General features: G+C 40.6%; 37 protein-coding genes (1 of these 37 running past the window's edge). 2 read left to right on the top strand and 35 right to left on the bottom strand.

Features of this window, described 5'->3' with window-relative positions; genetic code table 11:
- From DW650_RS11680 to DW650_RS11750, 15 genes are all read right to left on the bottom strand, one after another.
- Positions 1 to 373 carry the 5' portion of an ABC transporter ATP-binding protein gene (locus tag DW650_RS11680; RefSeq protein ID WP_006858181.1) on the bottom strand. Its footprint begins 1,412 nt before the window's first position, so 373 of the gene's 1,785 nt are visible here — the first part of the coding sequence; its start codon is at positions 371 to 373; its stop codon lies off the left edge, out of view.
- Positions 374 to 495: 122 nt separating this feature from the next.
- On the bottom strand, positions 496 to 1,116 hold the full coding sequence (locus DW650_RS11685; RefSeq protein WP_022113251.1) for a TetR/AcrR family transcriptional regulator: 621 nt from the start codon (positions 1,114 to 1,116) through the stop codon (positions 496 to 498).
- 188 nt (positions 1,117 to 1,304) lie between these two features.
- Positions 1,305 to 1,868: a GtrA family protein gene (locus DW650_RS11690; protein WP_006858182.1), complete on the bottom strand. Its 564-nt coding sequence runs from the start codon at positions 1,866 to 1,868 to the stop codon at positions 1,305 to 1,307.
- A gap of 47 nt (positions 1,869 to 1,915) precedes the next feature.
- The gene (locus DW650_RS11695; RefSeq protein WP_118210002.1) at positions 1,916 to 4,819 is read right to left on the bottom strand and encodes a glycoside hydrolase family 3 C-terminal domain-containing protein; all 2,904 of its coding nucleotides are present in this window, start codon (positions 4,817 to 4,819) and stop codon (positions 1,916 to 1,918) included.
- Between the two features lie 281 nt (positions 4,820 to 5,100).
- Positions 5,101 to 5,685 (bottom strand): PD-(D/E)XK nuclease domain-containing protein, encoded by a 585-nt coding sequence (locus DW650_RS11700; RefSeq protein WP_118210003.1) that lies wholly within the window; start codon positions 5,683 to 5,685, stop codon positions 5,101 to 5,103.
- 307 nt (positions 5,686 to 5,992) lie between these two features.
- Positions 5,993 to 6,151 carry an SDR family NAD(P)-dependent oxidoreductase gene (locus tag DW650_RS11705; protein ID WP_241071014.1) on the bottom strand — a complete coding sequence of 53 codons (159 nt, stop codon included), beginning with the start codon at positions 6,149 to 6,151 and terminating at the stop codon, positions 5,993 to 5,995.
- Between the two features lie 29 nt (positions 6,152 to 6,180).
- Entirely contained in the window at positions 6,181 to 7,194 is a 1,014-nt protein-coding gene (locus DW650_RS11710) for an NAD-dependent epimerase/dehydratase family protein (RefSeq protein WP_118210004.1), read from the bottom strand.
- 72 nt (positions 7,195 to 7,266) lie between these two features.
- The gene (locus DW650_RS11715; protein WP_118210005.1) at positions 7,267 to 8,307 is read right to left on the bottom strand and encodes a HAMP domain-containing sensor histidine kinase; all 1,041 of its coding nucleotides are present in this window, start codon (positions 8,305 to 8,307) and stop codon (positions 7,267 to 7,269) included.
- A complete protein-coding gene (locus DW650_RS11720; protein WP_118210006.1) occupies positions 8,300 to 8,971 on the bottom strand; it encodes a response regulator transcription factor in 672 nt (223 codons plus the stop codon). Before DW650_RS11720 ends, DW650_RS11715 begins: the two co-directional genes overlap by 8 nt.
- A 74-nt stretch (positions 8,972 to 9,045) precedes the next feature.
- Complete coding sequence (locus DW650_RS11725; protein ID WP_118210007.1) at positions 9,046 to 11,589, bottom strand: family 78 glycoside hydrolase catalytic domain; 2,544 nt, start codon at positions 11,587 to 11,589, stop codon at positions 9,046 to 9,048.
- 19 nt (positions 11,590 to 11,608) lie between these two features.
- The gene (locus tag DW650_RS11730) at positions 11,609 to 12,466 is read right to left on the bottom strand and encodes a sugar phosphate isomerase/epimerase family protein (protein ID WP_118210008.1); all 858 of its coding nucleotides are present in this window, start codon (positions 12,464 to 12,466) and stop codon (positions 11,609 to 11,611) included.
- 20 nt (positions 12,467 to 12,486) lie between these two features.
- Positions 12,487 to 14,313 (bottom strand): family 43 glycosylhydrolase, encoded by a 1,827-nt coding sequence (locus DW650_RS11735; RefSeq protein WP_118210009.1) that lies wholly within the window; start codon positions 14,311 to 14,313, stop codon positions 12,487 to 12,489.
- Between the two features lie 27 nt (positions 14,314 to 14,340).
- Entirely contained in the window at positions 14,341 to 15,657 is a 1,317-nt protein-coding gene (locus DW650_RS11740; RefSeq protein ID WP_118210010.1) for a glycoside hydrolase family 1 protein, read from the bottom strand.
- A 64-nt stretch (positions 15,658 to 15,721) separates the two neighbouring features.
- On the bottom strand, positions 15,722 to 17,986 hold the full coding sequence (locus DW650_RS11745) for a glycoside hydrolase family 2 protein (RefSeq protein ID WP_118210011.1): 2,265 nt from the start codon (positions 17,984 to 17,986) through the stop codon (positions 15,722 to 15,724).
- Positions 17,987 to 17,988: 2 nt separating this feature from the next.
- Positions 17,989 to 19,473 carry an MFS transporter gene (locus DW650_RS11750; protein WP_118210012.1) on the bottom strand — a complete coding sequence of 495 codons (1,485 nt, stop codon included), beginning with the start codon at positions 19,471 to 19,473 and terminating at the stop codon, positions 17,989 to 17,991.
- 182 nt (positions 19,474 to 19,655) lie between these two features.
- Between DW650_RS11750 and DW650_RS11755 the strand changes: the two genes are divergently transcribed.
- Positions 19,656 to 20,846 (top strand): helix-turn-helix transcriptional regulator, encoded by a 1,191-nt coding sequence (locus DW650_RS11755; protein ID WP_118210013.1) that lies wholly within the window; start codon positions 19,656 to 19,658, stop codon positions 20,844 to 20,846.
- Positions 20,847 to 20,849: 3 nt separating this feature from the next.
- Here DW650_RS11755 and rhaD read toward each other — a convergent pair whose 3' ends face one another.
- The 10 genes from rhaD to DW650_RS11805 all read right to left on the bottom strand — a co-directional run bounded on the left by rhaD (position 20,850) and on the right by DW650_RS11805 (position 34,424).
- Entirely contained in the window at positions 20,850 to 21,671 is an 822-nt protein-coding gene (rhaD, locus tag DW650_RS11760; RefSeq protein WP_118210014.1) for a rhamnulose-1-phosphate aldolase, read from the bottom strand.
- Between the two features lie 75 nt (positions 21,672 to 21,746).
- On the bottom strand, positions 21,747 to 22,997 hold the full coding sequence (locus DW650_RS11765) for an L-rhamnose isomerase (protein ID WP_118210015.1): 1,251 nt from the start codon (positions 22,995 to 22,997) through the stop codon (positions 21,747 to 21,749).
- 16 nt (positions 22,998 to 23,013) lie between these two features.
- Positions 23,014 to 24,432 (bottom strand): rhamnulokinase, encoded by a 1,419-nt coding sequence (gene rhaB, locus DW650_RS11770; protein WP_118210016.1) that lies wholly within the window; start codon positions 24,430 to 24,432, stop codon positions 23,014 to 23,016.
- Positions 24,433 to 24,566: 134 nt separating this feature from the next.
- The gene (locus DW650_RS11775; protein ID WP_118210017.1) at positions 24,567 to 26,300 is read right to left on the bottom strand and encodes a methyl-accepting chemotaxis protein; all 1,734 of its coding nucleotides are present in this window, start codon (positions 26,298 to 26,300) and stop codon (positions 24,567 to 24,569) included.
- 15 nt (positions 26,301 to 26,315) lie between these two features.
- Positions 26,316 to 27,800, bottom strand: coding sequence for an alpha-L-rhamnosidase-related protein (locus DW650_RS11780; protein WP_022111894.1), 1,485 nt, complete (start codon positions 27,798 to 27,800; stop codon positions 26,316 to 26,318).
- A gap of 21 nt (positions 27,801 to 27,821) precedes the next feature.
- Positions 27,822 to 29,507: a glycoside hydrolase family 3 protein gene (locus DW650_RS11785; RefSeq protein ID WP_022111895.1), complete on the bottom strand. Its 1,686-nt coding sequence runs from the start codon at positions 29,505 to 29,507 to the stop codon at positions 27,822 to 27,824.
- 19 nt (positions 29,508 to 29,526) lie between these two features.
- Complete coding sequence (locus tag DW650_RS11790) at positions 29,527 to 30,531, bottom strand: ABC transporter permease (RefSeq protein WP_022111896.1); 1,005 nt, start codon at positions 30,529 to 30,531, stop codon at positions 29,527 to 29,529.
- A 126-nt stretch (positions 30,532 to 30,657) separates the two neighbouring features.
- On the bottom strand, positions 30,658 to 31,872 hold the full coding sequence (locus tag DW650_RS11795) for a substrate-binding domain-containing protein (protein ID WP_015520065.1): 1,215 nt from the start codon (positions 31,870 to 31,872) through the stop codon (positions 30,658 to 30,660).
- 70 nt (positions 31,873 to 31,942) lie between these two features.
- Positions 31,943 to 32,908 (bottom strand): ABC transporter permease, encoded by a 966-nt coding sequence (locus DW650_RS11800; protein WP_015520064.1) that lies wholly within the window; start codon positions 32,906 to 32,908, stop codon positions 31,943 to 31,945.
- A gap of 13 nt (positions 32,909 to 32,921) precedes the next feature.
- Positions 32,922 to 34,424 (bottom strand): sugar ABC transporter ATP-binding protein, encoded by a 1,503-nt coding sequence (locus DW650_RS11805; RefSeq protein ID WP_055194010.1) that lies wholly within the window; start codon positions 34,422 to 34,424, stop codon positions 32,922 to 32,924.
- Positions 34,425 to 34,661: 237 nt separating this feature from the next.
- On the opposite strand from DW650_RS11805, the gene DW650_RS11810 reads away from it, so the two are divergent.
- Positions 34,662 to 37,157 carry a GH39 family glycosyl hydrolase gene (locus DW650_RS11810; RefSeq protein ID WP_015520062.1) on the top strand — a complete coding sequence of 832 codons (2,496 nt, stop codon included), beginning with the start codon at positions 34,662 to 34,664 and terminating at the stop codon, positions 37,155 to 37,157.
- Here the strand turns inward: DW650_RS11810 and pgmB are convergent.
- From pgmB to DW650_RS11860, 10 genes are all read right to left on the bottom strand, one after another.
- The gene (pgmB, locus tag DW650_RS11815; protein WP_015520061.1) at positions 37,147 to 37,794 is read right to left on the bottom strand and encodes a beta-phosphoglucomutase; all 648 of its coding nucleotides are present in this window, start codon (positions 37,792 to 37,794) and stop codon (positions 37,147 to 37,149) included. The genes DW650_RS11810 and pgmB overlap by 11 nt on opposite strands.
- Before the next feature lie 114 nt (positions 37,795 to 37,908).
- Positions 37,909 to 38,877: an AraC family transcriptional regulator gene (locus DW650_RS11820; RefSeq protein ID WP_118210018.1), complete on the bottom strand. Its 969-nt coding sequence runs from the start codon at positions 38,875 to 38,877 to the stop codon at positions 37,909 to 37,911.
- A gap of 30 nt (positions 38,878 to 38,907) precedes the next feature.
- Positions 38,908 to 40,545, bottom strand: coding sequence for a spermidine synthase (locus DW650_RS11825; protein ID WP_330414639.1), 1,638 nt, complete (start codon positions 40,543 to 40,545; stop codon positions 38,908 to 38,910).
- A gap of 34 nt (positions 40,546 to 40,579) precedes the next feature.
- The gene (locus tag DW650_RS11830) at positions 40,580 to 42,274 is read right to left on the bottom strand and encodes an AAA family ATPase (protein WP_118210020.1); all 1,695 of its coding nucleotides are present in this window, start codon (positions 42,272 to 42,274) and stop codon (positions 40,580 to 40,582) included.
- A gap of 35 nt (positions 42,275 to 42,309) precedes the next feature.
- Positions 42,310 to 43,629: an ATP-binding protein gene (locus DW650_RS11835; protein WP_118210021.1), complete on the bottom strand. Its 1,320-nt coding sequence runs from the start codon at positions 43,627 to 43,629 to the stop codon at positions 42,310 to 42,312.
- A complete protein-coding gene (locus DW650_RS11840) occupies positions 43,626 to 44,336 on the bottom strand; it encodes a LytR/AlgR family response regulator transcription factor (RefSeq protein WP_015559327.1) in 711 nt (236 codons plus the stop codon). The genes DW650_RS11835 and DW650_RS11840 overlap by 4 nt, the downstream gene beginning before the upstream one ends.
- Positions 44,337 to 44,531: 195 nt before the next feature.
- Positions 44,532 to 46,928 (bottom strand): glycoside hydrolase family 3 C-terminal domain-containing protein, encoded by a 2,397-nt coding sequence (locus tag DW650_RS11845; protein WP_118210022.1) that lies wholly within the window; start codon positions 46,926 to 46,928, stop codon positions 44,532 to 44,534.
- A gap of 157 nt (positions 46,929 to 47,085) precedes the next feature.
- Positions 47,086 to 47,805 carry a hypothetical protein gene (locus tag DW650_RS11850; RefSeq protein WP_118210023.1) on the bottom strand — a complete coding sequence of 240 codons (720 nt, stop codon included), beginning with the start codon at positions 47,803 to 47,805 and terminating at the stop codon, positions 47,086 to 47,088.
- A 142-nt stretch (positions 47,806 to 47,947) separates the two neighbouring features.
- Complete coding sequence (locus DW650_RS11855) at positions 47,948 to 49,348, bottom strand: sensor histidine kinase (RefSeq protein WP_006858188.1); 1,401 nt, start codon at positions 49,346 to 49,348, stop codon at positions 47,948 to 47,950.
- 3 nt (positions 49,349 to 49,351) lie between these two features.
- A complete protein-coding gene (locus tag DW650_RS11860; protein ID WP_022111907.1) occupies positions 49,352 to 50,026 on the bottom strand; it encodes a response regulator transcription factor in 675 nt (224 codons plus the stop codon).
- Positions 50,027 to 50,260: the final 234 nt, after the last annotated feature.

Here is a 50,260-nt window from a genome sequence, read left to right on the forward strand (position 1 = left end):
TTCCGTCACTGTCCATAAATCCCATCGGTAATGTCATGATATGGTGCATCAGCTGTGAACGTATCCCTGCCTGCACATGAAACGCAGACAAATGGGAACAAAGCAGTCCGCAAATGTAAAGAAACATGGATAGAATTGCAAAACCGACTGCATGCCACCCATAATTTGCAAGATTCCCTGCATTTTCATAATGAGGCGCCACATCTAAAATTTCCTTTATCACTCTCCAGATATAATAAAACGGTACCAGCGCAATCCAGGCACTGACCACAGAAAATATCCACGAGAGGATCGTCAGATATTTATAATTCCCGGCATATTCAAAAAGCCTTGCCAAAGAACTTTGTTTTTTTAACTTCGCATCACTTTCCATCTCAAAGACTCCCTTTCCATTTTTAGTTTTTGTTATACATCACTACTTGAAATTAGTTTTCGCTAACCAATGATTTTTTTAGAAGGCTGTCATCCTGTTACCAGAAATGTACAGCCCATCTCTTACTCCCATTTCAGAATTGCATTCCAGCCTCCATAATGGTATTTTTCAAGCATATCCATATAACGGAGTGCCTTCTCCTTCGTCATTTTATGGCGTACCACCTCAAACATACTCTCAAATAATGCCCTCGTCATGATATGGATAAAATCCTCGGTGATCACCTCGCCATCTTCTGTCCGGTAATGAATGACGTCCATATACTTATAAGTATATTCTGTCTCGATCTCGACAAGCCGTTCCACAAAATCCTGAAACTTTGTTCCGTAGGAAGCATCCAACAAAAGCTCAAACACTTCAAAATTGTCGTAAATATAATCGATCATCTCCACCATGCCGGATGACACATAATGCTTCATCTCTTTCGGCTGCTGTTCTTCCTCAAGCCCGTGAAATGTCTCCTGCGTATGTAAAAACATCTGCACCAGATGATCCGCCGCCGGTTCCACAATCGCGGAAAATAATCCTTCCTTGTCTTTAAACCGCGAATAGATGGATCCGGTCGTTGTTCCTGCCTTTTCGGCGATCGTCCGCAGAGATGCGTCGGAATATCCTTTTTGCAGGAACTCTTCCTTCGCACAGGCTATGATTTTTTCTGAAACTCCTTCTACTTGTTTTGTCACTGGTTCCTCCACTCATTTATAACAGTGTTATATAACGCTGTTATAAATATAAACATTTCTGTTTTGTTTGTCAATATGTGAATCCTATTCCTATTTAAAATACAACAAAAAAAGCATGCTCTGCAATTCTTTTGAATCGTAAAACATGCTTTTTATATGTGCTTATTTCGTTTTTCACATACTATTTTTTACGCTTTCGCTTCCCCTTCCGGGAAAATGATCTTATTGACAAAGAAAAATACGACCATTGAAACTCCGCCGTTTAACACGGTCGTTCCTATATTGTACAGCCAGTCCGGCACGAACATACCGGCTACTGCTACCCAGATACAGTTGATGGAGTTTACGATACAGGTCACGATGCAGAATGCGATCAGATACCAGAATGCCTGATACCAGATATTTCCTTTGCTGCGGAACACGAAAGTTCTCTGGATCGGGAAATTGATGCATTCTCCAATCACCATGGCAACCATGTATGCACAAAAATATGGAAGTCCACCGTGTGCGGCATCATAACCGATAATATTCCATTTGAATGTTTCTCCAAATAATGTGATGTCGATTCCCGGGAATCCAAAGTCAATGTTTGGAAGTCCGGCAAATGCGAGCGGCAGAAACAGTAACATCAGGTATTTAAATACCGTGATCAGGTTACTTACGATCACGAACAGACCGCCCTCCCGGACCCATTTGGAGGCTCCGGGATGTTTGTCTGCAAAGTTCTGCCATAGATTTTTTATACTACTCATTGTACGCTTTCACCTCTATGTATTGTAATCTCTGCAAAGTTCTGTTTTTATTCTGCTGATGTTTCATTTACGGTCTGCACCGGTTCTTCTGCTGCATCTTTTTTATATTTCCTGATCGTAAGAACCTCTAAGAAGATTACCAGTGCTCCAAGGATGATATCGATCACGATTGCCAGGATCTGCCAGTTCATCAGACCTGTCTTTAAGTTTTCAGGATCATATGCACGGCTGTTTACAACGGTATACATGATATTTTTGGATGCCTGACGCATTGCTTTTACACCTGTTGCGCTTGTGGTATCTGTCACATGGTTGGTCTCCGTATCGTATGCAACTAACATACAGTCTGTACCACCGCGGATACCCATATCAGAATCCATGTATCCGTAAACACCAAAGTAGTCAGTTAATACAAATCCACGGAATCCCCACTCATCACGAAGGACAGTTGTCTGTAACGGATATGTTCCGCCTGCCCACTGTGTACCGATATAATTGAAGGAAGACATTACTGCTTTTGCTCCACCTTCTTTTACAGCGATCTCAAAAGGTTTTAAGTAAATTTCACGGATTGCCTGCTCATTTGACCATGTACATAACATTCCGGTACGGTTTGTTTCCTGGTCATTCAAAGCAAAATGTTTGATATATGCGTAAACACCATATTTTTCAGCACCGATCACTGCGTTTGCAGCCATTTTTCCGGAGAGAACTCCATCTTCTGAATAATACTCAAAATTACGTCCTGCAAATGCATTTCTGTGCGTATTCATTGCCGGTGCATACCATCCGGAAACATCCATCTCATCTGCCATCTTACCGATGCTCTCACCGAAAGAAAGTGCAAGATCTTTGTTCCAGGTATTTGCGATCATAACTGCGGACGGGAATCCGATGGAACCTGTTCCTGTAAAGTTGTTATTGATGGATGCAGGTCCGTCACAGTCAACAGTCATAACTTTTCCAACACTTGATGCTGCAGATGTCTGATATCCGCCAAGTGCGATCATTGTATCCATATCAGAAACAGTCAGCTGGTCAAGAAGTGTATCCCATTTTTCATCATCATAGGAAAGGCCACGCATATCAGCAAGTGTCATTCCATTTTTCGCGCCTGTTGTCGGCATTTCATCAGAATCATTGTTGTAATTGTTTGGATCATAATTGCTGTTATTTAAGAACTCAGCTTTCTCATCCTCTGCTAATGTAAAGTTTGAAGGAGCTGCTGTTGCTTTTGCATAGTTTGCAAATCCGTCTGCTCTTGAAAGATATGTTGCATCTCCTTCTGCATATGCAAACTGATTCGTTGCAGCTGCATCATCCGTAGAACGTGCATTATTTTCATCATATACAACGGTATCTGCGACACTTACGGTCTTAGATTCGATTGCATTGTGTGAATCAGCATTGATGGAAATCTCATAGTCACCAGCCTCTAATACATAGCATCCATTACCATATGTATCATAGGAAGCCATATCTTCTTCTGAGAAACTTACATTGATTGTCTGGGATTCACCCGGCTGTAACACATCTGTTTTTGCAAAATCGATCAGATTTGCAGATGCTTTTTCAATTCCACCATTTGTGTATGGCGGATTGTAATATACCTCTACCACATCTTTTCCTGCGGCAGTTCCGTTGTTTGTTACGGTAACATCAAAGGATACTTTACCGTCTGCTACGGTAACATCTCCCATCTTCTGTTCAAAATCTGTATAAGAAAGTCCATATCCAAATGGGAACTGAACCGTCTTATCATAATCAATGAGTCCTTCCACTGCTGCTGTCTCATAGAAACGATAGCCAACATAAATGCCTTCTACATAGTTGACAAAAGATGGAATTGTTGCTTCTTCTTCGCCTGTTCCGAAGTTTTTGGATGTAGCGGCAAACTCATCCATATTGTCATACAGGAAGTTTCCAAAGTTGTTATAAGTCGGTGTTGCTGTCAGATCATATACAAATGTATCGCTGGTTTTTCCGGACGGATTTACTGTACCGGCTACGACTGCACCGAGAGACTCAAATCCGGACTGGCCTGTTCCAGGACACCAGATTGCACCCTTGATCTGTTTGTAATCATTTAAAAATCCAAGTTCCATGGTGTTTGCACCGTTGTATACGACAACAACGTTGTCAAAGTTGGCACAAACAAGGTCTAACATATCTTTTTCTGTCTGGCTTAACTGTAAGTAATGCTCACCAGCTTCAAAATCTTTGTAGTTTTCAGAGTTATCTGTGTAAGTCACCTTGCTCACATCCGTTGGAAGATCTGCTCCCTCACCACCAACACGGGTAATCACTACCATCGCTGTGTCAGAAAACTCTTTTGCATTGTTCATCAGTTCAGTGCTGTAGGAATCTGCTGTCGGTTCCGGCAATGTCCAGTCCTGTGCCCACATACCAACTTCCGGTCTGTCCTCACGGTATGCTTTGTAAAAATCAGTCAGTTCCGTATTGATCTTGTATCCGGCATCCTCAAGACCACCAAGAAGTGTTGTTGTCTCGTATGCATCAGATAATGCTCCGGATCCGGTACCACCATAACAAGGATTGGTAGATGCCCATCCAAACACGTTGATATTCTGTGTATTTGTAAGTGGCAGGATATTGTCCTCATTTTTCAATAATACAATACCTTCGTCTGCGATATCCTCACAGAGTGCTGTTGCCTCATTTGAGGTTTCCTCTGTGATCGTACCATTTCCCATTGCAAGTGAGATCATACTTGACATTGGAATAAAGCAGATCAGGTTGATAATCACAACTGCTGCCATAAGGAATGCAATCCATGCTTCCTTTCTCACCAGTTTCTTTACCGGTTTCTTCAATTTCATGCATGCCACAGTTACAATAATTGCGATTGCCAGTGCAATGCCAAGCGCAATCAGGTATGGCTTACAGGAATTGAGAACGTTGATCACGTCATCCATGTTAATTGCTAACATTTCTAAATCCTCCTTGTTTTTCGGAGAAAAATGCGAGTCTGCTGACGAGCAATGCCCAGCACACTGGGCACGGATTTTCCTCCCTTGTTTTCTTTATCCGTTTCGGATCTTGTAACTGTATCCTACCACATCACACATTCTTTGGTAAAAATCTTCACAATCTGCACTTTTTTCGCATAAACTGTTTTGCATGTTGGAAGTTTTAAACAAAAGAAATGCCATTGTTTTATGCATTGTGCATAAAACATGGCATTTACTATCATCTTAAATACAATTCTAAATTATTTTCCGATCAGTACTTTCTTTCCCTCAAAAGCAAATCCGTAGTGTCTGATCTTTTCTTTTTGGATTCCTGCTGCAGTCAGTCCGGCGTCATAATTTTTTTCCCTGATCTGTTTTAAAGCGGACTGCACCGTATCTTCTAATGATTCTTCTTCATCTGCCTCATGGACTTTAAATTCCATTACGATCGCATCTTTTTTCCGGTCATGAGGAACCAGCATGATATCATATCTGCCGTAACCGCTTTCCCTGTTTGACCGCACATCATAGGAATCCCGCAGTTCCACCAAAAGTCCCAGTACAAATCCATGATAAAAACGCTCTGGCTGTGCTCTTTTCGATGGATGATTTCCGGTATCAAAACTGCTGAAAGTTGTGAGTGCAATATCATTCATATAAATATTCATCTCTTTTAAGTTCCCTTTTAATAATGCCTCTATGAACTCATTATAGTTCGACATGGAATCATCAAACCATCCTTTAAACATGTTCGAAAACATACTGTAAGTTTCCAGATTCGTGATACGAAGATGATACCACGGCTCTAACAGCATACCTCGGTATTCCACCTCTTCTGCTTTCATTCAGATACGCATGCTGCATATATGTTTCTTCAATAATATTTTTTATTTTTCGTACGGCATCCTCATAATTTGTCTGTTTCACATCCGCAAAACTTAAAAAGATGACCGGATAAAATCAGACTTATCTACAAAAAAATAATTGCCTTCCCGCAATGCTGCAAAATTCTGTTTTCCAATACTGATATGCGGTAACATATCTTTCATTCCCCCAGTTCAGTTTTAAAATTATATTCTCTTTTCCAATTATAAAAAACCGGACTCTTTTCTTCAAGGGATATCTGTCTTAAACAATGTTACAATTCACAGTTTAGTTCTGATGTCCTGCTGACAATGCTCCATCTACCGGAATGGCTGCACAGACTACTTTCATTCCGTTTTCACCAAAAATTTCTGCAATTGACTCCCCAATACCTCTGCTTGCACCTGTTACAATTGCTACTTTTCCTTCTACACTTGAAAAATTCACTTTACTCAAATCCTTCCTTTTGATGCTATTTATGCCGACACCCTGTGTTCTTCTTTTAACCATTCTACTTCGTCATAAATTGTATCAGCAAATGGTCTTGTCTGATACCCCAGTTCTTTCTTTGCCTTGCTACTATCATATGCATTATTTCGTACTAAGTTGTATAGCATTAATTCTGTTATCAATGGGGCCTTGTTTGTTAGTCTTCCAATTGTCTCACTTACTTTTACAATAATCCTTGTTAATGGCATTGGAAGAATTATTTTCGTCATTTTCACACCACTTGCATGACTGATATAAGCAAACATATCTTTCATCCAAACCACATCATTGCCCAATATATAGCCTTCTCCAATTCTCCCCTTATCTACCGCAGCAATTGTTCCTGCAGCCAAATCTCTTACATCTACTGAATTGAATGACCCCGGAAATCCTACCTTATTTCCCCCATTACAATACTGTTCAATAAAAGTCGATACCGGTCCACCAGCGTAATCATTTGGTCCACATATACCTGTAGGATATACTACGCACGCCTTTAATCCTTTTTCTTTTACTGCATCAAATACTAACTGTGTTGCCATAGCTTTTGTTTTTCCGTAATATCCAACTATTTTATCCAGGTCAAATTTTTCCGGTTCTCTCATAAATTCCCCGTGCGGAAGCTCTGCCACGGTTCCTGTCGAACTTACATATACAAGTTTTTCCACGTTTTTTTCCAAACAAAAATCAATAATATTTTGGGTTCCCTCAACATTAACCCGATATACCAGTTCACTGGGTTCTTCCTTTAAATACACAATACTTGCACAGTGAATACAAACAAGTTGTTCCTTTTCCACATCAAAAAAATTTTCCAAAGAAGTCTTATCTGTCAAGTCACCATACACGATTTCTACTCCTTCCGGAATGTGCTTGACAGCCTTATCCCCCTGCAACACGAGTCCTCGCACCCGGCATCCTTTTTCAACTAACTGCCTGGCAATATTATTCCCAAGAAAACCAGCCGCACCTGTCAATAAATATATTCTGCTATCCTCCATCCTGATATTCCTCCTTCTTTTCCTGTTCTTTGCATACCTTAACAAAGGAAGATAAACGCAGTATAAACTTTTTCAAATTAATTTTAAAAATATAGTGACAGTGGTTCCCTTTCCCAATGTACTTTCCACCCATATGGTTCCCCCGCTAAGCTCCACAATGCGTTTAACTATTGGCAATCCCATACCAAATCCACTGGTTTCGTGGGACGCATCCCCCTGATAATAACGTTCAAACAAATGCTGCTTTGTCTGCTCATCCATCCCCTGCCCCTCATCTCTCACAGTAATCCATAGATCATCCTGTGTTACCTTTCCTTCTACAAAGACAAGGTTTCCTTCTGATGAATATTTTCTGGCATTGTCCAATAAATTTACCCAGACCTCTTTCATTAATTCCTCATTGCCATAGAATTTCATTTCTGGCAGCTCAGCTTCAAGCTGAATATTTTTTTCTTCAAAAGATGGCATCAGTAATATCGCGCAGTCACGGATTTGAGAATCAAGCCGGAACTCTTCTTTTTTCCGAAGTACTTCCATATGATCCAGTTTTGATAACAACAGCGTATTTTGCGATAACTGTGCCAGTCTCCCAGCTTCCTCCACCATTACATTCAGATATTCTTTTTCCTCTTCTCTTGTAATTTCATTATGCTGCAGATATTCTGCCATTCCCTTTATTGAGTGAATCGGTGTCTTAAATTCATGCGAAAAATCCTTCATAAATTGTTTCTGCTGCTCATCTGCATTTTTTAATTCTCTTACCATCTGGTTAAAATTCTCATATATGACTTTATATTCACCAGAATTTTCTATGGGAATCTCCACATCTAACTTTCCGTTTGCCACATCTTCCATTCCATTTAAAAGTTTTTCCATCCTGTGGTACAGCATAACTGAAATTATCGCAATCACGATTCCACATAAAGATCCCATAATCTGATAAATTGCCACACTCCAGGCAAACACATTATCACCTGCATGACCGTAATAATAAAACCTGATTGCCATCGTAAGCAGGTACGATACAACGGAAAAAAAAGTAACAATAAAAGCTAATACGATTGCCCAGCGAATGGTTCCTATTTTCTTGTTTCTTTTTGCCCCGTTACTCATTCAGTTTCCCTCTATAACCCAATCCACGAATCGTAACAATTTCAAATTCATTCCAGTCTGCAAATTTCTTTCTCAGACGGTTGATATGTGTTCTTACCGTTGTCTCATCTGAATTTGAATCATATCCCCAGATATTGTCTAAAATCTGGGATACCGTAAAAATTTTATTTGGATATGAAAGCAGTTTAAACAGTAATTCAAATTCCTTTTTCGGCAATGTTATCTTCTCTTCCCCTCTGACTACCATGTTGAAATCCTCACTGATTACCACATCTCCAATAATAATCTGTTTTTCATTGCTTATCTTTGCCCTCCGGAGCAATGCCCTGATCCGCCACTGTAATTCCTCATAGTTCACGGGTTTCGTCATATAATCATCAATTCCAATAGCAAATCCCATTTTTTTGTCCTGCCATTCTTTTTTTGCTGTTAAAAGAAGAACCGGTGTGTTCTTATCCATCATCCGAAACTGCTCCACAAATTCATAGCCATTCATTTTTGGCATCATAACATCTGCAATGATCAGATCTACTGACTGATGCTTTAACAGTTCCATTGCCTCCATTCCATCCGATGCTTCTACTACCTGATATTCGTTTCTCAAATGCAGTTTTGTCACCAGTCTTGCGCTGCTGTCATCTTCAATAATTAATACCTTCACCATATATTTCTCCTGTAAAGCAAAACTTGGCATCAGAAATATCTGATACCAAGTCTCCCATTCCGTTATTTTGTCATTTACAATGAATATCTTCCTGAATCTAACACTTCTCTTCTTCCATCGGGTAAAATCACCTCTGCATGCGTATTTGACGGGATTTCAAACTCATATGTGACTTTGTCCCCATCATATTTCCAGCCGCTTTCAATTCTGCCATATGGCGACTGATAGGAAGCCTTCGCATAGCCAAGGACTTTATCGGGATGCGGACAGATTCTGATTTTTCCATCTGAAACCTGTATTCCGCATACGGCATCCAGGATCCATCCACATATTGCGCCATAAGAATAATGGTTTAACGATGCCTTTACCTCGCCCTTTTCATTAATACCATCCCATGTTTCCCAGATCGTTGTAGCTCCTTTTTTCACCTCATAAAGCCAGCCCGGTCTTGTATCCTGCAGCAACAGCTTATATGCAGTATCCTCATATCCGTAATCACACAGTACCCTTGTCAGATTCGGGGTAGATAAAAATCCGGTATTTAAATGATATCCACATTTTTTTACCAGTTCATTCAGATCGGCTGCTGCCTGCCTTGCTTCATCCCCATCTAAAAGTCCAAACGCAAGTGCCCTCACATAATCAGCCTGTCTGTCTGAAGAGATCTTTCCATCCTCTGTTGCTATAAAACGCCATGCCTTCTTTGCCATCTCTGCGGTTTTACTGTAATAAGCAGCGTCATCTTCTTTTCCGAGAATCGCTGCGATCTCTGCTAACATCCGCCCTGAGTATGCAAAAAATGCTGTGGCAACTTTGCCCTGTGGTGTGCGCATAGCGGAAGTACTTTCCACATCAGGCTCACACCACTCACCATAATCAACTCCTGTTTCTATCGTATATCTGCGGTATGGATTTCTCTTAAATCTTTTTACAGGGTTCACTGGACGCTTTTTTGCACGCTCTTCGAGAAATACATACCATTTCTTCATCATCTCATAATTTTCGGATAAAATCCTTGCATCACCATACCGCCTGTACATCTCATATGGAACAATGATACATGCGTCCCCCCATCCTACGGAACCGGCAAGAAACCCCGAGAAAAAAGATGACTTGTTATTCTTTGGTGCAATATTTGCAATTTTTCCATCATCAAACTGCGATGTTCTGCACTCTGCAAGCCATTTTCGCATTACCGGATAGGCATCCATAAGATACAGTCCTGTATGGGCAAATACTCCCATATCCCCAGTCCAGGCTGCCCGTTCTCTTGTAGGACAATCGGTAGGAACATCACAAAAGTTGGATTTCTGGCTCCAGATACTGTTTTGCACCAATCTGTTAATATCGTCATTTCCACACTCAAAAATTGTCAGTGTATCCATCTTTGAATATACTGCAATTGCAGTAAATGATGCATCTGAGAGGTCAATCACTGTATCAGCCTTTGCATATCTGAACCCCCATATAGAGAACTTTGTCTTATAGTGATTTTCTCCCTCTGCACATGTATACACAACCTGCTGTTTCGTGCCACCTTCTTTATGACGTTTTCTGTCCTGAAAATTTTCCTGCGTGAAATTACCATTTTCGTCTAAAGTCTCTCCATGTGTCAGGACAATTGTATCTCCTTCATGGGCATTCAGTGTAAACTCCACATATCCTGCAAGATTCTGTCCAAAATCTATAACCGTCTCTCCATTTGGCGTCGTTATAATCTTTCCCTTAAAATACTCCATTTCACATACCGGAACACAATCAGAGCATATCAGCTGATCAAAAGAAAATTTCTCCACCTTTACCGCATGATACCCTGACACCACAGCCAGCCTTGCATCAACAATCTCTCCCTGCTGCATGTCATTTTCACGTATAGAGCCATTTTGTGAAGCCTCCCAGGTTTCATCCGAAACGCATACTGACGCCCCATCTATCTCAAGCTGAAATAGCAGTGCAATATCTGTGCCGTAAATATTCCTGTCTCCGTCTACTCCGGAGACACTTCTGTACCAGCCATCACCAAGGATCACTTCTACTTCATTTCTGCCCTCACATAAAAGTCCTGACACATCATAGGTCTGGTATGCAAGCCTCTTATCATAATTATAGCTGCCCGGTGCAAGCACAAAATCGCCTGCTCTTTTTCCGTTGATCCAGACTTCATATAAACCATGGGCAGTTACATACAATCTTGCACTTTTATTCAGGCTTTCCGCATCACATTGAAAATGTGTTCTCAGATAGCTGGCTGGCTTATGTGCCTCCGGATTACATTCAGACTCTGGATTTATCCATTTTGCCATCCAGTCAGACTTATCTAACAACCCCATTTCAAAAAAGGCTTCCTCACTCCACTCACCAGCTTCATCCCTTTCGTCCCATAGTCGTATTTTCCAGGATATACGCTGTCTGCTTTTCAGCTCCAACGGACAATACGTATGCATACTGTCCGACTTTACCCGGCTACTGTCCCAAACCACACAATTTTCATCCATAGCCACGATCTCATATGCGGTCTGTCTCCTGCCATCTGCACAATTCCATGACAGATATGGCTCCTTTATATCAATTCCTATGGGATTTATCATATGTTCTGTTCTTAAATTAATTGCTCGCATAATTTTTCCTCATGTATATTTAAACAGTTCCAATATGTTCATTCAAAAATTTTGCAGATGCCTCAAATGATTTTATCGGCGACTTATCTATCCAGTTTTTGTGACTTTCCAGCACGACCGCCTCCACTCCTGACGACAACGCCTGCCCACATAAGGCTTCAAGATTCATGTTACCATATCCAAGTTCACAGCTGTCTGACTTAAGAATCGGTGTCATTACAGGCTTTGTAAGCTTTGTTCCTCTGTCATTAATGTGGTACAGCTTCATTCTGCTGCCCAGCATTTTCATAACATCCAGTGCGCACACACCAGCCTCTGTCGGCCAGTAAGAGTCAAACTCAAAACCTACATATTCTGGATCTGTATTTGAGATAATATATTCATACGCATTCTGTCTGCCATCCACTTTTTGAAATTCGTAATTATGATTGTGATATAAGAGATTTATACCCTCTGCTTTCAGTTTTTTTCCAGCTTCATTGAGCCTTTTACACAGGTCTGTAACCTGCGTCTTATCGCGATAATCAAAGCGGTACATTCCTGTAATAACAACATTGGTGGTATTGTATTTTTCTGCTTCCCTCACTGTCTTGGCAAGTTCTTTTTCTATACCACCTAAATCCTTATGCAGACTGACAACAGAAAGTCCTGCCTCCTTCACCAGCTTTGCCCAGTCAAGATTGCCTCCTTTTCCTGTAGGCATGCCCGCAGCTTTCGTGAGCATCCGCACCATAAATGGGGTAGGATTAACCATAAAGCTGTTTAGTTCGATTCCATTATATCCGGCATTTACCATCGCCTGCAGTGTCTCTTTTGCCTTTGCTTCACTGCCTGTCACTGTTCCAAGCATAATCTGTTGTACTGCTTTGATCGCCATGAATTTTCTCCCTGTTTTTCTTATCTTACAAATTTTCTACAAACTGAAGTTTTTCCTTCCGTAATTCCATTTTCATTAAATGTATCCACTCTTACATAGTAAGATTCTCCGTCAACAAGAGCTCCTATTCTCTTTTTCGTGTCATATGTGAGATAGCTGTGATACAGCTTATCTGGTTTAAGTCCCCAGAGAATATTGTATCCTGTCGTCCCATCCGCTTCATCCTTCTCCTGTGAATCAATCACAATCTCCATGTCTATTCCGGAGATTCTTTCGACTTCGTATGATGCCTGTTCCGGCAAACTGCCTGCACCTTTACCGAACACTCTGAGTCCACTGATACAAGGCTTTTGACCGTAAGGTACTTTCATATCAGACAACCTTATGTAGCGAACCTCGATGCCGTTCTCATATACTAAAAAGTCATGGCTTAAATCCGTATCTGCTTTTGTCTTATCTTCTAATACAAAGAAATTTTCCCCATCCACAGAACCCTCTAAAAGGTACTGGGTAGCAATATCTGCTTCCTCAATATATCTTGCCTGCGTTGTTCCTCTAATCTGACCAGGAACAGGAATATTTATTTCATCATCTGCAAAATTAATCTGGATCGCATGCACATCCATAGCTTTTCCCAAATCCATCATCAGCCATTCTTTCCGGTCGGATGACGAAGCCTGCCACCAGTTTTGCGCATTTTCATTCGCTGCAAGCTGTGGTGCATGCCCATCCGTACATGATGATGCTGACATTTCTTTCTTATATGATAACAGCATCCAGTGTGGATTTTCCCATATATCCTGTTCTTTCCCGTCAGACACGCCAATCGGCCAGTCCCCATACCTCTGATTACAGCACAACTCACCTTCCTCATCATATGCAGCCTTCCAGATGCCGACTCTTCTCTCAAAATCATGGTTTACGCTGATCCGCATTGTAGCCGCATGCCACAGATTCCCCTTATAATCCTCCATCGTAGAACCATGACCGGCACCTGGCATAAATCCACCCGGATGATAGGAATATGGATTGTTTTTTGCCGGTGTGAATGGTCCTAACGGCTTGTCTGAGACATATACTCCATCTCCATAGGTATTATACTGTGTACCGGCAAATGCATACTGCAGATAATATCTGCCTTCATGCTTATCCATCCAGGCACCCTCAATATAAGGTTTATCTGTGAACATTCCCCTGATCATCGGGATATACATTTGCGGGATCTGCTCCACAGGTGTCCCCTGGGATTTCATGAAATTGTCAAAACAGGCGTCCACCTCTTCCTTTGAGCGTGGCAGCTTACCGTTATCATCACCAATCCGCTCATATCCATATTTATAAGGATCGGCATATATCAGTTCTTTTTTCTCTCCCTTTGGATTCATGGTCTGTGGGTCTAACTCCACTCCCCACATAGGGGTCTCATTTGAACAGCCCCAGTAAAAATAAACCTTTCCATCATCATCCACAAACAGATTCGGATCCCAGAAATCAAAGGTTCCCTCTATCTTCTCATATGGTCCGTTTAAGATATCTTTTGTGCGGTACCTGTCGCATTTTTCCCCTTTTTTTGAGGCACAGAAATATACATATTCCCCCATCACACGCACATCCGGCGCATAATCATACAACGGAAGTTCTGATGGCAGTTTATGATTTTCCCATTTTACCAGATCATCCGAAACCCATACACCAAGAGTCATGGATGCAAATATGTAATATCTGCCTTTAAACGTTATCATGGATGGGTCTGCTGCTTCGCGGCAGACAGCAATTCCGTTTTTCCTCTGATCCGCATTGAACTGATATCTGTAATTTATATTTACCGGATTACAATAATACTTCATTTATTTTCACTCCATATATTTTCCAAGTTATAGTTGTCCCAGAAAATAGAGACTCTTTTTCGGCATACGCTTCATGGTGGATCTGTCTACTGCTATCAGTCCGAATTTCATTGAAAAGCCCTTTTGCCACTCAAAATTGTCCAGCAGCGACCAGTGGCAATAGCCTATCACCGGTATATGATCCGCAATACATGCTTCCACTCCCTTTGCTGCCTCATCAATAAATGCAACCCTTCTGGTATCGTCCTCTGTTGCTATGCCATTCTCTGTGACCATGATCGGCATATTTTTCTTCCCAGCTTTTGTATACTCCTCATGCACTCTTCTGATCACATGTTCCAATGCCTGTGGATAAAATTCATACTCCATCTGTGTAATCTCTGCCCCCTCAGGCACAGGACATATTCCATCTGGTCCAATAAGGCTTCTGGTATAATTCTGAAGTCCAAAAAAATCATCATCCTTTATATAGGGAAGATAATGTGTAAATTCCTCCTCCCACTCATGCTTTGCAGCTGCATCTCCACCATCAACAGCCTGAATATCATGAAGTGACAATGACAATCCTATCAAAAGTTCTGGATGAACCTTTTTCATCGCATCTCTTGCAGCCTGATGCGCACGCATTACAAGGATATCTCCTTCTGGTGTTCTTGCACTGACAAAGATCTGCGGTTTTTTTGTTCCAAAAACTTTTTTGTTTTCAAATCCCTGCCAGAACATATTTTTCAGCATTTTATTAAAATTCATGCCAACCTGAGCGGTGCCTTCCATGTTCTTATCTTTTTTACTCTTTTTTCCTTTCCTGCGCTTCGCCATCATCTGACGCTTATAACGCTCTGCAATCGCAGCTACCTGAAGTCCCATATTTGCTTCATTGATTGTGATGACATAATGCATGAGGTCTCCAAGTTTTTCTGCCACATATGCACAGTATCTTACAAAATACTTTACGGTTGACTCACTTTCCCATCCGCCTTTTTGTATCAGCCATACTGGTGATGTAAAATGCATCATGGTAACAACCGGTTCTATTCCATGATTTCTGCAGCATTTGAGCACCTTTCTGTAGTGCTCTGTTTCTGCTTCATCAAATTTTCCCTCTTCCGGCTCTATACGTGCCCACTCTATGGAAAATCGATAAGTATTCAGCCCAGCCTCTGCCATCAGACGGATATCCTCCTCATAACGGTTATAATGGTCAACTGCGTTTAAAGATGGCTCATTAAAGTTCGTATGCTTTAAGTGCTCCATTGCCCAGTAATCACTGTTTGTATTGCTGCCCTCTACCTGGTGCGCCGCAGTTGACGCACCAATCATAAATTTGTCTGGAAATCTGCTCATTTCATCTGACCTCACTTCACTGCTCTCTCTCAATTAACTACCATAATTTTCCATTTAAAGAACCTTATTTCTTTGGAATCTTTCCAAGTGCTGCTGCAAGCATCTTCGCCTGCTCTCCATCTGCATCGATTCCTCCCTGTGCCAGAAGTTTCTTTAACGGCTGTCTTGCAATCAGAGCCATCATTGTCTCTGGTATCTTTACATTCTTACCCATACCTCCAGCCACTGAACCCTGCATCTGCTTCATCATCTGCGCAAGAAGTGCCGCTCCCGCCGGTACAGCCTGAATCTCTGCCATCGTGCTGTTTAACGAGAGATATCCGCCTTCTTCCTTTTCAGACTCTTCCTGTGGTTCTTCAAACCAGTTACAAACCTTTGTGGCATCCATAAAATACGCCGGATTTGGTTCACTGACCTTTTGGATCGTCATTTCATCGCTTAATGCCTCATGATCTGTACAGACAGCTTTTATCGTATGCTCTCCACAGATTGGAACCTCAAATTTAAATATATGCTCACCTTCCTGCTCCCCAAAGAGTTTTCCATCCACATAGAGGGCTATCCTTTTCTGGTTAGAGTAAACCTTAATCTCTGTGACCGTTTCTATACGGTCTGCATATCTTCTTCCGCAAAGATGAACGAACGGTTCATCGCTCCACCATGCCTTGTAAATATAGTAAGCATCCTTTTTCTCTTTTCTGTCAAAGGTGATAAGTCCCTTGTGATTTTTACCAGGGTCGCCCGCCTCATCTCGTCCTGCAGCAGCAAATTCAAACATATTCCATACATAGGTGCCCCACAGGTATGGTCTTTGGGAAATCATCTCAAGCATATGCTCATGGTACACTGCCATATAGCTTTCTGTATAATCACCTTTTTGCGGCTTTGGTGACTGCAATTTAATTACCGAATCAGCACCATACTCTGTCAGTCCGATCACTGTATCCGGATGTTCTTTGTGGAACTGGTCAAAAAATGCATCATTGTCTTCCATCTCCCCCACATACCATCCATAGTAGAGATTATAGCCTCTGATATCCGGGAGACTTACAAGCGGACTGTCTGTCTCAAGCATAAACAGATTTGCCATTGCAGATACGCGGCTCTGATCCATTCTGTGAATCATATCGTTTAATATTCTATGATTTTCTAACAGATCCTCCGTTACCCCCTGTAAAGATATTTCATTTGAGATAGCCCAGCAAATAATAGACGCATGATTATAGTTCTGGACAATCAGTTCTTTCATCTGTGAGATCGTGTTTTCTCTTCCACCATCCATATGTACTGTGATATACGGTATCTCAGCCCATGCCACAATTCCTTTTTCATCGCACAGATCATAAAAATACTGGTCATGCTGATAATGTGCAAGCCGGATTGAATTAGCTCCCACTGACAATATCAGCTCCATATCTTCCTCATGCATCTCTTTTGTAAGTGCATTTCCAACGCCCATCCTGTCTTGATGGCGTGATACTCCCCTGAGCGGATAGCTCTCTCCATTCAGGAAAAATCCTTTTTCAGGGTCAAAGTAATAGTTCCGGCATCCAAATTTTGTGGTAACTTCATCAATTATATCACCGTTTTTCTTAAGTTCTGCTGCCGCTGTATATAAAAATGGATCTTTTAATCCATTCCACAGATGAGGATTATCAATGATAAGCGTTCCTGTATAATGTCTGATTCCACAAAGTGCGTCCTCATCATAAATTGTCTGTGTGTCATCTTCCGGGATATAAAGTGTTACACTCTGCGAACCAGAATCTCCATTTACCAAAACACTGATCTCATCTGCATCACCACATACATATGCATCAAATCTGACCTCTGCGCTGCCATCCTCTTTCACTTCTGGTGTCACATAAAAACCTTTTCCACCATAATAATCAAGGTCAAAATGGTTCTTTGGCACAGTGATAAGCCTCACATCCCTGTATAAGCCGCCATAAAATGTAAAATCTGCTTTCTGTGGATATACGTGGTCATTTGGGGAATTATCCACCTTGATTTCAAGCTCATTTTCATCCATAAGTCCATCTGTCAGATTTACATGATATGTAGAATAGCCTCCGTCATGTGACGCAAGCTCCTTCCCATTCAGGCTTACCTTTGATGATGAATTTGCTCCGGTTATTTCAAGATATAACTGCTCTCCATCCTTAAGTTCCGGTTTTGCAAATTTCTTTGTGTAAATGCACTCTCCTCTGTAATAATCGGATGCGCTCTGTCCATCTGCTGCATTCCAGGTATGCGGAAGAGTCACTTTTTCGGTGACTCCCTCCTTTTCAAATATATAATTATCATTAAATAAATTTATTTTTCTCATACTTACACATACTCCTTTATTACTTTTTCTTTCATCTCATTCTTCTTTGCCTCTATCCCCTTTTGTACCTGAACCATTTCCTCTTTTGTAAGTTTACAGTTTTTCATAGCTATAAGTGTCACAATCCATCCAAGAATTGGCATCCCAAAGTATATTATCATTGTCACCACAAAAATAGGGGTTGTAAGCGGCTCGTTCGGCTGTGGCATAGTATTTGTATATCCGATAATCGCCACGGCACCGGTTGCAATGAGTGCTGCTAAGGAAGAGATCAGTTTATCAATGAAACTGTAAGTACCTGTAACAACGGCTGGTACATATCTTCCACTTCTGTCAAGCTCATAGTCAATGATATCTGCCATAAATGATACATCCGCTGTGGTAACACACATTTTCGCTCCGTTCAGCACAAGAGTGAGTATGACATAAGCTATCATTGTAAATCCAAATGTTGAGATTGTGCCCGGATCAATTACGATAAAGAATACAAGTGATATTACTGCAACTGCCATACATATCTTTGTCCATGTCACAATCGCATTTTTGCTGCCATATTTTCCTGCATATCTGGCTCCAAAGCCGGCAAATACGATCGAAGGAAGCATGCTTATCACAGAAAGCATTGTGGCAAGACTCATATTTCCAATAATAATACCAAAAAGCATTGTTGTAATCACTGCCTGTGATGCTGTCTGCTGTGCAATTTTATCAGATGCCTGAGCGACAATGTATGCCTGTAATGGTTTATTTCCCTTTAATACATCAAGCATATCCTTTACTTTAAGTGGCTCCTGTTTCTTAATTCCCAGATAATATTCCGGCTTGTCATATTCTGAAATTCCTATGCATACAAGCACAATGCCTGCTGCTGCCACAATCATGCTTACTCTCACTGCAGCTGACAAGAACTCCTGATTATATGTCCCTCCAAATTTCGGAAGTAATACCATGTTAAGTATAACCGTCATTATCATAGGAACAAGATAGTTAAATGCTGTCTGCCATACTCCGATTGTAGGACGCTGTTTCGGATCATTTGTCATAATTGCCGGTAATGTCTGCGCTGTCATATTTGTAATTGTATAACCAATAACGTAAATTACATATAACAACGTAAACACAACGATTCCATGGCCCTTTGATGAGAACACATCAAACATGGCAAGAAGTGCAATTGCTTCAATAACAAATCCTCCCAAAAGCAGTACCCTTAATCTTCCAAATTTCGTGTCCACCTTGTCATATATAATTGCTAAAACAGGGTCTGTCACACCATCAAAAATACGTGTACATGTCAGAATAATTCCTATGACAGCTGTTGAAATTCCATATCCAACACTTGCACTATAGCTTGCCATACCAATTAAAGAATAAACCGTCATTCCAACCATTGCATTACATGAGTACAAAATAATCTGCCATAATTTTGCACGACGGTATTGCACACCGTCAATTTCACTTTGCGTTAATTTCTTTTCCTTCCTCATAAAAAAACCTCCCTGGTATCTTTTTGTTAAATATGTTTTGATCTGTATTTACATTAACATATGATCCATGATATAGTTAGAGTAAATTTGATATAAATAGTATTATTTTGATATTTGTATAAAAATCACAGTCTGCCGCCCGCAGCGGTATCTGATAACATATACATGACGGGGGATATCTAATGAATGAGAAAATTTTCATGGGATTTGTAGCAAATATACTGGGCATCAGAATCTGCAGTATTGCAAATGATAATGCCTCTCTTGATTCATTTGAACAGCAAAATTGCTTTGAAAAAACGCTTCAGCCGATGTACACCGCAGAATATCTGCATTATCTGCTGGAAAATGCAAAAAAAGAAGTATTTTATGAGATTACAGACTATCTGAATACAAATCTGATTCTATTTTGTTTTGATAATACCTGTTACCTGCTGGGTCCCTATGTAAAAAATACTTTTTCATCACTGGAAATGCAGGAATTATTAGCATCCCACAAACTACCTGCAAGCATTCTGCTGCCACTGAAGCTATACTATGATCAGTTTCCACAGCTCAGCTATTCCATGATCCACGGTACCGTACTTGCTGCCATGCGTACCTTTATCCCAAATACACCTGAATTTTCTTACAGAAAGCTGACCGGATTCCATGAGGAGCTCAAGACAGATAAGCTGATTTTAGAATCCAATAATACCTATTATCAAATCATAGACAGATATGAAACGGAGAATTATTTTCTCAGAAAAATATCAGATGGGGATATAGACGGTGTCCGTATGGCTTTTGAGAGTATAGCAAGCAATTACTATGCCAACACCTCCCAATCACAGCGTTCTCTATATTCTACCGACTGGAATGGTTTTGCCATCCTTAGAACTCTTGCCAGAAAAGCCGCTGAGGCCGGTGGCTGCCCTGTGGTAAAAATAGATGAAATAGCACAAGAAAGTATCCAGAAATTTGCCTCCGCAAGAACCGGATCTGAACTGGATAAGATTCAAAAAGATATGCTGATCAGACTGACCCAGGCTGTTCATGATACAAAGCATATGTCACAATACTCTCCCGTTATCCGAAATGTACTAAACTACATCTCCATCAACTATTCACAGGACATTTCCCTGCACGAATTATCGGATACAAATCATGTAAGCGAAGAACACCTGTCCCGTCTGTTTAAAAAAGAAATGGGTATCACCCTGACCGCATATATAGCAGATTTACGCACAAAAAAAGCTGCCGAACTCTTAAAGACCTCCATGCTTTCTGTTGCGGAAATTGCAATGTATGTAGGATATCCTGACAGCAATTACTTCGTGAAAGTATTTAAAAAGCGATATGGGATGACACCATCCGCATATCGCTCGTACTAGCTTTTATTTTTCATATAAAAATTCTTCTGGCAGTGTAACATGAAAGTCTTTCGCAAGATGACGGAAATTATCCGGTGTGATGGTCTGCAGCTTATCCGGTCTCATGGAAAGCATTTTTACCAGAATCTCCGCGGATTTTTCTGCGGTGTGCATCAGACCAAACGTCAGGTCAAAATCTTCCCCGGCCGCAAACATACCATGATGTGCCCAGACCGCAAGATCATATTTTTTCATCAGTTCACTGGTTGCAACTGCGATCTCCCTGCCGCCCGGTACCATCCACGGAACTACGCCAATGCCTGCCGGGAATACGACCGGACATTCGGTTGCCATCTCCCAGAGTTCTCTCGTAAACACTTTATCTTCCAGCGGCAGAACAAACGTCAGCGCAATGATGTTCGTGGTGTGCGCATGGTATACGACACGGTACTTCGGGTTCTGTATCTTCTTCACTTCCAGATTCATCAGATGGCTTGGCAGTTCTGATGTCGGTCTGCCTCCGTTTACCAGTCCCCATACGATGCGGTAATTTTCGCCTTTTTCATCCAGTTCGATCATACAGATGGAATCTTCCGGTTTAATGATGACGTTGCGGAAATATTTTCCGCTTCCGGTCACAAGAAAATATTCTCCCGCCAGATTTGGAACGGATGTCCCGATCGGCTGCCACTTCTTTGCCTCAAAGTTTTCTTTTACGGATTCTACTTCCTCCGGTTTAACACGATAGGACAGATTTCCGCCATTTCTCTCATGCCATCCCTGCTCCCATCCGTCGTTCGCCATACGGATAAATCCTTTTACAAATTCTGCATCTATAAATTTCATGTTCGTTTCCCTCTTCTCTGTAATTTTCAGGTATTCACAAATCCCCGTCTAATTTGCTATATGCTATTTTTTCAGCTATGCTCTCTTTACTAACACTTCGCGCTCATATTTTTCAATCTCATCATAGAAATGAAGATCATCACACACGCCTTCCCTACGGCAGTATTCTTCCCAGACTTCTCCGATCGGGAGCATTTTCACAGCCTCATTCATCACCATGAGTTTCCCCATCTGATTGGTATCCTGAAGTTCCTTTAACATCTCATTCGGTGTGCACAGAGCCATCAGAAGTGCTTTCTGCCAGCTGCGGAAACCGGTTGCAAGTGCTGACACACGGTTAATGCTTGCATCAAAGTAATCTAATGCCATGTAAACACGGTCTAATGCGTGATCTCTTACGATCTCTTTTGCCATCTCTTTTGTCTCATCATCCAAAATCAGCACATGGTCGGAATCCCAGCGCACACCCCTTGTAATGTGAAGTGCAAATTCTGGGTAAAAACAGAGCATTGCCGGGATCTTATCGGACACATACTCTAACGGATGATAATGTCCGTTGTCCATAAGCGGCATACATCCATCGTGCAGTGCCGCAAAGCTCAGCGTAAACTCCGCAGAACCTACCGTATAAGACTCCACACCTATTCCAAACACTTTTGATTCCACACACGGTTTTACAAGATTTTTATCATACGGCTCTGAGAGGATCTGCTCGATCGAATCCTTATAGCGGAGACGCGGTCCCATACGGTCTGCCGGAACATCCTTAAATCCATCACCGGTCCAGATGTTCATCACACACGGCATTCCGGTCTCTTTCGCAAAATATTCCGAAATACGGATACATGCTTTTCCGTGGTTGATCCAGAACTTTCTCGTCTCCTCGTCCGGGCTTGATAAGGTCAATCCGTCCTTTACTTTTTCATGGGAGAAAAATGTAGGATTGAAGTCAATTCCCATGTTGTGTTTCTTTGCAAATTCTACCCATTTTGCAAAATGCTTTGGCTCTAAGGCATCGCGGTCTGCAAATTCTCCCGTTCCAAAAATCGCATAAGATGCATGGATATTCAGCTTTGCCGTTCCAGGCATCAGTTTCATTGCCTCTTCCATATCTACCATGAGCTGTTCCGGTGTCTTCGCACGTCCCATATAATTTCCGGTTGTCTGGATTCCTCCGGTCAGTCCTCCGTCATTGTCAAACCCGATCACATCATCAAGCTGCCAGCAGTGCAGTGATACCGGAACCTTTTTCAATATCTCAATTGCCTGATCTGTATCCACACCTAATGCTGCATATTTTGCTTTTGCTGCTTCGTAACCTGTCATATTTTACTTTTCCTTTCTATTCTGTATCCTGATTACTTGTAAAAATATTTATTTCAAACGACTCTGCAATACATGCCCTTGCTGCCTTTAGGTCTTTTAGTTCTCCCGCCGCGATCATCTGTGCAGCAAAGTTTCCGACTGCTGTTGCCTCTGTCGGCCCCGCATATACGTTTTTCCCTGCATACTCTGCCGTCAGTTCATTTAAATAATGTGCGTTTGCCCCGCCGCCGACAATCTGTATTCTGGAATAATCAATACCTGTCAGTTTTTCTATTTCCTCTGCCGTTTTTGCATAACACTTTGCAAGGCTGTGATAAATGACCGCGGCTAATTCACCAATTGTCTGCGGAATCTGTTCCCCTGCTTTTTCGCATGCCGATTTTACTTCCGCTGTCATATTTTCCGGTGCAAGAAATCTCGCATCATTGACATCTACAAAGGATCTGATCGTTTCTTTTGATGCAAGTGCACAAATTTCTCCAAATCCCATATCCGGTGCGCTTTCTTTTTTCACTGACTGTATCATCCATAATCCCATGATATTTTTCAGATAGCGGAATCTGTAATCATAACCGCCTTCATTTGTCATGTTATGCTGCATACTGACTTTGCTGCAATCTGCCTCTTTTAACTCTGTTCCCATCAGTGACCATGTGCCGGAACTGATATAAAGTGCATGCTCCTCCTGCGTTGGAACTGCCATCACCGCAGAAGCAGTATCGTGCGTTGGCGGAAGAACTACTTTACAATCAAATCCAACCCTGTTTTGAATATCTTCCGTCAGTCTGCCTAATTCATATCCCGGATTTTGAATTTTATGGAAAATTCTTCGAGGATATCCAAGCATATCTATCAATTCAATATCCCAATCTTTTGTCACAGGATTCACAAGCTGGGTCGTTGTCGCATTTGTATATTCCTGTACCTTTTTCCCAGTTAATAGAAAATGAAAATAATCCGGTATCATTAACATACTTTTTGCCCACTCAAGCTGCCCCGGCTGCTGCTCTTTGACTGCCATCAGCTGATAGATCGTATTGAAAATCTGTTTCTGTATTCCAGTTCTTCCGTATAAATCGTCTTCCGGTATAAACTCATATACTTTCCTGTCCATACCTTCCGTCCGTCTGTCCCGGTACGCCACTGCATCCCCGATACGTTCATCATTTTCATCCAGCAGAACAAAATCGACTGCCCATGTATCAATACCCATACTATATGGGATTTTTCCTACCATGGCACATTTTTTCATCCCAGTCAGAACCTCTTGAAATAACTGGTCCACATCCCATACTTTGTGACCATTTTTTTCAATCATGCCATTTGGAAAACGATATATCTCTTCCAAAACAATTTTGCCGTTCTCCAGGTGCGAAAGCATATGCCGTCCGCTTGAAGCACCGATATCCACAGCCAGATAATATTTTGTATTCATCCCTTACTCCTTTCCTTCTCTTTTGCTGAATTTAAGATATCAAAAATAAGGACAGTTTTTTAGACTCTCATTCGACTAAAAAACTGTCCTTATTTTCTCTTCGTAATACTTTTCGTCTTTCTTTTATTTTGTCTTTAAATTTGCTGAAAACTATTCAACTCTTCCAACAGATATTTCGAAGAGTCAACATTTTTTATCACTTGCTCGTGAATATTTAAAATTGAATTTGCAAGTTTGGTCACATTTTCTGTTGCATTGCTTACTCCACGCACATTTTCCTCTACTACAGCTGATATATTTGTAATGCCATCATTCATCTCTGCCATAATATTACGAAGAGACATAATATTTTTATTGAAAAGACCTGTAATAGTATCCATATGATCTGCCTTTTCATAATACATATCTGTTGCAGCCTCAAATTCAACATAATCATTCATTATCTGATTTTGTATGAAATTCATGAGATCTTGTGCATTTGTCATCAATTGATTGACTGCCGCAATAACACGAACACTGATACCCTGAATGTCATTTGCCGTATTCTTACTGTTTTCTGCCAATTGACGAATTTCCTCTGCGACAACAGCAAATCCCTTGCCAACTTCCCCCGCTCTTGCAGCTTCGATAGAAGCATTTAATGCAAGCAAATTCGTCTGACTTGCGATCTCAAGTATATCGTTAGTTAAATTATTAATACTGCTGATTTGCCGACTTTCTTCAATGGATAAAGATAATGCCTGACTCTTTTCGTTAATAATATCAGAAATGTCTGTTTTCTTCTTCTCTGTCTCCTCTTTAACACCAACCGCTAATGCTTTAATATCAGAGGCAATTACAACACCTTCATTAACTTGATTTCCAACATCGTTAATTGAACTCACTATATCATTGGTGTTCCCGGTAATTCCCTCTATAGAAGATGATATTTCTTCCATACTCGCAGTAATTTCTTCCATGGTAGACGCAATATTATCTGCATTTTCATTTGAATTGTTTACTTCTTCATTCATTAATCCAAGTGAACTTTGCATTATTTCTGACTGCTTTCGTATTTTTTGCATAGCATTCTGTAACTGAATGATAAAATTGTTAATTCCATCCGATAACTGACCAATTTCATCCCGCGAACTAACAGTAATACGCTGCGTAAGATTTCCCTGTTTCTTATTGATACCATCAATAATATCATTTAGCTGCCGGCTGGCTTCACTTGCCGGTTTACTTACAGTCTTACTTATAACCAAAAAGACAACTACTGATACCAAAGCAAAAAAAGAAAATAGAATTTTTGTCATTATTAAATTTGTCTCAACAGCTTGATTATATTCCTTCGATAAATCAGAAATTCCCTGCTCAAGCTCCTCTGTAAGCTCCTTTTCCGTTGTTTCTCCCATATCAACCATCAGATTCTGAAAATCTACACCAAGAGCTATACCAGCCTGCACAAAATCCCCCTTGTCAACATACCCTTGTATTATGGCAAATTGCGAAATAACCTCTGTTAAAAAATCCTCATATGTATGGATTTTATCTTTTAACTCTACATTATCGATATTTTTCAGATATTCATCCATCTTACTCTCACTTGCCGTAATCGTCGAAATTTCCTCTGCTAGTGAACTTTCCAACTGTTGACGTAGCTCTGCATCATCATACAAACTGATAATGTTAAGATATTTCTGACCTCGTTCCATACTTTTTTGGATAGTGAAAATCTCTGTCTGAATCGGAATATACTGTTTCGTTATCTGCAATCCAGCCTGTTTTATACTATTCTGCGCTCTTATAGAAAACACTGTATTTAATCCAAATATCAAAACAAATATAATAATCATTAAAAAAACTTTATTTCCAATTTTTTTCATACAAATACCCCACTCTTATTTTTCAGAATAATATTTTCGAAGAAAATAAGCAGGCGCACAACTCCAGGCATGGCAGTAACTATTAACAATAGTCCCACCATAAGGTGATTCATCCGGATTATTTGGATTATATAACTCCCAAAACGTATCCGCACCAAGTCGTGCCATACCTCCCCAATATTTCTCCATAACACTAAGAGCCTCTGTTTTATCACCACATTTAAGTAATGCTTCTATATAATAGTGATACATATATGGGGTAATCATTTCAATTGCCTCTGTCTGTGTCGCAACATCATGTAAAATTCGAATTCCACTCTGCTCATCTACAACATCACCAAGAATCATCCATACCTGGCTTGCGTAGGAAATCTGCCTGCAATCACCACTGACAAATAGTCCTTTTTCTTCATCATAAAAATGCATCTTAGCAGCTTTTCTATAAAGTTCATAAGTTTTCATTATGCATTCTGCATCATGGTCTTTTCCGATTTCTTTTGCAATGGCAACGGCACTTTTCATCGCATACAGCAAAACACCCTGTGCACCTGCCTGCTTATTTAATTCCAGTGACCAGTCAAGAAAACACCAGCCGAGTTTATTGCAGTCTTTTACCACACCATCATTACCGACCTGTTTCTGTGCCAATACAATCTGCATTTTTGCTGTTTCCCACAAATCTTCAAGGGCCTCACGATCCTTCGTTTCTACATAATAATCCCACAGGGCTGCCACAAACAATAAAGAGTAATCAAACATACTGGTATCATCTACTTCCGGTTCAGGCTCTAAAAATACACATGCACCCACCTGTCCATTTTGCATCGGTAATGCAGCAAATAAATATAAACACCCCTTTACCATATCATTCATCTGATATGTCTCATAGTTTGCCAATGCCTGTAATCGAAGATCTCCCATCCAAAGTCGCCGATCACGTTTTGGTCCATCTTCAAAAACTTTCTGCATACAATCATGCAGTGTATGGCACGCAATATGATCAATCTGCTCCAATTCTTTATGCACATTATGATATGGTTTTAACTTACTATCATCTGCAGAAGATAATGCGATTGCCATGACATCTTCAATAACCAAATTAAATTTTGAACTGATATCAAGTATATCAATTTTCACATAGCGAAACGAATAACGCCTCGGCAAAGTATACTCTCCCGGAATCAGATCAAAATGAAGTTGTTCCTGTTGTACCCACGCTGAACAGATCCATCCCTGATAATTCTCCACATTTTCTTCAAATTCTTTCAAATTCTCTGCAAAGGAAAATCTAATCCAAACCGGAGCATCTGGATGTGAATTGACATAACCCATTTTTACTTGAAGATGTCCTACCAAATGTTTCCCAAAATCAATTGTTACCGAATCGCCTTTTCCTAAAGGTTTTGAAAAAAACTGTCCCTCTTTTGGAGGAACCAGTGTCTCCTTAACTTCCGGCAATAAACTTAATGCCTTACTTAAAAATTCTAAATTTTTTTTCATGTATTTGTTCTTCTCTCACTCTTACCATTTTAAGTATTCTTTTCCACAAAACGGATCTACCGGACTCTTGCCAGTAAAATTGCTTCTTCCCATAAGTTTTTCCATCACACTATCAATTACATACTCACTATTGGAATAGCCATTGATAAAGGTTTTTATCATGGGTACATCCACAAGATGATATGGATTAGCAAGGCTGATAAACACAACCGGTCTCTCAGCAGCAAACCATGGAACGTTATTTCCATTTCCCCAGAATGTATACCATGAAAGTCGGTTTGTCACTTTATTGGATGCATTTTCTACATTTCCAATATAAATGACCAGATCATAATTCTTCCGGAATGTGCCAACATCAAATTTTGCTGTTTCAAAGTTCTCCTGTTCATATACGTTAACTTCGAACCCCTCCTCAACCAATCGCTTACGAAAGCTTTCCAAAACACGCTCATTTGATGGAAACCCACCTATGATTTCCAGCAACACCTTTTTGGTCTTATGCGGATTCAACGGTAAAATTCCATCTATATCCTTTACAAGTGTAACTGCCTTGTCTGCGCTCTTTTTAGCCCATGCAACATGCTCATCAGCCTGCAGAATACAAAGTGCACTTTCCGAAGGCACAATTTCACACTTTGCTTTTCTGTGAAGTCCAAGCGAAGCTTTAGTTGCAAGAATTCTTGTGATTGCTTCATCTAATCGCTGTTCCGAAAGGATTCCCTGCTTGTATCCATTCAGCATATACTGATAATCTTCCTCAAGATCCTTATTAAAAAGGAACATATCACATCCTGCCTCAATCGCATAAGGAACTGCCCTTTCTCTGTTCATTGCACAGCTAAAACCTACCATGCAGGTAGAATCCGTTACAATCAGACCGTTAAATCCCAATTTTTTACGGAGCAAACCTTTTAACAATTCCGATGAAAGTGTTGCCGGTATTAATTTATTTGGAAAATCTGTATTATACGATTTTTGATATGCCGGCTGTGCAATATGTCCGACCATCACTGTCTGTGCCCCCGCCTGAATCAAGCCGCTATATATTTTTCCATATGTCGCATCCCACTCATCACAGGAAAGATTATTTACGCTTGTAAGAATGTGCTGATCCACTTCATCGCAGCCATCCCCTGGGAAATGCTTAATTGCAACAAGAACATTTTCTTCCTTAGCTGCCCTCATGTAATTGAGACCACATGCAAGAACACGATCCGGATCATCCCCATATGTACGCACGTTTGTAATCGGATTTCTCCAATTTCTATCAATATCAACCACAGGTGCAAAAGCCCAGTTACAACCAACCGCTGCACCTTCACTACAGCTTACTTTTCCGAGCCGATATGCATCCTCCGTGTCTCCAGTTGCCGCAACCTGCATTTGTTTTCCGTACTGTGTTCCATCTGTTGCAATTCCGCAGCCTCCATCCTCAAGATTAGCTCCAATAAGAAGTGGGATCTTACTGTGTTCCTGCAGATAACGGTGTGTCCGCTGCATTTCCTTCGCCTCACCACAACGATACATAATTCCACCAATGTGATGTGCGAGCATGACATGTTCCAGATATTGCGGATCTCCGGAATACCCGATTGGGACAAACAACTGACCTATTTTTTCTTCTAATGTCATTGACTTTTTTGTATTTTCAACCCATTCAATGTCTTCCCCTGAAAGGAAGAATGGATTCTTTGTTAAGTTGATCATATTCATACCCTCCTGCTTTCTATTTTCGTTTTCCGTTAAAAAGACTTACCAATAAATGTTCATTACTCAAATAAATCAAAAAGACTACAAGCAGTACTGCATTAATGATTGCCTGCATTGATGCATTTACCTCATTGGAGAATACAGCAAATGTTGAATTAAGCATGGACATACATAAAGCAGCTAAAAGGAATCCAATTTTTTCGTTTGTAAAGCGACTGATATAGGAGCCTATGAACATTGGAAGAAACGCCGTAAACATAATGCTGATAGAGGAAAAGTTCAACTGACCACCGTTGATTGTTGTGCTTCTTGTCGCATTTAAAAATCCTACAATTCCCATCAATCCGCCACAGATCACATAACATCCAATGGCATTTGATATCTCTTTTATACCGGTATTTACCGCAACCTTCTGACCATTTTTGAGTGCATTATAATCATATCCAAACTTTGTGTAATCAAAGATTGCTATACAGACAGCTAACACAACCACAATAATGATTGCTGCATAAATCCAGCTTCCTGTAAAAGCTGTCATAGATGGATTCTGCACTTCCTTCATCACATAACGTCCTTCCGTGATTGTAAAAAGAATTCCCTCATAGATCAGTGTCACTCCAAGAGATGTAATGATTGGCGGCAGATGCAGCACCACATACATAAGTCCTGAAACAAGTCCAAGTAACATACCAAATAAGATCGTCAATATCAACATCATCAATGCACTGTTACTTCCACCACCTAAAATGGAATATGTAATTTTAGCTCCTAATACAGAAGAAAGTGCTGCCATTGATCCCAAGGAAAAATCAAAACGACCACTATTTAAATTAATGGATAATGCTATTGTTGTAATCATCACAATTGCAATATATACAACAAAGTTATCAAAACCTGTCATGTTTGAAATCATTGTTTTTCCATTGAACATGCAGATTCCCTGCAATAATACAGCCACCAGTACCGGTATTGTTAATGTACCAATTACATTCTTTACCAAATGTCTATTTTTATTTTTCATGTTGTCCTCTCCTTTCATTTTTCAGGATATTCCATACCCTCTCCAAATAAATGAATTTTTAACTTTTCATTTATTTGGAGAGAGCACGGCTTCTAAATGAAGCCGTGACCTGACTGTAAAAATGAATTACTTCGATGTTACAAGTTCATTGATCTCATCAAAAGTAACAGACTCACCAATAATCTGGTCTAATGTTTCTTTATTGTAAATTGGATTATCTCCGTTATCTGACTTATAAAACTCATCAAATGTAGCCTCGTCAGTTGCAACCTGATAGTTTTGGCTGAGTGAGACTGCATTTCCCTGTTCATCACGGATTACATTTCCATTGATGGCATTTAAAACTAATGCAAATGCAGGACCTACAGAAGATGAATATTTACCGGCAAGATAGACAAGTTTTCCATTTGTGATAGCTTCTCCATTACTCTGTGTAAAGGAATCAATATCTGAGAACTCAATACCAGCAGCATTTAACTGCTGTGTAAAAAATGTTGTTGCCATTCCCACTGAAATAAATGCTTCCGGTTTTGCCTGAATTGCTGCATTGATCTCATCTGTTGTTGTATCACCATAGCCCTGCAGATAAGAAACAATCTGGATATCCCCAGAAATCTTAGACAAATCCACGCTCTGATCAGTAAAAATCTTGCCCACTACTTCTCCCTCTTCTGTAGCACCATCATAGGAAAGTCCCAGACCGGAAAGTACACCCGCTACACGGTATACATGCATAGGATTTGGAATAAATGCCCCATAGATAGCAGCTGTCTTAATGCCTTTTTCCGCAAAGAACCTGCCCATTTCTACACCAGCTTCATACTCTGTATCCATGCTTGGTCCAACCTGACCAAGGAAGTACTCATTTGTCTTATATTTTTCAAACTGCTCCTGATCAAGAGTTCCAGCAGCAACCGCATAATAAATCTGATTTTCCTCACAGGTTTCAATCTGCAATGCACGATCATTACTTGAAAGAGAGATGACTGCCTGATATCCCTGTGAAGCGAATTTTTCTATAGCAGACTTCTCGCTTGCCGCATCTTTAAGTTCATCGGTATAAGTAAATGTCACACCATACTGATTCGCAACATAATCTTCATAATAAGTACGGAACCCTAATGCTTCCTCGCCACTAACATCCTGAACTAAAACACCAATCTTAGCATTCTCTGCTGTCTTTGTCTCCTCCTTGACACTTGTATCACTCGTATCATTTGCTGTGTTGTCGCTGGCTGTATTGTCAGCTGTTTCTTTGCTGTTTCCACAACCAACCAGCATTGTCAACGATATGGCAGCAACCAGTCCAAGGCTTACCATTTTCTTCATTGTACGTTTCATAAATTATTCCTCCCATTTCTCTTATTAAAATTTTATTTTTAACACGTTATGTGTTAAATTCATATTTCTGTTATCGCGGCAACATCTGCGAACGATAATTTGCACTTGCAACATAAACAACTACCAGAAAAAAAACAGCACTGACAATCTGTGTAATTCCATATCCAGATGTTGAATCAATCAGCAGATCCAGAATATTATTTAAAATAATATAGGAAAATCCACCGACTACAGCCGCATAAATTTTCGATCTTGCACCTCCTGAGATTGGCATACCTCCAAACACGATAGCAACCATAATGTTCATCCCTATATCCCCCGCTGTCGTTGTTGTAACAGATGGGGTATAAACCAGCGTCATAAATGCGCCGATTCCAACGCCGATTCCCGCCAGAAGGAATCCAAGTATTGCATATGTATTGTATTTAATACCGGAAAGCTGGGCGCAGATTGGATTTCCCCCAACAAACTTTTCACGTCTTCCAAACTTGGTGTAATCAAAGATGAACGCACATACTACCACCCATATTACCAAAACTATAATTTTAAATGCGGATGTATCCAAATGTTTCACTACCTCACTCGGAATGCTGATTCCGCCTACTGCACCACCTTTTGTGGTAATGATCTGTGATGCAATTGCAGACAAAACAGACATCATTGCCACCGTTGTAACAAACACCGGAATATGAAAAATGGATGCCAGCACAGAATTTAACAAAGAACAGACAATTCCAGACAATAAAATCACAACAATCATTAATATAAAATTTTCAGTTGCATTATATGTCATTACCCCAAGTGTTGCTGAAAAAAGCGTTGCCGCACCCAAGCTGATATCAAACGAACCTAATGTATAAATAAATATTGCACCTGTTGCAACAATGGATAATACAATACCTTCATTAAATATAATCTTGATATACATATCCAGGCGATATCCCTTACTGCTTACAATTCCACAAAATACTGCAAACAATACGATAAGTGCTGCAAACGGCAATGCACCTATCATTATTTTTTTACTTTTTGTCATCTTTCCCAGCCTCCTATATCATGTACTCAATAATCTGTGAGTCAGAAAGATTTTTATTTCTCTCAAATTCTGCCGTAATCTCTCCGTCCTTCATGATCAAAATCCGATCACTCATTCCAATGAGTTCCGGCATTTCCTCGCTGATCATCAGAATGGATTTTCCTTCATTTTTCAACTTAACCATAAGCTGATACATTGCCTGCTTTACACCAATATCCACGCCTCGTGTCGGGCAGTCCAGTATAAGAATTTCACTTCCGCAGCCAATCCATTTTCCAAATACGACTTTCTGTTTATTTCCTCCCGAGAGTTGTGATACCGCCTGATCTCTTCCAGAACATTTAATGGACAATTCCTCAATCTGTTGATTTACATATTTTTTTTCGCGATTTTTTAAAACAAGAAAATCTTTTACGGCAAATTTGCTCATTCCCGCAATTGATATGTTGTCTTCAATACTTGCATTCAAACATAATGATTCCACATCTCTATCCTTAGACACATAACCCATACGTTTCTTCATCGCTTTTGCCGGACTGTCAATTACCGTTCCATCTGCCACTGAAACATTTCCTTCTTCTGGCTTTACTGCACCAAAACATACCTTTCCAAGTGTATGCATTCCACAATGTGCCAGACCTCCGACTCCAACAATTTCTCCCCTTCGCACCTGGAAGGAAACACCTTTCAGTCTATCTGTATAAACAAGATTTTTAACATTCAACGCAACTTCCTGCTGTGCGCTTGCTTCAAAATCACTTCGATAATAATCCCCCTGCAGTTCTCGTCCGATCATGCTTGAACGAATTGCACCCGCTTCAAACTCTTCTTTATTAAATGTTCTGATTATTTTTCCATCTCGAAGAACCGTTAAAGTATCACACACCTCCATAATCTCATCCAGATCATGTGAAATAAAAATCACTGACTTATTTTCTTTGCGGAAACGATTCATAATATCATATAAAATTTCCCTTCCATCATGAGATAAGGCAGTGCTTGTCTCATCAATTACCAAAATCTGAGGCTGTTTCATCACGACCTTTGCAATCTCTACAAGCTTTCTTGTCTGAAAATCCAGCTGTTGCATAAGCATATCGCCAGTAATATCATTTACCCCAATTTTTTTCATGACTTCAGTTGCATCTGCATTCATCTTCCTGCGATTGATCAATCCAAACCTGTTTTTATACCTCTCTGTCTCTGCCAGAAAAATATTTTCCGCAACTGTAATTCCCGGTATTGTTCCGCTTTCCTGAACGATCATTCCAATCCCCTTGTGAAGTGCATCAATCATACTAAGAGGTTTCCAGTCCTGATTTTTAAATATCATCTTACCACTATCGCATGCCTGCATTCCTGCTACAATGGAAGTAATGGTTGACTTTCCTGATCCATTCTCCCCAATTAATCCCCGAATTTCCCCCGGATATACAGAAAGTGACACATCTTTTAAAGCCACTGTACTTCCGAATCTTTTATTCATGTTTTCAACTTTTAATATTGGTTCACTCATGTTTATCACCTCGTCTTTATAGATATTATAAGTTTTCATTAATTTTCATGTGATTTTGTTTTTTATCTGTTTCACTTTAATTTTTAACTTTTTTATGTCTGCTCTTCTTTTCTTTCCACATCTTTTCAATCCGTCATACAAAACAGATTAAAAATTCGATGTTTTTATTGATTTTTTCATTACATTTATGTTTTAATCATTACAATATCTTATTTAGTTTTAAATGGGGGATTTTTTATGTCAGAAAATTACGATCTTATTTCAGAAAATGATATGCACATGCCCATTCGCTGTATAATGCAGCGTTTTGATCATATTCGTTCACAAATGCATGACTATTTTGAATTATCAATGATTGTTTCCGGGAACTGTACATTGCAACTGGATGATCATATATACAATTTAACAGAAGATGACGTGTTCTGTGTTAATCCACTCTCGCTTCATGAACTTCATGGTGTCAACTGTGTGATTGTAACCGTTTTATTCAACCAGACTTTGTTTGAACAGATTCTACCCGTTCCATTCCATCCTCGCTTTTTCTTTATCAGTACGATGACCGATAATCAGGAAGCTATTGTCCAACTCCGCACTCTGATAGCGCACATTATCAAAACAAATATTGATAAAAAAGATGGGTATGAATTACGAAACTGGTCTTATATCTACAATATTATGGATGTACTGTATCGGAACTTCCGCATCAAACTCTCTACTGCTAAAGAAAAGAAAAATCACAAGTATGCTTTACGTATTTCCGAAATCTCACAGTTGATCCAGCAGCATTACACGGAAAATATAACCTTACAAGAACTTGCTGATGCAGTCCATTTGTCCGTTCCATATCTTTCTAAGTTTTTTGTGGAATATTACGGAATGAATTTTTTAAGCTATCTTAACCAATACCGCCTTATGCACGCAGTACAGGAACTCTCAACCACTGATAAGAATATTGATGAAATAGCGATTGACAGCGGTTTTTCCAACAGTCATGCCTTTGTAACTTTTTTTAAAAAGCAATACGGGATGTTACCAAAAGACTATCGCCGTGAACAAAAAAAGAAGAAAGAGAATACTGCCCAACGTGTAGAACAACATAACTATATTTACGGATTAAAAAAATATTTGAAAGAAGATACATTTTTTCAGGTTGTATCTCCTGTGAAAAAAACTGAAATTGAGATTTCTGTAAACGGAAGTTCCTATACTCTGCTTCACACCTGGAAAAAAATGATGACCGTTGGGCGGGCAAGTGATGTACTAATTTGTGATGTTCAAAAAATGTTAACACAGATTCAGGAAACAGTTGGATTTGAATATATTAAATTATGTGGCATCTTTTCTGATGATCTGCATATATACAATGAAACTGCAAGTAAAGTCCCGGTCTATAGCTTTTCTTATCTTGATAAGATTTTGGATTTTGTTATCGTCAATCACCTAAAACCCTGGCTTCAATTATCCTACATGCCGGAAAAACTTGCAAAATATCCAAACAGACGATTGTTTGGTGCAAATGTCAGCCAGCCCCACTCTGTCAGTGCATGGTGTCAGCTGGTCCATGAATTTTTGCTTCACATCACTGACCGTTACGGGTTAGATACCATAAAGACCTGGAAATTTGGTCTATGGAACCAACCGAATACTTCTTCCGACCTATTTGGCTTTACAAACGAAAATGACTTTTTTCTATTCTATAAAAGCACTTATGATTGTATTAAAGATTTTTGCCCTGATATCGAATTTAGTCTTCCTCCAACCTACTACATTGTAGGCGAAAGCTATGAAAACTGGTATCTGAACTTTTTGGAATGGTGTAAAAAAAATTCCTGTCTTCCAGACTGTTTAAGTTTTACATACTACGACACTAAAATGATTTCCGATAAAAATCATTCCAAGGAATCGTTTGGTTTTGTGTATGCAATGAGTCTTTCTGAATCTCCTGATGGGTTAAAAGATTTTGTTATGCAGGTTCTCCGTGAACGACGCCAGCTTGGACTTGGTAATATGCCAATCTACCTGTCAGAATGGAACAACACACCAAGCCAGCAGGATTTGCTCAATGATACATGTTTTAAATCGTGCTACATTGTAAAAAATATTTTGGAAAATTATGACCGACTAGATAGTTTTACTTATCAGGCTCTTACCGATCTTATGGCAGATGACGCTCTGCCCAACAAACTCTTTTTCGGTGGACTAGGTCTGTTCACGGTAAATGGAATTCCAAAAGCAAGTTATTATGCTTATACTCTCTTACGGCAGTTAGGAGATCAGTTTTTAGGACGAGGAGACGGTTATTTCATTACCCGTAAACACAACAGTTATCAGATTATGTTGTACAATTACAAACATTTTAACTATCTTTATGCCAACGGAGAACGTTTTGATATGACAGAAACAGATCGCTATACTGTATTTGCAGATTCTGATCCAGTCACAATCGAACTATGTCTTTCTAATATTCCGCAAGGTACATACAAAATTTCTGAGACTTATGTAAATCGAACACATGGGAGTTCTTATGACCAATGGGTTTCCATGGGTGGATTAGAACTTACCACTCCTTATGAATTTGACTTGTTAAAAAAAGCATCCTCTCCAGGATTCCATCAGAAGCTGATGCATATCGCTTCTGATGAAACCCTAAGATTGAATGCAGAATTAGAACTATTAGAGATTCGACTTATTCAAATCACACCTGTCATCTGCCCATCTGACGTTAGCAGATAGAACAAATAGAAAGCAGATCTTTAAATGCCTGAATCGGATATGTCACTTGGCTATGACCTGCGGCATCTCCGATTCCAGCACTCTGAAAATCACCAGCATAAGCAGCATCAATACCGGCAAGCGCATCCTCTACGACCAGACAATTTTCAGGTTTTTCACCAAGCATCTCAGCCGCTTTCAAAAATACTTCCGGATCCGGCTTTGATTTCGTAATATTCGTTCCGTCACTGATTGCATCAAAGTATCCGTTTAATCCAATCTGTGTCAGAATCTTTTTCGTATTTTTACTGCTTGATCCAATCGCAAGCTTATACCCTCGCTGACGTAATATTTCCAGTGTCTTTTTTACCTCCTGCGACAGATCATCCGGAGACATCTTTTCCAACAGACGAACATAACTTTCATTCTTCCTTGCGGCAAGTTGTTCTTTTTCCTCCTGTGTATATTCTCTTGATGCTTTCTCCAAAATAATGTCCAGACTTTCCATACGACTTACTCCCCGTAGTCTGCCATTAATTGTCTCATCGAAATAAATTCCTTCTGCGTCTGCCATTTCTTTCCATGCCTGATAATGATACTGATCCGTAAAGCATATAACACCATCCAAGTCAAAAATAATTGCACGTATTGTATTCATAGGATACCCCCTTGTAAACTTATAGACTATGTATCTTTTTTTAAGATAACAAAAATAAGGACAGCTTTTTAGACTCTCATTCGACTAAAAAACTGTCCTTATTTTCTGCATTGTCTATCTTTTATAATGTTCTAACCGATACTTTCGCGGTGTCATTCCATATCTTTCTTTAAACTGCCGGAAAAAATAGCTCTGATTTTCATAACCAACATCTAACGCAATCTCTTCCACTGACAAATCTGTCTCCAATAATAAATGTTCAGCTGTCTCAAACCGCCTGTGCTGCAAAAGTTCCTGAAAATTATATCCGGTCTTTTGCTTGATGAGTCTGCTAAGTACCGTCATGGACTGATGGGTATCTGCTGCTATCTTGGTAAGATTTGCATTTTTGCAGTCACTGTTAATATATCCAAGTACTGCCTGTACAACCGTCTCCTTATAATCCATGGAAGAATTATGGCTTAAGCTTTCAAGATGATTCAGCAGATATAAAAATACAAGTCCCATAGAATACTGATTAATTACATCCTCATTTGCATGTTCATGTAACATGGAATCAATCATATTTTCCATAAGATTTTCTACCTGCGGATCTTCCTGCAGACGAAACAACAGATAATGGGAAACAGGATACTTCTGACGAAATGCACCAACAATAAATTCTGCAAGCACATTTTTCTCATGCAACATGGAAAGCGGAATCTCAAAAAACTCCGGTAGCGCAATAAAATTGATCCCGATATCCTCATATTCCGCCCGCCGGATTGCATGACGCACCTGCTGGTTTAACATCAGCACATCTCCCTTGTGAAGGGTCAGCTCTTTTCCCTCAATGATATGTGTGATGTTTCCCTGCACCACATACATCATCTCCACATAATTGTGCCTGTGCTCCGGGAATTCCACAAAACGGCTGTGCGGGCGCACCGTGACGAGCCGTCCTCTCTCTAACAGCAGTTCCCGGTCGATCTCACTGATCGAATCTTTCGCATATAACTGTTTTTCGATGTTTCCCTGTCCTGACTGATACTTCTTTTCTTCTTCTGATATGAGTTTCAGTTCCTGTAAAAGCTGTTTGCGCATGCGCTTGATTTCCTGTCTTCTAAAATCTTTTTATAGTGACTCCAGCAGTCCGTTGATCCCGTCTTTTTCAAAAATATCCTTATAATATGCAACTTCCCCCTGGATCAGCTGGTCGATCACCTGCATGCCGAGAAGCTCCACAGGCGCCTTGTCGTCCGTCATGATATAATCTCCCGCCTCATACACACTGCTGGTGTCTGCCACATGAAGCATCATATCGCGCAGATCGGAATGTCCGGTCTCATTTGCGTTATTCTCTAATGTCTTTACCATGTCTGCATTGGAGGAAGCATACAGCTCCCGGTTTGTGGAACCGTCCACATCCACGGTCACGATATGGTCAAATACGGATGCAATGGTATCCGACAAATACTGGTTGATATTGCCCTCATTGTTTCCGCGCATATTCATGTTTACGACCATCACGCCGTTCTCGTTTAAATGCTCTTTGACCATCGTAAAAAATTCGACCGATGACATCTGAAACGGGATGGTGATATCCTGGTAGGCATCCACCATGATAACGTCATATTTCTCGTCGATCGCCTGTAAATATGCCCTGCCATCATAGGTCGTCACTTTGACATCGTCCGGCAGGGAAAAATATTGTCTGGAAAGCGCCGTGATCTTATCGTCGATCTCCACGCCCTCGATTGACATATCACCGAAATATTTTTTACACTGGGTCGCGTAAGTTCCGGTTCCCATTCCAAGGATCAGAACATTCATATCCTCTGCCTTTTTACCCGGGATCATGAGCGGCGCCGCCATCGCATAATCGTAATACATTCCGGTCAGACCGCCGTCTTTCATGTAGAGTGACTGCACACCGAACAGGACATTCGTGGATAAGATCACGCGCCTGTCATCCTCGGAGACCTGTAAATAATTATAAATGGATTCCCCTTCGTAACTTAAGTCATTCTGCCAGAATGCAAAAGAATCCGAATAGCCAAGTCCACAGCAGAGTACGAAAATAACTGCCGATACTGCCACCTTCTTCTGTCCCCTGTGGCTGCTCAAAAAATACACTGCGGCTAATGCGATCAGAATTCCCGCAAAAATGAGAAACGTGATAGAGGTTCCGACTGCCGGAATCGTCACAAAAGTCGGCACAAATGTTCCGATAATGCTTCCGATCGTGTTGAATGCTCCCAGCGTTCCGACCGTTTTTCCACTGTCGTCAAGACTGTCCACCGAGTATTTCACAAGGGATGGCGTCACTGTGCCGAGTAAAAACAGTGGGAATACAAAAATCACCATACATGCCACAAATGCGGCAATAATGAGGAAATTGCTGCTGACGGTAAAGATCAGCAGTGCCGATATTCCAAGGATAATGTATTTTCCGACGACCGGTATCAGTGCGATCCAGATCGCAGCGATCAGTATTCTGCGGTACAGTTTGTCCGGGTCCGGCGACCGGTCCGCACTTTTTCCTCCATAAATATTTCCAAGCGCCATTGCGATCATGATCGTTCCGATGATGATCGTCCACACGATCTGCGACGAGCTGAAATACGGCGCCAACAGCCTGCTCGCACCCAGTTCTACTGCCATCACGGACATTCCGGCAAAAAATTCCGTGAGATACAAAAACAGCTTATTTTTTAAAATTCCTGACTTTTCCATAATTCTCCTTTCTTTTTCCCCTCTAGTATAGCTCATAAAGTGGACTCCAAGTCAAGTTTTTTATCCCGCATCAGGATTTTTCCCCAATCATTACCCTGCATCTCTTTTTATAAAATGCGATTCCATATTTCAGAATCTTTTCCACACCATCCTCTTCAAGAATGTCTATATAATTGTTCCCACCGATCTGTTCTAACGCAGACTGGCATGCCGTTTCCAAATCTCCATCCTGTGCATACTTAAGTTCCAGAATGATTCCCATTTCACCGTCATCCGTCTCGATCACAATATCACTGTAACCATCGCCTGATTCTTTATTCGAAGAAACACTCCACGATTCCTCATACCCGAGAATTCCAAGTAAGATACCGTGATAAAAGTTTTCTTTCATCTTTTTTCTCACAAAAGTATCCCGGATACTGATGGCCCGCCGCAGATAATCACACAGGCATTTTTCTATCGTTTCTGTTTCTCCGTTTCTTAATGCTTCACAGAATGTATTTAACAGCACGCCATTCTTCGGTACATTTTCTTTAAAAAAATCCATAATCTGGTCTGTAAAAATCTTCCGGATCTCCATATTCGGAATCACCAGCTGGAACGTATCCCCCGCTGCCCGTCCTCTTTGTGTAAGATATCCTGTTGTAAATAATACACTCCATAGATTGTCAATACTGTCATACATTTCTTTATAAGTCAGTTCCTGATGGATTTCTTTCTCGATCACTTCACCTGCAACAAGCCGCTCTATCTCACGCCTTAGCGTTACTTTATCCGATTCCCTGATAAATCTTTTGACCGCCTCATTGCTGCTTGTATTTGACCAGTAATTTTTAGGCTCTGCCAGCGGGTCCGCCCGCAACGTGTCCACATAATTGATTACATCCCATGGACAATAAACTTCTGCTTTTCCGAACTGATATCCGTCATACCACTCCCTAATATCCTCGTAATGATCGGAAAGTTCATAGTATTCCAGCATCTCCCTTACTTCTTCATCGGTAAATCCGAAATACTCGTCAAACTGTACATCTGCAATGGAAAGAACTTTCAGATTATTCAGTCCTGTAAAAATACTTTCCTTGGAAATGCGCATACATCCAGTCAGCACCGCAAATTTCAGGCTGTCATTTGTCTTAAGCGCATACTCAAACAGGTTGCGGATAAAGATAACCATCTGATCATAATATTCCCGTTCAAGTGCTTTTGCCAGTGGAACATCATATTCATCGATCAGAATAATTACTTTTTTCCCATAATGCTTTTCAAGAAGTTCGGAAAGCACTTTTAAACTGCTGCATAGTGTTCCCTCATCCACATCCGTTTCAAGTAATGCAATATATGCCTTTTTATCATATTCCGTGAGTTCACTGCTTTCTAACAGATATTGAAACCTTCTTGCCTCCCCTTTGATAAGCTGGACCGTCATCTCTATTGCTTTTTCATAAGTCTGCGCATTGATTCCTTTTAAAGAAACAGATATCACCGGATATTTTCCCATGTATTTTTCACACAACTCAGTTTCCTGTGCAATCTTTAAATGATTAAAAATTTCCTTATTTCCGTTTATGTCAAAGAAATTTTTTAACATACTCATATTCAGGGACTTTCCAAACCGCCTTGGACGGGTAAAGAGTGTGACTTTTGCCCAATTTTCCATAAGTCCTTTGATCAGATATGATTTATCTATATAGTAAAATCCAGCTGACTGTATTTCTTCAAAATTTTCTATTCCAATCGGTAATTTTTTCTTCTCATTTTTCATTTCCACACCCCAAATAGATTTTTACATTTTTGTTTTCATATAACCTTATCTTTCATCGGAATCAGGATCTTTAAGTCAAACCAGTTCCCGTTTGTGTCAATGCTGACCGCACCGTCATATTTGTTGACTGTATAGCGGATACTTTTGAGCCCGTACCCGTGATATTCTTTCTCTTTTTTGGTCGTGACCAGTTTTCCCTCCTGATACTCTAAGTTTCCTTCATAATAATTTTCAAACCGGAGGAGCAGGAAATTTTTCTGTTTTGAAACCGTCACATGCACGAGCCGCTTCTCTTTATCCGGTATTTTCAGTTCACACTCAATCGCGTTATCGAGCGCGTTTCCAAAAATGCTGCAGATATCCATCACATCCATAAAATCAAGCAGTGTGCCGTCCGCAACACAGGTAAACGTGATCCCATGTTTCGCACAATAGAGGCTTTTGGTAGTGAGCACCGTATCGAGCACTTTGTTTCCGGTCTTATTCTGTGTCTCATACTGTCTTATCTCATCCTCCATGCGGTTTAAATATTCTTCGCGTTTTTTCGGATCATCCTCACTCCGCAGGAATGCGATCTGGTGTTTTAAATCGTGATATTTATAATTGATCAGTTCGATGCTCTCTCTCGACTGCTTGTACTGCACATACTGATTCTGCAGCACATTCTGCACGGATTCTAGTTCTTTTCTCACACGCAGTTCCCGGCACTGGATCAGATGTGCATAAAGGATCGCGATACCGCCAAGATCTACTAATGTACGGATATTTCCGATCTCAAACGAATAGCGACCGGAAAACGGTGTATTTTCCGTGAGAAAACTCATGTTGCTAACAGCAAACACCGCAACTGCGATCAGTCCGGCGGAAATATATTCCCGGTGGCTGATATTCATTTTCCCATCTTTAGGCATATGTACCCGCAGAATTTTATACAGGATCAGTGCGATCGCACCATAGATCAGAACCAGAAGACCTCTGCAAAGCCACCAGTTTGTCATCGCCTCGTCGAAAAAGTAACATACAACCTGCCATTCGAACGATGCCATAAATTCCGCGACAACAAATGCGATCATCCCAAAATAGGCAGCATCGGTAAAAGTAATTTCGCAGCAGCTGTAGATAAATACGATCATTAAAAATACAGCCACGATCATACAAGGAATCCAGAAATAAATCTTAATATCATCCGTCATGACTAAAAACACACTCTGTATCAGAAGCACAGCCGCCATAATGCCTGCCGTCTGCCATTTTTGAAATCTCTTTTTGACCGGCAGGATAAATAACATGCATGCCATCCACTCTGCGACCGCTGTGTAGATTCTTGGTATATCCGGCATAATATGTTCCATCATTTGATAACCTCTCCCCAGTATTTTGTCAGTTCTTCCATAAATTCTTTTTTGCGCGCACGGCTTAATACCAGCTGCTCACCTTTTACCATGGCACAGCCGTCCGTGATCCCGTCCACATGCGCTAAATTGATGAGATACCCCTTGTTACCACGGCAGAAGTTCATATCAGCTAATTTTTCTTCCATCTCTTTCATTGTGCCTGTTGTCTCATAGTCGCCAAGAATTGTGTGCAGGATCAGCGTATGCCCCTGGCTTTCGATATAATAAATATTTGCGATATTGATCCGCACCGTCCCGCCTTTCATGCTGACCATGATCATCTTTGTCTCTCTTTTTTTCATGCGCCCGATCGCACGGCTCAGTCTCTGTGAAAATGCAAAATAAGACACCGGTTTTAATACATAGTCGAGTGCATCCACCGCATAGCCACGGATCGCATACTGTGCCATGTTTGTGATAAAAATGATAACGACCTCCGTGTCCACTTTTCGGATCTCCTCCGCTGCCGACATGCCATCCATAAATTTCATTTCCACATCCATCAAAATGATGTCATACTGTGACTGATATTTATTGACGATCTGATCCCCATCCGAATAGATCGTGATATCAAAAGCCTCCCCATTTTCTTTTTCATATTGATGTAAAAATTCCTCAAGCTGCTTTGCATACATCGCTTCATCTTCTACGATTGCAATTTTTATCATATATTTTTCTCCATTTTCTTTTCCAGTGTACCTGCTCCAATTCGCCGTTCGGCAATCATGTGAACATGTTGACTCACCTGCGCTCATGATATCATCCCCCACAAACGTTTTGTGAACGCAAATGGGGACCTGCACCAAATTTATTTTAGTACAAGTCCCTGTTATTTACCACTTTTTTATCTGATTACATTTTACCTAATCACGTTTCACTGCCGCTTTGATCAGGTGCGCTGTTCCCTTAATGCGGTGTCCGTTTGCCATCTCGGTCAAAGCTTCTGCCATCTTCATTGTGACAAAACCACCTGTCATTTTTGCATAGCCGCGGATCGGCATATTGTAATTAAACAATACGTTCAGATTCGGTTTTCCCTGCCATTCGCTGATCTTTAACAAAATACGCAGTACCCCGTAAAACAGTTTACCAAAAATTCCTTTTCCATAATAAAGCTGGCAGACTGCATCATTCATACGGATTTCTCCGCTCCAGCTTCCATCCGGGATCTCTCTGCCATACAGTCTGCGGAATGTATCATCAGAAATATTTTTGATCTCACCATTAAAATATTCCGGCAGGCTTTCTCTGCTGTAACCACCCTCTGTGACAGTTCCATTTACCGCAAGTGATCCCTCAAGCAGCATTTCTTCCGCATTGCTTCCGATCATGATCTGATAGGTTCCCGTTTCCACTTCCCAGCTGTCTGTCCGTGTATCATAAAAACGGAATGTCTTATCGTCAAATGAAATCTTTACTTCTTTTTCCTCGCCCGGAGCAAGTGTCACACGTGCAAAACCTTTCAATTCGCGCACCGGACGGAATACAGTATCCGATTGTTTTCCGATATAAAGCTGCGCAATTTCTGTTCCTTCCACGTCTCCGGTATTTTTTATCTTAAATGTCACACCTTCCGAATCTACTGCAAGATCATGGTAGGTAAATGTGGTATAACTAAGTCCGAAACCAAACGGGAAGCGCACCTTTTTCCCGACTGTCGTATAATAACGGTATCCTACATAAAGTCCTTCCCGATATTCGCTGCTTCTCTCTTTGCTTGGATAGTACGCATATGCCGGCGTATCTTCATAATGAAGCGGATACGTTTCATTCAGTTTTCCGGACGGACACACTTTTCCGGTCAGAACATTAAGCATTGCAGATGCTCCTGCCTGACCGCCAAGATAACCGTGTACGATTCCTTTCACATATGGATACCAAGGCATTTCCACGGAAGATCCCGCTGAAAGAACTACGATCACATTTTTATTTACCGTGGTAAGTTCATTGATCAATTCGTCCTGTGCTACAGGCATATGCATATGGGTACGGTCGAGTCCCTCCGACTCGCTGATCTCGTCAAGACCTCCGAAAAACAGCACCACATCCGCATTTTTTGCTGCATCAACAGCTGCCTTTACCAGTTTAGCATTTGGTTTTCTGTTTCTGATATACCCCTGTTCATAGGCTGTCATCGTAAGTCCGCTGTCTTTTATCTCCTCTAATATGGACTCCGGCGGCATTGCCGGATTCACTAAGGAAGATCCTGCTCCCTGATATCGCGGAGTCTTTGCAAAGTCTCCGATCACAGCCACTTTTGTCCCCTGTTTTAATGGAAGGATCTGCTCTTCATTTTTTAAAAGGACGATGCTCTCCTCGGCCGCTTTGCGTGCAAGTTTATGATGCGCTTCCTTATTGAAAGTAGTTCCTTTTCCATCCACGGTCGCCTGATGCGTCGCAAAAATGACACGGAGCAGTTCATCTAAGCGCTGATCTAACACACTCTCCTCTAATGTTCCGTTTTTGACGGCATTTACGATATCATGCATTCCTGATTTTCCGGTGCCCGGCATCTCAAGATGACTTCCGTTTTTCACTCCGAGTGCGTGATCATTACTTCCACCCCAGTCGGATACCACATATCCGTCAAACCCCCATTCATCGACTAAGATTTCCTGTAACATGTGGCGGTTCTCATTGGCATAGACACCGTTTACTTCATTATAAGAAGACATGATCGACTTCGCTTTTCCTTCTTTTACCGCAATCTCAAATCCGGTCGTATAGATCTCGCGGAAGGTTCTCTCATCCACAACGGAATCATTTGCCATACGACGCAGTTCCTGGCTGTTTGCTGCAAAATGCTTCGGGCAGGCTGCGATTCCTTTGCTCTGGATTCCCCTTACATAGGCTGCCGCCATTTTTCCTGCATGGTACGGATCTTCAGAAAAATATTCAAAATTTCTTCCACAGAGCGGGCTTCTCTTGATGTTTAATCCCGGTCCTAAGATCACATTGACATCCATGGTCACGGCTTCCTCTGCCAATGCCGTTCCGATCTCCTCGCCTAATGTTTCATCCCAGCTGTTTGCAACCGAGGCTGCGGTCGGAAAACAGGTCGCAGGGAGACTTGCATTTAATCCCAAATGGTCTCCGGCTCCCGCCTGTCTTCTCAATCCGTGCGGTCCGTCAGACATTGCCATGGACGGGATTCCGTATTTTTCAAAATCCACTGTCTCCCAGGTGTTTTTGCCGGACATCATCAGGGCTTTTTCTTCGAGTGACATCTGTTTTATGATAGATTCGTATTTTAAACTCATGATTGATCCTCTCTTTATTTGTGATCTGCACATCTTTCACTTTCGTAATTTCAGCATAGCACAAACAAAAGATGAAGAGGGAATATTTCACAAATGGGGGCATTTTTTGCATAAACTGTCAAAAATGCCCCCGAAGAGCTTTCGCTCTCAATCATGCTCAATCATAGTCATCATAATAGTCATCATCGTAGTCATCATCCTCGTAGTCATCATCCTCATCCGCAATAACATTCACGGTATATACTACTTTTTTACCCTTTGCCTTACCACTTGTACATGTACAGGTTACCCGTACTGTTCCTGTCTTTTCCGCATAAAACTCAACGTCCGTTCCGGTTGTTTTTCTTTCTGCAAACGAGACAATACTTGTATCACTGATCTCCCATTTTAACTGACTGTTCTTTATTGAGGATCCTTTTTTGACCTCTAAATCAAAATCATCCCATGCTTCTACATATTTGACCGATTCTCCAACCTTTGCCAATGAATAATCACTCTTTTTCTTCGTCACAGTTACAGTTATCGTATCACCATATTTCTTCTTACTCTTTCCCTGTACATAACACCTGATTTTTGCTTTTCCTGGTTTTACTGCAATGAAATCCATTTCATCGCCTGTGCGGTCACGATCCTCAAATTTTACATATTTTTTTCCTGAAATAATTTCCCAGCGGATATAATCGTCCTCAGCATCTATTGGAGTTACTTTCGCTCTGATTTCAAACTCCTTTCCCTGAGAAACCTTTTTTGCCGACTGCGCTATGGAAACCTTCTTCGGTTTCCAGTTATAATCTGCCTGTGCTGAAATGTTTCCCGTACCAATTACCGCCATCACGACCAAAAGTACAATTAAAACCTGTTTTGCTGCTCTCTTCATAAACAAATCCTCCTTTTTTCATGAGAGTTTCTCATTTCTAATTGTTTTGCTTTGTACTTTGATTATATCATGCATTTATTAGAACATTATTAATACGACAAATTTTTTATAATCATTATTGATTTCCATATGTCTGCTTTTATCAAAGCGGCAGTTTTACCTGAAAAACACTCCCACTGCCTGCCTCACTTTTCACTTGGATTTTTCCTCTGTAAAACTTCACAATTTCATAAACCATGGCAAGCCCAAGTCCACTTCCCTCGCCTCCTCGCGATACATCAGTCTGATAAAACCGCCGGAAGATCTTTTCCTGCTCTTCTTCTGCAATTCCTATCCCATCATCCGTTACAGACAAAACAAGTTCCGTTTCTTCTTTCTTTAATTTCACAAAGATATGCCCATTCTCTTTCCCATAACGATAGGCATTGCTGACAAGATTAACGAGAATTCTGGATAAAAGTTCACGATTTCCATAAAACACTGCCTGCTCCGTCTCATAATCAAGCATAATTTCCTTTTCTCTTATCAGCTTCATATCAGAGCAAATAGATGCCACCAGTTCTTCCATATCAACAGTTTCCTCTGCATATTTTCCTGATTTCATTTCCAGTCTGGCAAAGTCCAGCATATGATCAATAAGTTTTGTCATTTTCCGCGCCTGACGCCTGATTACCCGCAAGGCATCTTCATATTCCCCTACGCTTCTTTCTTTTTCAAGTGTATACTCACACTGTGCTGAAATGACAGCCATCGGTGTTCTTAGTTCATGTGAAACGTCAGATGTAAATTGTTGTTCCTTTTCAAATGTACTTTCCAGTCGTTCAAACATCTCATTAAATATATCCGCAAGCTGGTGCAGTTCATCATTCCCTTTTCCAAGATTGATCCTGCATTTCAAATCATTTTCTTCTCCAATCTTTCTTGCAGTCCCAGCTATTTTCTGAATTGGATTTAATGTACGTCCAGCAATAAAATATCCTCCCGCAGATGCTATTACGACCAGAACCGGCAGAAGAACCAGTGCAATCCGCATAATCCCAAAGCTCTGACGCTCTCCCTGTTCCTCTGATACCACTCCACGAAGCCATAATCCGTTAAGTCCTTCTGCTGTGAGTTTCCGGTCAAAAATATAATACCCCGTTCCATCCTTCATTACTTTTTGAATCTCGGAATCCACAAATTCCAGATCTGCCACTTTTGCAGCTATTGGATTTTCTCCATAAATAAGCCTTGACTTTTCATCATACAATCCTGTATAGACTTCATTTACCTTGCTCAGAAAATCGTCGTCAATTTCCAGATACCCTTTCCGGTAATCAATCAAATAATCAATATCCGCATCTGTACGGATTTCATCCATCCCAGAAAAATATTCAATCTCATCCACATTATTTTCCACTGTCTCCACCAGACTATCCTGTATTGTTTTTATCAAAATCTGACGGCTGACGACAAAAATCATCAGATATGCAAATAGTACTATTACCACCAATGCTGCAGTAAACCAGATTGTTATTTTCAGACGGATTGAGAATCTCCCCATATCTTAAATTTCCTCTCTCATTATATATCCTCTTCCACGGACTGTATGAATCAGCTTTTTGTCATATCCATCATCAATTTTTTTTCGAAGATAGCTGATATAAACATCCACTACATTCGTGCCCCCTTCGTAATCAAAATTCCAGACATGATCCTCTATCATCTCACGAGACAGCACACGCCCCTGATTGTACATGAAATATTCCAGCATGGCATACTCTTTAGCCGATAATGTGATCTCTTTTCCCCCCCGCATTACCCTGTGGGAAGTGCAATCCAAAGAAAGATCCGCAATATGCAAAACATTGTCAGTAACTCCGAAAGATCCCCTCATCATTGCGCGCAGACGTGCTGACAACTCTTCAAACGAAAATGGCTTCACAAGATAATCATTTGCCCCACTGTCTAATCCCTTTACTCTGTCCGAAACAGCATCCTTTGCTGTCAGAAATAGCACCGGTGTTGTCTTTCCCATTCCCCTCAGCGCACGCAGCACTGTAAATCCATCTGCTTTTGGCATCATAATATCAAGAATCACTGCATCATACTCCGTACAGGAAAGGATATCTATTGCTGTCCTGCCATCAAAACAATGATCCACACTGTAACCATCCTCAGTCAGTTTTTGAACAATAATGGCATTTAAATCCTGTTCATCTTCCGCCAAAAAAATTCTCATGTTTGTTTTCTTCTCCTTTGTTTTTTACCGCGTCATTATAATCCCCTTTAAATCCAATTGTCATATAATAAAAGTAACGAAACCAACATTTATAACATTCACGAAAGAAGATATTTCTTGCAGATACTATACAACATTCATTTCTCATATACAACCTGTAAAAATCTTCTTACGCAATCGAGTAGGAGGGAAATCTGAGTGATTTCCCGACCTCTCACACCACCGTGCGTACCG

This window comes from Roseburia sp. AM23-20 (assembly GCF_003470905.1).
Taxonomy (GTDB): Bacteria; Bacillota; Clostridia; order Lachnospirales; family Lachnospiraceae; genus Roseburia; species Roseburia rectibacter.

Bases quoted from the DNA above. Each gene is read 5' to 3' on its own strand.
- DW650_RS11690 (WP_006858182.1), bottom strand. From the start codon at position 1,868: ATGAGTAGTATAAAAAATCTATGGCAGAACTTTGCAGACAAACATCCC.
- DW650_RS11695 (WP_118210002.1), bottom strand. From the start codon at position 4,819: ATGTTAGCAATTAACATGGATGACGTGATCAACGTTCTCAATTCCTGT.
- DW650_RS11700 (WP_118210003.1), bottom strand. From the start codon at position 5,685: ATGAAAGCAGAAGAGGTGGAATACCGAGGTATGCTGTTAGAGCCGTGG.
- DW650_RS11710 (WP_118210004.1), bottom strand. From the start codon at position 7,194: ATGGAGGATAGCAGAATATATTTATTGACAGGTGCGGCTGGTTTTCTT.
- DW650_RS11715 (WP_118210005.1), bottom strand. From the start codon at position 8,307: ATGAGTAACGGGGCAAAAAGAAACAAGAAAATAGGAACCATTCGCTGG.
- DW650_RS11720 (WP_118210006.1), bottom strand. From the start codon at position 8,971: ATGGTGAAGGTATTAATTATTGAAGATGACAGCAGCGCAAGACTGGTG.
- DW650_RS11725 (WP_118210007.1), bottom strand. From the start codon at position 11,589: ATGCGAGCAATTAATTTAAGAACAGAACATATGATAAATCCCATAGGA.
- DW650_RS11730 (WP_118210008.1), bottom strand. From the start codon at position 12,466: ATGGCGATCAAAGCAGTACAACAGATTATGCTTGGAACAGTGACAGGC.
- DW650_RS11735 (WP_118210009.1), bottom strand. From the start codon at position 14,313: ATGAAGTATTATTGTAATCCGGTAAATATAAATTACAGATATCAGTTC.
- DW650_RS11740 (WP_118210010.1), bottom strand. From the start codon at position 15,657: ATGAGCAGATTTCCAGACAAATTTATGATTGGTGCGTCAACTGCGGCG.
- DW650_RS11745 (WP_118210011.1), bottom strand. From the start codon at position 17,986: ATGAGAAAAATAAATTTATTTAATGATAATTATATATTTGAAAAGGAG.
- DW650_RS11750 (WP_118210012.1), bottom strand. From the start codon at position 19,473: ATGAGGAAGGAAAAGAAATTAACGCAAAGTGAAATTGACGGTGTGCAA.
- DW650_RS11755 (WP_118210013.1), top strand. From the start codon at position 19,656: ATGAATGAGAAAATTTTCATGGGATTTGTAGCAAATATACTGGGCATC.
- rhaD (WP_118210014.1), bottom strand. From the start codon at position 21,671: ATGAAATTTATAGATGCAGAATTTGTAAAAGGATTTATCCGTATGGCG.
- DW650_RS11765 (WP_118210015.1), bottom strand. From the start codon at position 22,997: ATGACAGGTTACGAAGCAGCAAAAGCAAAATATGCAGCATTAGGTGTG.
- rhaB (WP_118210016.1), bottom strand. From the start codon at position 24,432: ATGAATACAAAATATTATCTGGCTGTGGATATCGGTGCTTCAAGCGGA.
- DW650_RS11775 (WP_118210017.1), bottom strand. From the start codon at position 26,300: ATGAAAAAAATTGGAAATAAAGTTTTTTTAATGATTATTATATTTGTT.
- DW650_RS11780 (WP_022111894.1), bottom strand. From the start codon at position 27,800: ATGAAAAAAAATTTAGAATTTTTAAGTAAGGCATTAAGTTTATTGCCG.
- DW650_RS11785 (WP_022111895.1), bottom strand. From the start codon at position 29,507: ATGATCAACTTAACAAAGAATCCATTCTTCCTTTCAGGGGAAGACATT.
- DW650_RS11790 (WP_022111896.1), bottom strand. From the start codon at position 30,531: ATGAAAAATAAAAATAGACATTTGGTAAAGAATGTAATTGGTACATTA.
- DW650_RS11795 (WP_015520065.1), bottom strand. From the start codon at position 31,872: ATGAAACGTACAATGAAGAAAATGGTAAGCCTTGGACTGGTTGCTGCC.
- DW650_RS11800 (WP_015520064.1), bottom strand. From the start codon at position 32,908: ATGACAAAAAGTAAAAAAATAATGATAGGTGCATTGCCGTTTGCAGCA.
- DW650_RS11805 (WP_055194010.1), bottom strand. From the start codon at position 34,424: ATGAGTGAACCAATATTAAAAGTTGAAAACATGAATAAAAGATTCGGA.
- DW650_RS11810 (WP_015520062.1), top strand. From the start codon at position 34,662: ATGTCAGAAAATTACGATCTTATTTCAGAAAATGATATGCACATGCCC.
- pgmB (WP_015520061.1), bottom strand. From the start codon at position 37,794: ATGAATACAATACGTGCAATTATTTTTGACTTGGATGGTGTTATATGC.
- DW650_RS11820 (WP_118210018.1), bottom strand. From the start codon at position 38,877: ATGCGCAAACAGCTTTTACAGGAACTGAAACTCATATCAGAAGAAGAA.
- DW650_RS11825 (WP_330414639.1), bottom strand. From the start codon at position 40,545: ATGAGCTATACTAGAGGGGAAAAAGAAAGGAGAATTATGGAAAAGTCA.
- DW650_RS11830 (WP_118210020.1), bottom strand. From the start codon at position 42,274: ATGAAAAATGAGAAGAAAAAATTACCGATTGGAATAGAAAATTTTGAA.
- DW650_RS11835 (WP_118210021.1), bottom strand. From the start codon at position 43,629: ATGATGGAACATATTATGCCGGATATACCAAGAATCTACACAGCGGTC.
- DW650_RS11840 (WP_015559327.1), bottom strand. From the start codon at position 44,336: ATGATAAAAATTGCAATCGTAGAAGATGAAGCGATGTATGCAAAGCAG.
- DW650_RS11845 (WP_118210022.1), bottom strand. From the start codon at position 46,928: ATGAGTTTAAAATACGAATCTATCATAAAACAGATGTCACTCGAAGAA.
- DW650_RS11850 (WP_118210023.1), bottom strand. From the start codon at position 47,805: ATGAAGAGAGCAGCAAAACAGGTTTTAATTGTACTTTTGGTCGTGATG.
- DW650_RS11855 (WP_006858188.1), bottom strand. From the start codon at position 49,348: ATGGGGAGATTCTCAATCCGTCTGAAAATAACAATCTGGTTTACTGCA.
- DW650_RS11860 (WP_022111907.1), bottom strand. From the start codon at position 50,026: ATGAGAATTTTTTTGGCGGAAGATGAACAGGATTTAAATGCCATTATT.